The sequence below is a fragment of the Micromonospora sp. NPDC093277 genome (assembly GCF_044765245.1).
GTDB lineage: Bacteria > Actinomycetota > Actinomycetes > Mycobacteriales > Micromonosporaceae > Micromonospora.
In genome coordinates this window covers 418,433-474,407 of record NZ_JBIWJO010000005.1, presented here as the reverse complement: position 1 = coordinate 474,407, position 55,975 = coordinate 418,433, and the positions used below count along the sequence as shown (strand labels likewise).

55 protein-coding genes and 1 riboswitch (1 of these 56 only partly in view) are annotated in these 55,975 nt (G+C 71.3%); of the genes, 26 read left to right on the top strand and 29 right to left on the bottom strand.

Annotation, left to right across the window (positions count from 1 at the left end):
- Positions 1-501 carry the 5' portion of a CDP-alcohol phosphatidyltransferase family protein gene (locus ACIRG9_RS14405; RefSeq protein WP_402854945.1) on the bottom strand. 405 nt of this gene lie to the left of the window's left edge, so only the first 501 of its 906 coding nucleotides appear in the window; the start codon lies at positions 499-501; its stop codon lies beyond the left edge, outside the window.
- A gap of 91 nt (positions 502-592) precedes the next feature.
- Here ACIRG9_RS14405 and ACIRG9_RS14400 point away from each other — a divergent pair, with 91 nt between their 5' ends.
- The 7 genes from ACIRG9_RS14400 to ACIRG9_RS14370 all read left to right on the top strand — a co-directional run bounded on the left by ACIRG9_RS14400 (position 593) and on the right by ACIRG9_RS14370 (position 6,303).
- A complete protein-coding gene (locus ACIRG9_RS14400; RefSeq protein ID WP_402854944.1) occupies positions 593-1,570 on the top strand; it encodes a dehydrogenase in 978 nt (325 codons plus the stop codon).
- 5 nt (positions 1,571-1,575) lie between these two features.
- Complete coding sequence (locus ACIRG9_RS14395) at positions 1,576-1,974, top strand: 6-pyruvoyl trahydropterin synthase family protein (protein WP_402854942.1); 399 nt, start codon at positions 1,576-1,578, stop codon at positions 1,972-1,974.
- Positions 1,975-1,978: 4 nt separating this feature from the next.
- Positions 1,979-3,016: a glycosyltransferase family 4 protein gene (locus ACIRG9_RS14390; RefSeq protein WP_402854940.1), complete on the top strand. Its 1,038-nt coding sequence runs from the start codon at positions 1,979-1,981 to the stop codon at positions 3,014-3,016.
- Positions 3,013-3,813 (top strand): methyltransferase domain-containing protein, encoded by an 801-nt coding sequence (locus ACIRG9_RS14385; protein WP_402854938.1) that lies wholly within the window; start codon positions 3,013-3,015, stop codon positions 3,811-3,813. The genes ACIRG9_RS14390 and ACIRG9_RS14385 overlap by 4 nt, the downstream gene beginning before the upstream one ends.
- A gap of 146 nt (positions 3,814-3,959) precedes the next feature.
- Positions 3,960-4,892: a lysylphosphatidylglycerol synthase domain-containing protein gene (locus ACIRG9_RS14380; protein ID WP_402854970.1), complete on the top strand. Its 933-nt coding sequence runs from the start codon at positions 3,960-3,962 to the stop codon at positions 4,890-4,892.
- Between the two features lie 68 nt (positions 4,893-4,960).
- Positions 4,961-5,614, top strand: a complete 654-nt coding sequence (ribA, locus tag ACIRG9_RS14375; protein ID WP_402854936.1) for a GTP cyclohydrolase II — start codon at positions 4,961-4,963, stop codon at positions 5,612-5,614.
- A complete protein-coding gene (locus ACIRG9_RS14370; protein ID WP_402854935.1) occupies positions 5,611-6,303 on the top strand; it encodes a RibD family protein in 693 nt (230 codons plus the stop codon). The genes ribA and ACIRG9_RS14370 overlap by 4 nt, the downstream gene beginning before the upstream one ends.
- An 84-nt stretch (positions 6,304-6,387) precedes the next feature.
- Here the strand turns inward: ACIRG9_RS14370 and ACIRG9_RS14365 are convergent, their stop codons facing one another.
- From ACIRG9_RS14365 to ACIRG9_RS14350, 4 genes are all read right to left on the bottom strand, one after another.
- Positions 6,388-7,131, bottom strand: a complete 744-nt coding sequence (locus ACIRG9_RS14365; RefSeq protein ID WP_402854933.1) for an amino acid ABC transporter ATP-binding protein — start codon at positions 7,129-7,131, stop codon at positions 6,388-6,390.
- On the bottom strand, positions 7,128-7,916 hold the full coding sequence (locus tag ACIRG9_RS14360; protein ID WP_402854931.1) for an amino acid ABC transporter permease: 789 nt from the start codon (positions 7,914-7,916) through the stop codon (positions 7,128-7,130). Before ACIRG9_RS14360 ends, ACIRG9_RS14365 begins: the two co-directional genes overlap by 4 nt.
- Positions 7,917-7,955: 39 nt before the next feature.
- Positions 7,956-8,813 (bottom strand): ABC transporter substrate-binding protein, encoded by an 858-nt coding sequence (locus ACIRG9_RS14355; RefSeq protein ID WP_402854929.1) that lies wholly within the window; start codon positions 8,811-8,813, stop codon positions 7,956-7,958.
- 103 nt (positions 8,814-8,916) lie between these two features.
- Positions 8,917-9,048 (bottom strand): hypothetical protein, encoded by a 132-nt coding sequence (locus ACIRG9_RS14350; RefSeq protein ID WP_402854927.1) that lies wholly within the window; start codon positions 9,046-9,048, stop codon positions 8,917-8,919.
- A 32-nt stretch (positions 9,049-9,080) separates the two neighbouring features.
- Positions 9,081-9,192, bottom strand: a riboswitch (SAM riboswitch).
- Positions 9,193-9,296: 104 nt separating this feature from the next.
- Here ACIRG9_RS14350 and ACIRG9_RS14345 point away from each other — a divergent pair.
- From ACIRG9_RS14345 to ACIRG9_RS14330, 4 genes are all read left to right on the top strand, one after another.
- Entirely contained in the window at positions 9,297-9,839 is a 543-nt protein-coding gene (locus ACIRG9_RS14345) for a GNAT family N-acetyltransferase (protein ID WP_402854926.1), read from the top strand.
- A 60-nt stretch (positions 9,840-9,899) separates the two neighbouring features.
- The gene (locus ACIRG9_RS14340) at positions 9,900-10,310 is read left to right on the top strand and encodes a hypothetical protein (protein WP_091118342.1); all 411 of its coding nucleotides are present in this window, start codon (positions 9,900-9,902) and stop codon (positions 10,308-10,310) included.
- Between the two features lie 80 nt (positions 10,311-10,390).
- Positions 10,391-11,497: a transporter substrate-binding domain-containing protein gene (locus ACIRG9_RS14335; protein WP_402854924.1), complete on the top strand. Its 1,107-nt coding sequence runs from the start codon at positions 10,391-10,393 to the stop codon at positions 11,495-11,497.
- A complete protein-coding gene (locus ACIRG9_RS14330) occupies positions 11,404-12,474 on the top strand; it encodes a hypothetical protein (RefSeq protein ID WP_402854922.1) in 1,071 nt (356 codons plus the stop codon). Before ACIRG9_RS14335 ends, ACIRG9_RS14330 begins: the two co-directional genes overlap by 94 nt.
- A gap of 89 nt (positions 12,475-12,563) precedes the next feature.
- On the opposite strand, the gene ACIRG9_RS14325 is transcribed toward ACIRG9_RS14330, so the two are convergent.
- Positions 12,564-13,400 (bottom strand): MBL fold metallo-hydrolase, encoded by an 837-nt coding sequence (locus ACIRG9_RS14325; RefSeq protein ID WP_402854920.1) that lies wholly within the window; start codon positions 13,398-13,400, stop codon positions 12,564-12,566.
- Entirely contained in the window at positions 13,394-13,969 is a 576-nt protein-coding gene (locus ACIRG9_RS14320; RefSeq protein WP_402854918.1) for a dihydrofolate reductase family protein, read from the bottom strand. Before ACIRG9_RS14320 ends, ACIRG9_RS14325 begins: the two co-directional genes overlap by 7 nt.
- 98 nt (positions 13,970-14,067) lie before the next feature.
- On the opposite strand from ACIRG9_RS14320, the gene ACIRG9_RS14315 reads away from it, so the two are divergent.
- The 3 genes from ACIRG9_RS14315 to ACIRG9_RS14305 all read left to right on the top strand — a co-directional run bounded on the left by ACIRG9_RS14315 (position 14,068) and on the right by ACIRG9_RS14305 (position 16,233).
- Positions 14,068-14,589: a winged helix-turn-helix transcriptional regulator gene (locus ACIRG9_RS14315; RefSeq protein WP_402854917.1), complete on the top strand. Its 522-nt coding sequence runs from the start codon at positions 14,068-14,070 to the stop codon at positions 14,587-14,589.
- 418 nt (positions 14,590-15,007) lie between these two features.
- The gene (locus ACIRG9_RS14310; protein WP_402854915.1) at positions 15,008-15,433 is read left to right on the top strand and encodes a hypothetical protein; all 426 of its coding nucleotides are present in this window, start codon (positions 15,008-15,010) and stop codon (positions 15,431-15,433) included.
- A 350-nt stretch (positions 15,434-15,783) separates the two neighbouring features.
- A complete protein-coding gene (locus ACIRG9_RS14305; RefSeq protein WP_402854913.1) occupies positions 15,784-16,233 on the top strand; it encodes a hypothetical protein in 450 nt (149 codons plus the stop codon).
- A gap of 151 nt (positions 16,234-16,384) precedes the next feature.
- On the opposite strand, the gene pgi is transcribed toward ACIRG9_RS14305, so the two are convergent.
- Positions 16,385-18,019, bottom strand: coding sequence for a glucose-6-phosphate isomerase (pgi, locus tag ACIRG9_RS14300; protein WP_402854912.1), 1,635 nt, complete (start codon positions 18,017-18,019; stop codon positions 16,385-16,387).
- 322 nt (positions 18,020-18,341) lie between these two features.
- Between pgi and ACIRG9_RS14295 the strand changes: the two genes are divergently transcribed.
- Both ACIRG9_RS14295 and ACIRG9_RS14290 read left to right on the top strand, forming a co-directional pair.
- Positions 18,342-19,391 (top strand): aldo/keto reductase, encoded by a 1,050-nt coding sequence (locus ACIRG9_RS14295; protein ID WP_402854910.1) that lies wholly within the window; start codon positions 18,342-18,344, stop codon positions 19,389-19,391.
- Positions 19,392-19,486: 95 nt separating this feature from the next.
- On the top strand, positions 19,487-20,029 hold the full coding sequence (locus ACIRG9_RS14290) for an RNA 2'-phosphotransferase (RefSeq protein ID WP_402854908.1): 543 nt from the start codon (positions 19,487-19,489) through the stop codon (positions 20,027-20,029).
- 73 nt (positions 20,030-20,102) lie between these two features.
- Here the strand turns inward: ACIRG9_RS14290 and ACIRG9_RS14285 are convergent, their stop codons facing one another.
- The 5 genes from ACIRG9_RS14285 to ACIRG9_RS14265 form a co-directional block, all read right to left on the bottom strand.
- Positions 20,103-21,392 carry a D-alanyl-D-alanine carboxypeptidase family protein gene (locus tag ACIRG9_RS14285; protein WP_402854906.1) on the bottom strand — a complete coding sequence of 430 codons (1,290 nt, stop codon included), beginning with the start codon at positions 21,390-21,392 and terminating at the stop codon, positions 20,103-20,105.
- A gap of 243 nt (positions 21,393-21,635) precedes the next feature.
- The gene (locus ACIRG9_RS14280) at positions 21,636-22,508 is read right to left on the bottom strand and encodes an LLM class F420-dependent oxidoreductase (protein ID WP_402854905.1); all 873 of its coding nucleotides are present in this window, start codon (positions 22,506-22,508) and stop codon (positions 21,636-21,638) included.
- Between the two features lie 76 nt (positions 22,509-22,584).
- Complete coding sequence (locus ACIRG9_RS14275; protein ID WP_402854904.1) at positions 22,585-23,193, bottom strand: DedA family protein; 609 nt, start codon at positions 23,191-23,193, stop codon at positions 22,585-22,587.
- Between the two features lie 254 nt (positions 23,194-23,447).
- Positions 23,448-24,170: a TIGR03943 family putative permease subunit gene (locus ACIRG9_RS14270; RefSeq protein WP_402854903.1), complete on the bottom strand. Its 723-nt coding sequence runs from the start codon at positions 24,168-24,170 to the stop codon at positions 23,448-23,450.
- Complete coding sequence (locus ACIRG9_RS14265; protein ID WP_402854902.1) at positions 24,167-25,213, bottom strand: permease; 1,047 nt, start codon at positions 25,211-25,213, stop codon at positions 24,167-24,169. Before ACIRG9_RS14265 ends, ACIRG9_RS14270 begins: the two co-directional genes overlap by 4 nt.
- A 210-nt stretch (positions 25,214-25,423) precedes the next feature.
- On the opposite strand from ACIRG9_RS14265, the gene ACIRG9_RS14260 reads away from it, so the two are divergent.
- Complete coding sequence (locus ACIRG9_RS14260) at positions 25,424-25,828, top strand: Fur family transcriptional regulator (RefSeq protein ID WP_402854901.1); 405 nt, start codon at positions 25,424-25,426, stop codon at positions 25,826-25,828.
- A gap of 167 nt (positions 25,829-25,995) precedes the next feature.
- Here the strand turns inward: ACIRG9_RS14260 and ACIRG9_RS14255 are convergent, their stop codons facing one another.
- Entirely contained in the window at positions 25,996-26,388 is a 393-nt protein-coding gene (locus ACIRG9_RS14255; RefSeq protein WP_402854900.1) for an SCO5389 family protein, read from the bottom strand.
- Between the two features lie 123 nt (positions 26,389-26,511).
- Positions 26,512-27,009: a cation:proton antiporter regulatory subunit gene (locus ACIRG9_RS14250; RefSeq protein ID WP_402854899.1), complete on the bottom strand. Its 498-nt coding sequence runs from the start codon at positions 27,007-27,009 to the stop codon at positions 26,512-26,514.
- Between the two features lie 245 nt (positions 27,010-27,254).
- On the opposite strand from ACIRG9_RS14250, the gene ACIRG9_RS14245 reads away from it, so the two are divergent.
- From ACIRG9_RS14245 to ACIRG9_RS14235, 3 genes are all read left to right on the top strand, one after another.
- Positions 27,255-28,214, top strand: coding sequence for a sensor histidine kinase (locus tag ACIRG9_RS14245; protein ID WP_402854898.1), 960 nt, complete (start codon positions 27,255-27,257; stop codon positions 28,212-28,214).
- On the top strand, positions 28,207-28,866 hold the full coding sequence (locus ACIRG9_RS14240) for a response regulator (protein ID WP_402854897.1): 660 nt from the start codon (positions 28,207-28,209) through the stop codon (positions 28,864-28,866). The genes ACIRG9_RS14245 and ACIRG9_RS14240 overlap by 8 nt, the downstream gene beginning before the upstream one ends.
- A 224-nt stretch (positions 28,867-29,090) precedes the next feature.
- A complete protein-coding gene (locus tag ACIRG9_RS14235) occupies positions 29,091-30,032 on the top strand; it encodes an ion transporter (RefSeq protein WP_402854896.1) in 942 nt (313 codons plus the stop codon).
- Between the two features lie 17 nt (positions 30,033-30,049).
- Here the strand turns inward: ACIRG9_RS14235 and ACIRG9_RS14230 are convergent, their stop codons facing one another.
- The 5 genes from ACIRG9_RS14230 to ACIRG9_RS14210 all read right to left on the bottom strand — a co-directional run bounded on the left by ACIRG9_RS14230 (position 30,050) and on the right by ACIRG9_RS14210 (position 34,395).
- The gene (locus ACIRG9_RS14230; protein WP_402854895.1) at positions 30,050-30,676 is read right to left on the bottom strand and encodes a response regulator; all 627 of its coding nucleotides are present in this window, start codon (positions 30,674-30,676) and stop codon (positions 30,050-30,052) included.
- Positions 30,673-31,950 carry a sensor histidine kinase gene (locus tag ACIRG9_RS14225; RefSeq protein ID WP_402854894.1) on the bottom strand — a complete coding sequence of 426 codons (1,278 nt, stop codon included), beginning with the start codon at positions 31,948-31,950 and terminating at the stop codon, positions 30,673-30,675. The genes ACIRG9_RS14230 and ACIRG9_RS14225 overlap by 4 nt, the downstream gene beginning before the upstream one ends.
- Positions 31,951-31,954: 4 nt before the next feature.
- On the bottom strand, positions 31,955-32,410 hold the full coding sequence (locus ACIRG9_RS14220) for an ABA4-like family protein (protein ID WP_402854892.1): 456 nt from the start codon (positions 32,408-32,410) through the stop codon (positions 31,955-31,957).
- Positions 32,407-33,339, bottom strand: a complete 933-nt coding sequence (locus ACIRG9_RS14215) for a hypothetical protein (protein ID WP_402854891.1) — start codon at positions 33,337-33,339, stop codon at positions 32,407-32,409. The genes ACIRG9_RS14220 and ACIRG9_RS14215 overlap by 4 nt, the downstream gene beginning before the upstream one ends.
- A 105-nt stretch (positions 33,340-33,444) precedes the next feature.
- Positions 33,445-34,395 (bottom strand): EamA family transporter, encoded by a 951-nt coding sequence (locus tag ACIRG9_RS14210; protein WP_402854890.1) that lies wholly within the window; start codon positions 34,393-34,395, stop codon positions 33,445-33,447.
- Positions 34,396-34,701: 306 nt separating this feature from the next.
- On the opposite strand from ACIRG9_RS14210, the gene ACIRG9_RS14205 reads away from it, so the two are divergent.
- Positions 34,702-35,487 carry an SGNH/GDSL hydrolase family protein gene (locus tag ACIRG9_RS14205; RefSeq protein ID WP_402854889.1) on the top strand — a complete coding sequence of 262 codons (786 nt, stop codon included), beginning with the start codon at positions 34,702-34,704 and terminating at the stop codon, positions 35,485-35,487.
- 62 nt (positions 35,488-35,549) lie between these two features.
- Here the strand turns inward: ACIRG9_RS14205 and ACIRG9_RS14200 are convergent, their stop codons facing one another.
- The 4 genes from ACIRG9_RS14200 to ACIRG9_RS14185 form a co-directional block, all read right to left on the bottom strand.
- Positions 35,550-36,008 (bottom strand): hypothetical protein, encoded by a 459-nt coding sequence (locus ACIRG9_RS14200; RefSeq protein ID WP_402854888.1) that lies wholly within the window; start codon positions 36,006-36,008, stop codon positions 35,550-35,552.
- Positions 36,009-36,142: 134 nt separating this feature from the next.
- Complete coding sequence (locus ACIRG9_RS14195; protein WP_402854886.1) at positions 36,143-37,576, bottom strand: endo-1,4-beta-xylanase; 1,434 nt, start codon at positions 37,574-37,576, stop codon at positions 36,143-36,145.
- A gap of 484 nt (positions 37,577-38,060) precedes the next feature.
- Positions 38,061-39,254 (bottom strand): endo-1,4-beta-xylanase, encoded by a 1,194-nt coding sequence (locus ACIRG9_RS14190; protein WP_402854884.1) that lies wholly within the window; start codon positions 39,252-39,254, stop codon positions 38,061-38,063.
- A 144-nt stretch (positions 39,255-39,398) separates the two neighbouring features.
- Positions 39,399-41,024: a glycoside hydrolase family 43 protein gene (locus tag ACIRG9_RS14185; RefSeq protein ID WP_402854883.1), complete on the bottom strand. Its 1,626-nt coding sequence runs from the start codon at positions 41,022-41,024 to the stop codon at positions 39,399-39,401.
- A 357-nt stretch (positions 41,025-41,381) separates the two neighbouring features.
- On the opposite strand from ACIRG9_RS14185, the gene ACIRG9_RS14180 reads away from it, so the two are divergent.
- Positions 41,382-42,401 (top strand): LacI family DNA-binding transcriptional regulator, encoded by a 1,020-nt coding sequence (locus tag ACIRG9_RS14180; RefSeq protein ID WP_402854882.1) that lies wholly within the window; start codon positions 41,382-41,384, stop codon positions 42,399-42,401.
- Between the two features lie 30 nt (positions 42,402-42,431).
- Here the strand turns inward: ACIRG9_RS14180 and ACIRG9_RS14175 are convergent, their stop codons facing one another.
- Positions 42,432-43,436, bottom strand: coding sequence for a LacI family DNA-binding transcriptional regulator (locus tag ACIRG9_RS14175; RefSeq protein WP_402854881.1), 1,005 nt, complete (start codon positions 43,434-43,436; stop codon positions 42,432-42,434).
- Positions 43,437-43,575: 139 nt separating this feature from the next.
- Between ACIRG9_RS14175 and ACIRG9_RS14170 the strand changes: the two genes are divergently transcribed.
- The 4 genes from ACIRG9_RS14170 to ACIRG9_RS14155 are packed head-to-tail and all read left to right on the top strand — an operon-like array spanning position 43,576 to position 49,102.
- Positions 43,576-44,886, top strand: coding sequence for an ABC transporter substrate-binding protein (locus tag ACIRG9_RS14170; protein WP_402854880.1), 1,311 nt, complete (start codon positions 43,576-43,578; stop codon positions 44,884-44,886).
- Positions 44,883-45,881: a carbohydrate ABC transporter permease gene (locus ACIRG9_RS14165; protein WP_402854879.1), complete on the top strand. Its 999-nt coding sequence runs from the start codon at positions 44,883-44,885 to the stop codon at positions 45,879-45,881. Before ACIRG9_RS14170 ends, ACIRG9_RS14165 begins: the two co-directional genes overlap by 4 nt.
- The gene (locus tag ACIRG9_RS14160) at positions 45,878-46,744 is read left to right on the top strand and encodes a carbohydrate ABC transporter permease (protein WP_402854968.1); all 867 of its coding nucleotides are present in this window, start codon (positions 45,878-45,880) and stop codon (positions 46,742-46,744) included. The genes ACIRG9_RS14165 and ACIRG9_RS14160 overlap by 4 nt, the downstream gene beginning before the upstream one ends.
- Before the next feature lie 39 nt (positions 46,745-46,783).
- Positions 46,784-49,102 (top strand): glycoside hydrolase family 3 N-terminal domain-containing protein, encoded by a 2,319-nt coding sequence (locus tag ACIRG9_RS14155; protein WP_402854878.1) that lies wholly within the window; start codon positions 46,784-46,786, stop codon positions 49,100-49,102.
- 78 nt (positions 49,103-49,180) lie between these two features.
- Here ACIRG9_RS14155 and ACIRG9_RS14150 read toward each other — a convergent pair whose 3' ends face one another.
- The 4 genes from ACIRG9_RS14150 to ACIRG9_RS14135 all read right to left on the bottom strand — a co-directional run bounded on the left by ACIRG9_RS14150 (position 49,181) and on the right by ACIRG9_RS14135 (position 55,794).
- Positions 49,181-51,319, bottom strand: a complete 2,139-nt coding sequence (locus tag ACIRG9_RS14150) for an alpha-glucuronidase (RefSeq protein WP_402854876.1) — start codon at positions 51,317-51,319, stop codon at positions 49,181-49,183.
- A gap of 36 nt (positions 51,320-51,355) precedes the next feature.
- Complete coding sequence (locus ACIRG9_RS14145; protein ID WP_402854874.1) at positions 51,356-53,389, bottom strand: beta-galactosidase; 2,034 nt, start codon at positions 53,387-53,389, stop codon at positions 51,356-51,358.
- Positions 53,390-53,545: 156 nt separating this feature from the next.
- Positions 53,546-54,235: a hypothetical protein gene (locus ACIRG9_RS14140; protein WP_402854872.1), complete on the bottom strand. Its 690-nt coding sequence runs from the start codon at positions 54,233-54,235 to the stop codon at positions 53,546-53,548.
- Positions 54,232-55,794 carry a xylan 1,4-beta-xylosidase gene (locus tag ACIRG9_RS14135; RefSeq protein ID WP_402854870.1) on the bottom strand — a complete coding sequence of 521 codons (1,563 nt, stop codon included), beginning with the start codon at positions 55,792-55,794 and terminating at the stop codon, positions 54,232-54,234. The genes ACIRG9_RS14140 and ACIRG9_RS14135 overlap by 4 nt, the downstream gene beginning before the upstream one ends.
- Positions 55,795-55,975 lie beyond the last annotated feature (181 nt).

Sequence of the window (55,975 nt, the reverse complement as noted above, 5' to 3'; positions counted from 1 at the left end):
CCAGGGCAGCGGCCGGCTCGCCGCGACGAAGGCGTACCGCATGCCGCCGATGGCCAGCACCCAGCCGCCGACGGACGGCGCGAGGTGGACGCTGAGCAGCAGGATCAGGAACGCGTCGACCTCCATGTCGAAGCGCGCGCCCACGGCGCTCGTCGTGCCGGTGCGCCGGGCCACCCAGCCGTCGACCGCGTCCAACGCCAGCGCCACGGCGGTCAGCGGGACCAGGACCGGCAGCGGCGCCGGCCCGCCCCAGCCGGACACGACCAGGGCCAGTACCCCGCCGACCAGCGAGGCCCGGACCAGGGTCACCCGGTCGGCCGGGCCGAGCCGGTCCGCACCGCCGGCCCGGAGGCCGTGCCGGAGCAGCCGGCCGAGCGCCACGCCGTAGGCCAGACCGGCGAGCCACCCCGCCGCGCCGATCTCCGCCACGCCGGCGAGCCCGGCAAGCAGGACGAACTGGATGACAAGCCCGACCAGTGGGCCATTTCGCACCGTGGACACCCGGCCTCCGTGTCTATGATCGACAACCCTGTTAATCAACACGGGATACCCGGCCGGCCGGTTCGGTCAACAGACGGAAATGAGGAAATCAGTGACCGGCGATGCCCAGGCATTCTGGCTCCGGACGCCCGGCGAGGGCGAGATCCGCCGGGTCGAGCTGCCGCCGCCCGGCCCCGGCGAGGTGCTGGTCCGGACCCGCTACTCCGGTGTCAGCCGGGGCACCGAGACGCTGGTCTTCACCGGTCGGGTCCCCGCCGACCAGTACGCCAGCATGCGCGCCCCGTTCCAGGAGGGCGACTTCCCGGCCCCGGTCAAGTACGGCTACCTCAGCGTCGGCATCGTCGAGCAGGGACCGGACCGGCTGCGCGGACGTACCGTCTTCTGCCTGCACCCGCACCAGACCGCGTACGTGGTGCCGGCCGACGCCGTGGTGGTCGTACCCGAGCAGGTGCCGGCCGCCCGGGCGGTGCTGGCCGGCACGGTGGAGACGGCGGTGAACGCGCTCTGGGACGCGGCGCCGCTGGTCGGCGACCGGGTGACCGTGGTCGGCGCGGGCATGGTCGGCTGCTGCGTCGCCGCCCTGCTCACCCGCTTCCCCGGCGTACGCGTCGAACTCGTCGACGCGGACCCGGCGCGGACCGCGGTGGCCGCCGCGCTCGGGGTCGAGTTCGCCCTGCCCGCCGACGCGGCCGGCGACCGGGACCTCGTGGTGCACGCCAGTGCCACCGCCGAGGGGCTGCAACGCGCCCTCGACCTGCTCCGTCCCGAGCGCACCGTGCTGGAGCTGAGCTGGTACGGCGACCGCCCGGTGACACTGGCCCTGGGTGGGGCGTTCCACTCGAAGCGGCTCGGAATCCGCAGCAGCCAGGTCGGCACCGTGTCACCCCGGCGGGCCGACCGCGGCTACGCCGACCGGCTGGCGCTCGCCCTGGAGCTGCTGGCCGACCCGGTGTTCGACGCGCTGCTCACCGGCCCGTCCCGCTTCGCCGAGCTGCCCGACGTGCTCGACCGGCTCGCCACCGGCCGGCTGCCCGCGCTCTGCCACCTCATCAGCTACTCCGAGGAGTGAGAATCGTGTTCAGCGTGACCGTCCGGGACCACATGATGGTCGCCCACAGCTTCCGGGGTGAGGTGTTCGGGCCCGCGCAGCGGCTGCACGGCGCCACCTTCGTGGTCGACGCCACCTTCCGCCGGGCGGAGCTGGACGCCGACGGGATCGTGGTCGACATCGGCCTGGCCACCGAGCAGCTGAAGGCCGTGCTCGGCGCGCTGACGTACCGCAACCTCGACGACGAGCCGGCCTTCGCCGGGGTGAACACCACCACCGAGGTGCTGGCCCGCACGGTCGCCGACCGGCTCGCCGAGGCCGTGCACGCCGGACGCCTCGGCGAAGGTGCCCGGGGCCTCGCCGGGATCACCGTCACCCTGCACGAGTCGCACGTGGCCTGGGCGAGCTACGAGCGGTCCCTGTAGCCGGATGGCACTCGTCCACGTGGTGCTGCCCGGCGACATCGACGACCCGGCCACTCCCAGCGGCGGCAACGCGTACGACCGGAGGGTCTGCCAGGGGCTCACCGCCGTCGGCTGGACCGTCCGGGAGCACCCCGTGCCCGGCGGCTGGCCGCACCCCGAGCCGGCCGCGCGGGCCGCCCTCGCCGGGCTGCTCGCCGCGCTGCCCGACGCCGCGCTCGTCCTGCTCGACGGCCTGGTCGCGTCCGTGGTGCCGGACGTGTTGGCCCCGCACGCCCGGCGGCTGCGCCTGGTGGTGCTCGTCCACCTGCCCGCCGAGGACGAGGACGAGGCCCGGTCGCTGGCCGTGGCGGCCGGCGTGGTCGCCACCAGCGAGTGGACCCGCCGCCGGCTGCTCGACCGCTACCCGCTCCGCGCCGACCGGGTGTGGGCCGCCCCGCCCGGCGTGGACCGGGCACCGGTCGCCTCCGGCTCACCGACCGGCAGCCGGTTGCTCTGCGTCGCGGCGATCACCCCGCTCAAAGGGCACGACGTGCTCGCCGCCGCCCTGGCCACGCTCACCGACCTCGACTGGACCTGCCACTGTGCCGGCGCGCTCACCCGGGATCCGGGCTTCGTCGGCCGACTCCGCAGGCAGCTCACCGACGCCGACCTGGCCGGCCGGGTCCGGCTGCCCGGCCCGTGCGCCGGGAAGGCCCGGGACGCCGCGTACGCCGCCGCCGATCTACTGGTTCTGCCGTCCCGGCGGGAGACCTACGGGATGGTGGTCACCGAGGCCCTCGCGCGCGGCGTACCGGTGCTCGGCAGTGACACCGGCGGGCTGCCCGAGGCGCTCGGACACACCCCGGACGGCCACCGGCCCGGCCTGCTGGTGCCACCCGAAGACGCGGCGGCGCTGGCCGGCGCGCTGCGCCGCTGGCTCACCGGCCCGGACCTGCGGGAGCAGCTGCGCCGCGCGGCCCGGCAGCGGCGGGACACCCTCACCGGCTGGACGGTCACCGTGGACCGTCTCGCGGCGGCCCTGAAGGAGGCGGTGCCGGCTTGATCACCCAGCTTCCATCCGACTTCGCCGACTGGTTGCGGCTGCGGGAGCCCGCCGACGCCGCGGCCCGGTCGGCCGACCTGGTGGACGCGGTCCGCCGCCGGCTGCCCGCCGACCGGCCCGTGGTCGTGCACGACCTGGGCAGCGGCACCGGCTCGATGGCCCGCTGGCTCGCGCCCCGGCTGCCCGGCCCGCAGCACTGGGTCCTGCACGAGCGGGATCCCGACCTGCTGGCCCTCGCCGCCGCCGAATGGGACACCGCCGGCCTGGTCACCGTGGCGACCCGGGGCTCCGACATCACCCGGTTGCGGGCCGCCGACCTCGCCGACGCCCACCTGATCACCGCGTCGGCGCTGCTGGACATGCTCACCGCCGACGAGGTCGAGCGGACGGTGGCGGCCTGCGCCGGCCGCCTCACCCTCTTCGCGCTCACCGTGGTCGGCCGGGTGGAGTTCACCCCGGCCGACCCGCTCGACGAAGACCTCACCGCCGCGTTCAACGCCCACCAGCGCCGCACCGTCGACGGCCGGATCCTGCTCGGGCCGGACGCCGTGGCCGTCACCGTGGCCGCCTTCCGCCGCCGGGGCATCGACGTCCAGGTCCGGCCCAGCCCCTGGCGGCTCGGCCCCGAGCAGCCGGCACTGACCGTCGAGTGGCTGACCGGCTGGCTCGACGCGGCGGTCGAGGAACGGCCGGACCTGGCCGGCGCGGCCAGGGCGTACCGGGACCGGCGGCTGGCGGAGGCGGCGTCCGGTCGGCTGCGCGTGGTGCTGCACCACGCCGATCTGCTGGCCGGGTGAACCGCACGGCGCCGGGGCCCGTGATATCAGGGGGACCGAGGGAGGACCGCTTGGCACCCACGACCGCAACCACCGTCCGCCCCACGCCCGCCGGCCCGGCCGTGCCGCCGTCGCGCCTCGCCGGGCCCGAGGCGCGCCCCGCGACGATCGGGCCGGCCCGGTCGCCCTGGTCGTGGGTACGGGCGCTCGGCGGGCTCGCGGTGCTCGGCGTCCTGGTCTGGTCGGTGGGCACCGGCCCGTTCCTGGCCGGCCTGCGGATGATCGACGCGCCGGCGCTCGCCGCCGCCCTCGCCGTCGGCGCGGTCACCACCGTCTGCTGCGCCTGGCGCTGGACGCTGGTCGCCGGCGGGCTCGGCGTACGGCTGCCACTGGCCGCCGCCGTCGCCCACTGCTACCGGGCGGTATTCCTCAACGCCACCCTCCCCGGAGGGGTGCTCGGCGACGTGCACCGGGCGATCCGGCACGGCCGGGACGCCGGAGACGTCGCCCGGGGCGTCCGGGCCGTGGTCTGGGAGCGCGCCGCCGGTCAGTTGGTCCAGCTCGTCATCGCGGTGGGCGTGCTGGCCGTGCTGCCGTCGCCGGTCCGGCCGTACCTGCCGGTGCTGGCGGCCGTGCTGGCCGTCGCGGGGCTGCTGCTGGTGCTCCTGGCCCGGGCCGCGCCCCGCTCCGGAGCATCCCGCTGGTCGCGGGCGGCACGTGCGGTGGTGACGGACGTCCGGTCCGGGCTGCTGGCCCGGCGCACCTGGCTCGGCGTGGTCGCGGCGTCCGTGGTGGTGGTCGCCGGCCACCTGGCCACCTTCGTGGTCGCGGCGCGCACCGCGGGCGCAGACGCGCCACTGTCCCGGCTGGTGCCGCTGGCCCTGCTCGCGCTGCTGGCCATGGGGGTGCCGGCGAACGTGGCCGGGTTCGGGCCGCGCGAAGGGGTGGCCGCCTGGGCGTTCGCCGCCGCCGGGCTGACCGCCGCCCAGGGCGTCGCCACCGCGACGGTGTACGGCGCGCTGGTCCTGGTCGCCAGCCTGCCCGGTGCGGCGGTGCTGCTGCGCCGGATCCGTGCCCAGGAGGCCGGCAACTGTCGGTGATCCCGCCTACGGTGAGGGTGCGAGGTGGCGTTGCCGGCGTGTCCGGCAGCCCCGGACGAAGGAGGACGATGGACGAAACGCTGCCCACGGCCACGGTTCGGACCCAGGTCACGGTCCCGCTGCGGTTCCCCGACGGGTACGTCACGACCGCCCGGGTGCACTCCTTCCACGGCTTGGTCGACGGCCGGGAGCATCTCGCCTTCGCGCTCGGCGACCGGGCCGCCGCCGGGGACCGGCCGGTGCCGGACGCCGCACCGCCGCTGGTCCGCCCGCACAGCGAGTGCCTCACCGGTGACGTGTTCGGCAGCCAGCGCTGTGACTGCGGGCCGCAGCTGCGGGAGGCGGTCGAGCGGATCGCCGAGGCCGGCGGATACCTGCTCTACCTGCGCCAGGAGGGCCGGGGCATCGGCCTGTACGCCAAACTCGACGCGTACGCCCTCCAGGACGGGGGTCTGGACACGTACGAGGCGAACGTGGCGCTGGGCCGGGGCGCCGACGAGCGCGACTACACGGTGGCCGCGCAGATGCTCGCTGCGCTGGGCGTGAGCCGGGTGGCCCTGCTCAGCAACAACCCGGACAAGGCGGCCCAGCTCGACCGGCTGGGCGTGACGGTGGTCGACCGGGTGCCGACCGGCGTACACCTGTCCCCGGCGAACGCCAACTACCTGGCGGCGAAGGCCACCCACGCCGACCATGCCCTCGACCTGCCGTTCGTGCCGTGACCACCCGCCCGTACGTGCTGCTGAGCTGCGCGATGTCGATCGACGGCTACATCGACGACGCCACCACCGAGCGGCTGCTGCTCTCCAACGACTCCGACCTCGACCGGATCGACGCGGTCCGGGCCGCCTGCGACGCGATCCTGGTCGGCGCGGCCACCGTGCGCCGCGACGACCCGCGGTTGCTGGTGCGCTCCGACCGGCGGCGGGCCCACCGGGTGGCGCGCGGCCTGCCCCCGTCGCCGGTGAAGGTCACCGTCACCGGCAGCGGTGACCTCGACCCGAAGGCCCGGTTCTTCGCGCTCGGCGACGGGGCGAAGCTGGTCTACTGCCCGACCGGCGCGGCGGAGAAGACCCGGGAGCAGGTGGGCGAGGTGGCGACCGTGGTCGACGTGGGTGAATCGGTCACCCCGGCAGCGGTGCTCACCGATCTCGCCGCCCGGGGCGTGTGCCGGCTGATGGTGGAGGGCGGCGGCAGCGTGCACGCCCAGTTCCTCACCGCCGGCCTCGCCGACGAGCTGCACCTGGTGGTCGCGCCGTTCTTCGTCGGCGATCGCCGGGCGCCCCGGTTCGTCGGGGACGGGCGCTTCCCGTGGCACCCGGGCCGCCGCGCCCGGGTCGTCGAGGTACGCCAGATCGGCGACGTCGTGCTCACCCGGTACGCCCTCTCCGACCGCTGCGACGGCGGCTGATCCGTCCCGGCGCCTGACCGATCTTGATCGGCCCCGCCACCGGGATGGCTGCCAGCGGTCCGCGGGGCCGGGTGGCGCCGACGGTCAGAGCACCTGCGACAGGAACCGGCGCAGCCTCGGGTGTTCCGGTGCCTCGAAGACGGCGGCCGGCTCGCCGGCCTCGAGGACCACGCCCCGGTCGATGAAGGCCACCGTGTCGGCGACCTCGCGGGCGAAGCCCATCTCGTGGGTGACCACCACCATGGTCATGCCGGCGGCGGAGAGGTCGGCCATCACCCCGAGCACGCCCTTGACCAGCTCCGGGTCGAGCGCCGAGGTGGCCTCGTCGAAGAGCATCACCTGCGGGCGCAGGGCCAGCGCGCGGGCGATCGCCACCCGCTGCTGCTGCCCCCCGGAGAGGTGCGCCGGCCGGGCGTCGGCCTTGCCGGCCAGCCCGACGAGGTCCAGCTGTTCCCGGGCGACCTGCGCCGCCTCGTCCTCGCCGAGCCGCTTGAGCCTGCGCAGCGCGAGGGTGATGTTGCGCAGCACGGTCATGTGCGGGAAGAGGTTGAACTGCTGGAAGACCATGCCGACCCGCTGGCGCAGGGCATCCGGGTCGTCGCCGAGCACACTGCGCCCGTCCAGCAGCACGTCGCCGCGGTCGGGCTCGATGAGCCGGTTGAGGGTGCGCAGCAGGGTCGACTTGCCGGACCCGGACGGGCCGATCACACAGGCGGTGCCGCCGCGGGCCACGTCCAGGTCGGCGCCGCGCAGCACCTGGTTGGCGCCGAAGGCCAGGTGCACGTCCCGGACGGCGAGGCTGACCGAGGTGGCGGTAGAGGAGGTCAACGCGGATCCTTTCCGGTCGGGGCCGCCGTGCCGGCGGGAGCGAGGTCGAGATCGTGGTCCGGATCGGGAAGGGCGGCGACCGTCCGGCCCTGGCGCAGCCGCCGGTCGATCCAGTTGACGGCGTGGGTCAACGGCACAGTCAGCACCAGGTAGAACAGGCCGGCCAGCAGCAACGCCGACTCGTTGCCGGTGGTGGCCGCGTAGTCCTGACCGATCCGGAACAGCTCGCGCTCGCTGGCCACCAGGCCCAGGAAGTAGACCAGGCTGGAGTCCTTGATCAGCGCGATGAGCTGGTTCACCCAGGCGGGCAGCACCCGGCGTACGCCCTGCGGGACGATCACCAGGCGCATCGCCTCGCCCCACGAGAAGCCGAGCGCCCGGGCCCCCTCCAACTGGGCGGCCTCGACGCTCTGGATGCCGGACCGGAAGATCTCCCCGATGTAGGCGGCGGCGATCAGCGACAGCGCCAGGATGCCCAGCGGGTAGGGGTTCGGCCCCCACACCTGCATGCCGAGCGGCGCCAGGCCGACGCCGATGAGCAGGATGGTCGCCGCCGCCGGCAGGCCGCGGAACACGTCGGTGTAGACCCGGGCCGGCCACCGCAACCATCGGGTACGCGAGATGCCGGCGATCGCCAGCAGCATGCCCAGCACCGAGCCGAGCAGGGCGGCGGAGACCGCCAGGATCAGCGTGTTCGGCAGCCCGACGGTCAGCATCTCGGGCAGCGCCTCACGCATGGCGTCCCAGTCGAAGAAGGTCTCCCACAGGGTGCGCAACGGATCCATCGTCTTCTCCTACCGCCCCGCTCGCTCGTCCGGACTACTTCAGGAGGCGGCCGACGGCGACGGCGCCGCGACCGTGCCGCTGCCCGGCTTGAAGTCGGCCGGGATCGGCCGGCCCGGGTAGTACTGCGCCTGGAGGCGGGACCAGGTGCCGTCGGCGATCACCTCGTCGAGGCCCTCGTTCAGCGCCTCGCGCAGCTTGTCGTTGCCCTTGGCGACGGCGTACGCGGTCGGGGCCGGGCTGAGCTGCTTGGCCGCCACCGTGATCTTGCCGTTGCTGTCCTCGGCGGACTTGTCGCCGATCTCGGCCGGGGCGATCCAGGCGTCGGCGGTGCCGGCCTTGAGCTGGTTGATCGCCCCGTTGTAGTCGGGCACCCGCACCGGGTTGAGGTTTTCTCCGGTGGCGTAGTCGTCCTGCACCGTGCCCTGCACGACCACGACTCGCTTGCCGGCGAGCTGGTCGAAGCCGGTGATCGGCGAGCCGGCCGGCACGTCGAGTCCGAAGTAGCCGAAGTCGTAGCCGTTGCCGAAGTCGACGGTCTTCTTGCGAGCCTCGGTGATCGTGATGGACGAGCTGCCCACGTCGAACTTGCGGTTGTTGACCTGGGAGAGCAGGGCCGAGAAGTCGGTGCCGACGAACTCGACCTTCAGACCCACCTTCGTGGCTACCGCGCTGAGCAGGTCGTTGTCGAAGCCGGTGAACTTGCCGTCCTTCAGGTAGACGTTCGGTGGGGCGTCGGTGAGCGTGCCGGCCCGCAGCACGCCCGGCTGGAGCAGGCCGTACGGGTTGGCGGCCGGGCTGGTGGAGCTGCCGTCGCCGCACGCGGTGAGGCCGGTGGCGGCGAGTACGGCGGCGGCGCCGAGCGCGGCGACGCGGGTCAGGGCGGGAAGGAATCGCACAGGTGTCTCCAGGGTCCGATGGCGACGTGGGCGCACGCCGCCGACGGCGCGCCCGGGTTCGGGCGAGCCGCGAGGGTGGATCAGGAAAGGAGGAGGTGGCGCGTCAGCGCGCGCCGGCGCGGCGACACGAGTCGCTGCAAACCCGCATCAGATCGACGTGCCGGCGCTTGACCAGCGCGAAGTCGGCCGGGTAGGCGACGCCGTCGGAGAGCGGGGTGCGAAGCTGAGCAGACATGGTTCCCTCTGGTCGGTGATGACCTGGGTTCCAGGCCACGCTTGCACCGGCGTGCTGCCGGTGCCTGGTCCTCACCCGGGGCACCCCACCGCGGAGGAGGGTTGCCGGCCAGCGAGCCGGGGCTTGACGCTGGCGCTCATGACCTGCCGATCACGTTAGCAGCAGCGTCACCCCGGACGTCCAGCCGTTATGACCACCCTCACGTACCGCGCCTTACGCCGCCCCCGCCGGGCTGCTAGTTTTCTCCGGTGTTCGCCCTACCCCTGACCGACGACGCCGAGCTGCGGCCGCTCGAACCGTGGCGCTCCGGCGAGTTCCTCGCCAACCTCGACCGCTGCCGGGAGCACATCGCCCCCTGGGTGGGCGCGTCCTTCGTCGCCACTGACGCGGACTCCGCCCGGCAGGTGCTGCAGAACTACGCCGACCGGTGGGCGCGCGACGGGGGCGGCATCTGGGGCATCTGGCAGCGCGGCACCCTGGTCGGCGGGGTGCTGTTCGTGTCGTTCGACGTCGCCCAGGGCGTCTGCGAGGCCGGCTGCTGGCTGGAGGCCGGCGCCGAGGGGCAGGGCCTGGTCACCCGGGCCGCCCGCGTGATCATCGACTGGGCGATCCGCGAGCGGGGCATCCACCGGGTGGAGTGGGAGACCAAAGCCGGCAACGAGCGCAGCATCGCCGTCGCGCGGCGGTTGGGCATGCGTCGCGACGGCGTCCGCCGCGAGGCAGCCCCGGGGCAGTCCGGCCGGGCCGACCTGGAGCTCTGGTCGGTGCTGGCCCCGGAATGGAAGCCCTGACAGCCTGCCACCCCGGACACGCGCGGGAGTTTTGTCGTACCCGTACGTCAACATCTGTCCATGGCTGCCCCCGCACTGGCCGACCGGTCCCCTCAGCCGCGCGCCCTGCCGCTGCGCGAGGTCCGCACCCGGCTCACCCAGCTCGTTGCCCTCGCCGAGCTGACCGACACGATCACCGTGGTCACCCGCGACGGCGACCCGCGTCCGGTCGCCGCCATCGTGCCCGCCTCGGCGGCCCGCACGGCGGCACAGGCCCGGGCCGACGCCGAACGGCTGGCCGCGATCAGCGCCGGCTGGTCCCGTCGCCTCGAGGAGCTGCACCGGCAGAGCAGCCGGCGGCACGCAGCCGAGCGGCGTGCGCTGACCGACGCCCTCGCCGAGGTCTGGGCCGAACTGGACCGCCGCGCCCCGGCCGGTGACCCCGCACTCGCCCGGCTCCGCGCCGCGCACGCCGAGCTGTTGCGGGACTGACCCGCGCAGGTCCGACGAACCTGGGCCCGATCCGCCACAATGGAGCCTCGTTGCGGACGGCGGAGGCGGGAGGGTCGGACATGAGCCAGCTCAGCGAACCGGGCACCAGCGCGCCGGAGCCGCTCGGCGCCCTGACCGGCGCCTCCCGGTTCCGGCAGCTGCGGTTGTCGGCCCTGCTGGTGGTGCTCGTCGTGCTGGTGGCCGCGGTGCTCGGCGTGGCCACCGCCACCGGCCCACCCACCCTGGCCGAGCTGCGCAGCCAGGCCGGCCTGGACGGCAAACAGGAACTCCTGATCGGGGTCAAGGACGACCAGCCCGGGGTGTCCCAGCTCATGGAGGACGGGAGCTACCGCGGCTTCGACATCGACATCGCCTACATGATCGCGGCGGACCTGGGGTTCAAGCGCCGGCAGGTGGGATTCCTGTCGATCGAGAGCGAGGACCGGGCACGCCGGCAGGCGTACGACGGGACGAACTTCGTCACCGTGGACCTGGTGATCGCCTCGTACAGCGTCACCCAGCAGCGCAGGGAGCAGGGCGTCGTCTTCTCCGAGCCGTACCTGGCGACGGAACAGTCGGTGCTGACGCTGCGCAGTTACCCGGGCCGGGTCGACGGGCTGGGCGACCTGCGCGGTCGTAAGGTCTGCACCCTGGCCACCTCCACCTCGGAGCTGCGGCTGCGGTCGTACGGGGCCGAGGCCAGCGGCAAGAACCGGATCAGCGAGTGCGTGCAGGAGCTCTACGACGGCACGATCGACGCGGTGACCACGGACGCGGCGATCCTGGCCGGCTTCGTGGCGCCATCCGCTCCGGACGCCACGCCGAAGCACCCGTTGCGCGGGGTCAAGCCGCTGCGACACTGGGACATCGGTGAGGACCTGGAGGAGAGATGGGGCGTGAACACCGGCCCGAAGCCGGCGATGAGGGAGCTGGTCGACTGGTCCCTCTACCAGGCCGCCACCCGGCCCGGTAAGGACGCCTGGGACGCCGCGTTCGAAGCGAATCTGGCCCGGGAGCAGCCCGCCAACCGACCGCAGCAGGTGGCGGTGGGGCAACAGCCGGAGTGTCGGAAGGTGAGAGTACGCCAGTGGCCGTGGGAGTCGATGGTCCTCGTCCCCTCGGGCCCCGCCCGTCGGGTGGCCCGGCGCGCCGACCGGGCGCGCAGCAGGGGCAGCAGTGGCTGCTGACGCTGCTGCCGGCGTTCCCGGTGCTGCTGCTGGTGCTGCGGCTGTGGCAGCTCAGCCGGCAGGACATGCCGACCATGCTGCTGCTGGTGCAGTACGTCAGCCCGCTCGGTCTGCTCAGCGCGCTGCTCATCGCCCTGGTCTGGGCGTTTCCGCTGTTGGTGCTCGGCACCGGCGTGCTCGGTTCGGTGCTGCGGGTCAGCGCCCCGGAGCGGTTCGACCCGGACCGGTCGCTACTGGCGTACGTGACCGCCCGTACCCCGGGCTGGGTGCTGGCCGGGGCGTCGGTGCTGGCGGCGCTCACCTGGCAGATGCGCTTCCTGCCGGCGCTGCTGATGATCGTGCTGTGGCTCGTCGGGCTGCGGATCCGCCGCCGTTATCCGGACCGCGCCGACCTGCTGCTCGCGCTGGGGCTGGTGCTGCCGCTGCTCGCCGGCCTGGTCGCGTACGTCTGGCTGGGCCCGGCGATCGTCTCCGCGTTGCGCCACGGTGAGCTGGCGACGGCGGCGCTGCTCGGGGTGCCCCCGGCGGCGGCCGTGGTGCTCACCGGGCCGATCCCGCGCCGCTCCGCGCCGCTGCTGACCCAGCTGGCGTCCTACGTGCTGGCCGCGGTGGTGCCGCTGGTCAGCGGCACGGTGTTCCTGCGGGTGCCGCTGCTGCCGTCGGTGGCGGTCGAGGTCGGACCGCCGCCGCCCGAGCCCGCGGTCGAGGTGGTGCCCGGGCAGGCGATCACCGTGACCGACCGGATGACGATCGTGCTGGACGGGAACGGCCGGGTCCGGTTCCTGCCCAACGAGGAGGTCCGGGCCCAGATCCTCTGCCCCGGCCCGGAACGGCTCCCGGTCAGCGAGGTGAGCGTGCACGGCTGGCCGGTCGAGCGGACCGCGCTGGACTGGATGATGCCGCGGCAACGGCCCGAGCCGGTGGACAGCCGCTGCTCCGGCCGGCTGGAGGTGCCGCCGCGACCGGCGGGCGGCTGACGCCGGCAGAGCGGCCGGAAACCTCCCGGCCATGAAGCCACGCCGACGGCGACATACGCGACTGGTGCGACGGCCCCACGCACCGATCGTCAGCCACGAGTGCCGCCGCGTTCGTTTCTTGCGGCGAGGCGCTGGGCCTGCCCGTTGTGCACATCGCTCACCCACTCCCAGCCGGGCTTAGCCGAGGGGCCGATCCGCGGGTCACTGGGAACGTGGCCCTCACGCAAGGCGAGCACGTACGCCCGATCCCGCTCGATCCGTGCGTGCACCTCATCAGCTCCGCCGACTGACCCGTGGCCGGGGACGAGGACATCGACGTCGCCCGCCACGCCCTCCAGCAGCCGCAGCGCTGCGAGGTAGTCCTCGATAGGGTCAGCGGTGCCGTCCAGGTCGAGCATCGGAATCAGGACATCAGAGAGCATGTCGCCAGCGACGAGAACCCCGCGCTCTTCGATAAACAGCGCCGCATGGCCCGGCGCATGCGCCTGGTGCTCGATGATCCGGGCTTGAGGACCACCCCATGGAATCCGCGCTGTCTCGGCGGGCAGAGCGGTGATCAGGCCGAACAGCTCCAGCGGGACCTGCTCGGCGATGCCCGTCGGTTCCAGGTGGGCGGTTATCTCGGCCTTCGCACCCGGGTCGGACAGCTGATCCCGGACAGTGGCCGCGCAGCGGGCCGTGCCGTAACGCGGGGCCGCGCCGAGCTGGGGGTGCCAGAGTAGGTGATCCCAATCCGGATGGGTCGAGAAGCCTGCCACAACGGTCTGGCCCAAATTGGACAGGTCGCTCGCGAGGCAGGCCATTTCGTGGTCCTGCACCCCGGGGTCAATGAGCAGCACGCCCGCCCGGCCCTGCACCACGATGGCGTTGCTCTGGACGAACTCGCTCTCGTGGACCAGCACACCGTCTGCGACCTGCCTCAGCATGAGCCCGCCCCCCTTGCATCCCGGATGGTGTAACGGTGCATCGTGACTCCCTGCTTGAACGATCGCTGCTCAAGCAGGTCGAGCTCGATCGGGATGTCGTAGTCGTCGAACAGCGGCCTGCCGAAGCCGAGGATCGCGGGGTGGGTGAAGAGCAGCAGCTCGTCGAGCAGCCCCGCCCGGAGCAACTGCGTGGCGAGCGCCGCGCCGCCCACACCGATGGTGCCGTCGGTCCCGGCCCGCAGGGCGGCGAGTTGCTCGATCGCGTCGTCTCCGCCGATGATCCGGGTGTTGTGATCGGCGTCGTGGCGGGTGCGGGAGACGAGCACCTTGGGCGCGGCGGTCCAGATCTCGCCGTACTCACGCATGACATCCGGCAGCGACGCGTCCTCGCGCGCCCGTGGCCAGTACTCCTCCATCGTCTCGTAGATGACCCGGCCCTGGACCATGAGCGCGAGCCCCCGCGCCCGCGCGTTGAACTCGCGGTGCAGTTCCTCGTCGATGCGCAGCCACTCGCCGGCACCGTTGTCCCCGGGAACTTGCTCGATCCGCAGGTCGAGGGACACGTTCATCCAATATACGAAGCGGCCCATCCCCTCCCCATCCCTTAGTGGTTGCGTTCTGCAACCACTATATTGAGGACGAAGTACCTGTCAAGGAGTGAGAAATCGTGGAACCACGGTCCGGGTGTCCGATCAACACCGCCGTCGAGGTGCTCGGAGATCGCTGGTCGTTGCTCGTGCTTCGCGACGTCATCTTCGGCGACCGCCGCTACTTTCGGGCGCTGCTCACCGGGTCGATCGAGGGCATCGCTTCGAACATCCTCGCCGACCGCCTCGTGCGGCTCGTCGACGCGGGGATCCTCACCCGCGGCACCGCAGCACGGGGGCAGCGCGCTCGCTACAGCCTCACCGAAGCCGGCATCCAGACTCTTCCGATCATCTACGCCCTCGGCAACTGGGGCCTCGACTGGCGCCCGGGCAGCGGCGAGCTCCGGAGCCGCCAGCAACTCATGCGCAAGGAAGGTCCGGAGTTCATCGAGGAGCTCATGGACGAGCTTCGGGTGCGCCACCTGGACGCCCCGCCGAAGCCGCACCACGGCCCGGGACCCCTCGAACGTCTGAACGCCGCCTATGCCGCTGAGCAGGAACGCCTCGGACGAGACCGCGTGGCGGGTCATTCAGACGATTGATGAGTCGGCCTCGACGAAACCAGGCGGCGGCCAGAGGTCTCCCACAGCGGAGCTCGGATCAGTCGAAGACGTCATGAAGAATCCCCAACTGCTGCAAGGAATGACCCCGGCTCAGGTGGAGGCGATCATCGGGAAGACCCCGGGGTGGCAGGTCGAAAAGCTTGGGAAGGGATCCCGTAAGGGTCAAGGTTGGATATTCCGTGAGTACGGCACCATGCCCTCCGGGAAGAAGTTCCAGACCGGGAGAATGATTCAGTGGCACCCGGGCGGCGGTCATCACGGCGAGGCACCGTATTGGAAGGTCTCTCCCGGAGGTGTGGGCAAGACGGAACGGTTGCCAATGTGGAAGCTGGATCAGCTAAGGTAGGCGTGGCTGTTATAAAATTGGGCTGGATCCCACGTCGTGCGAGGTCTCGAGGTGAGCTCAGGAGTGCAGCAGAATCCGATGCCGGGCGTGTCTCGGGAAGAGCACCGTACCGCCGCTCGGTTGTTTTTGGGGCTGGTGCGGGCCACGGCCCGTCTGGCGCTTCCCGCCGAAGTGCAGCTGGATTATCTGAGGAAGATTGGGGCGAAGATCGGGGGGGTGGGGAATGTCGATGAGCTGGCCCTTGAGTTCGATCATGTGTTTGGCCTTCTAGCTGAATTCGAAGAGATGGGCTGGTTGACCGACGTGGAAGCCGCCGTTCTTAGAGAGATCGATAGTAGGTTGACTCGTATGAGTGATTCCAGGTCCGACCGGGTTTGGAGTTGTGAGGCACTTCATGACGACCCATCTTGGTCGGAGGTTCGATTCCTGGCGGCTCAGTTCCTTACCAAGGCGGATTTTGCCGGAGGGGTGGAATGATGGCAGTTTTTGACGACCTGAAGGGCCAGCGCCCACCTCAGTAGCCGTCAGTCCCGATTTAGTCGGCTTTGCTTGATCGAAAGGGCTGCGGTGGCGGCGACCCGATCGGGTCGCCGCCACCAGTATGTGATCGGCCCAGCCACGCTGGGTCGTCTGATGGCGGCGAATCAGCGCCGTAGTCGCAGCAGATGGACGACTCCTACGCAAGAGTTCGCTGCAGGTGTCCGGGTGGCTGCGACCGGGTGTACGTCCGTTCTCGAGCTGGAAGCTGAGTGACGAGGAAACCCAATCGGTACTCCGCGGTGACTCGAAGTGCTGCAAGCGGAGGTGACGTGCGCGCCCTTCGACGCGTGAGCGGAGCCGACCGTAAGATCCCGATCGATGGTGATGGTGGCAGCGTGCATGCTGTGTACCGGGAGCAGTTGCTCAAGTCATACGGCAGCCTCACGGATCCGGTCTTCCACTTCGTGTGGAACGTGGCAGACCGGAAGCCCTATGGTGAGGTGTTTCGTCGGCTCTCGTCGATCTGCCCGGTGGAGGACGACACCGACATCAACTGCGATGTCTGTTTCACCTTCATCGTGCGCTGCGAGCGCGTGCTGATCGTCAAGCTGTCAATGATCGGTCCGTACGCGGTTGTGCTGGCGTTTGGTCCGGATGGCCTGTCTTCCACGGCGGAGCTCGTCTCGTGCTCAGCGGAGGACGTCCGGGGCACCACCGAAGATGAGGTCCTGAGGGTGCTCAGGGATCAGGGCTTCATCTTCGTACCCAGGGATCACCTCGAGACCATGGTCCGATAGCGCTTCGCGGGCGAACCGAGGTCCCGCTGTACGCGGCGCTGTTCGAGCCCGAGGCCGACGTCCCAGGGTGACATCGCGCTGAAGCCCCTCTTCTGTTGCCAGACGGGTGGCGGTCCGGCCGCAAGACCGGGCCGCCACCCGCGTAGGAGGCTCAGTCCCGGTCGCGCTGCTGCCGGTAGCGGCGGATCAGGGCGGCGGTGGAGGAGTCCACGTCGCCGAGGTCCGGGGCGCCCCCGGTGAGCTTCGGTGCGAGCTGGTTGGCCATCACCTTGCCCAGTTCCACGCCCCACTGGTCGAACGGGTTGATGTCCCAGACGGCCGCCTCGGTGAAGACGATGTGCTCGTAGAGGGCGATCAACTGGCCCAGCGTCGACGGGGTCAGCTTTGCCGCGATGATCGACGTGGTCGGGCGGTTGCCGGCCATCACCCGGTGCGGCACCACGTCGGCCGGGGTGCCCTCCGCCTCGACCTGTTCCTTGGTGCGCCCGAAGGCGAGCGCGGCGGTCTGCGCGAAGAAGTTCGACATGAACAGGTCGTGCATGTCCCCGAGGTCGTGGTTGGGCTGGCTGAACGCGATGAAGTCGGCCGGGATCAGCCGCGTCCCCTGGTGGATCAGCTGATAGAAGGCGTGCTGGCCGTTGGTGCCGGGCTCACCCCAGAAGACCTCTCCGGTCGGGTACGCCACCGGGGTGCCGTCGACGGTCACCGACTTGCCGTTGCTCTCCATGGTGAGCTGCTGCAGGTACGCCGGGAACCGGTGCAGGTACTGCGCGTACGGCAGCACCGCGTGGGTCTGCGCGCCGAGGAAGTCGGTGTACCAGACGTTGAGCAGACCCAGCAGCGCCGGCAGGTTCCGCTCGACCGGCGTGGTGCGGAAGTGCTCGTCGACGGCGTGGTAGCCGGCCAGCATCTCCCGGAACCGCCGCGGCCCGATCGCCAGCATCACCGACAGCCCGACCGCCGACGGCAGCGAGTAGCGGCCACCCACCCAGTCCCAGAAGCCGAACATGTTCTCCGGGTCGATGCCGAAGTCGCGGACCCGCTGCTCGTTGGTGCTGACCGCGACGAAGTGCCGGGCGATCGCGGAGTCGTCCGCGTCCAGCCCGGCGAGCAGCCAGCGCCGGGCCTGGTTGGCGTTGGCCAGGGTCTCCTGGGTGGAGAACGTCTTGGAGACCACGACGAACAGCGTGCTGGCCGGGTCCAGGTCGGTGGTCTTGTCGTGGATGTCGGTCGGGTCGATGTTGGACACGAACCGGCAGGAGATGCCCGCGTCCCGGTATGCCTTCAGCGCCTCGTACGCCATCACCGGCCCGAGGTCGGAGCCGCCGATGCCGATGTTGACCACGGTGGTGATCCGCTCGCCGGTGTGCCCACGCCAACTGCCCGACCGCACCCGGTCGGCGAAGGCGGACATCCGGTCCAGCACGGCGTGCACGTCGGCGACCACGTCCTGCCCGTCAACCACCAGCGAGGCGTCGCGCGGCAGGCGCAGCGCGGTGTGCAGCACGGCCCGGTCCTCGGTGGAGTTGATGTGCTCGCCGGCGAACATGGCGGAGATCCGGTCGGTCAGCCGGACCCGCTCGGCGAGCGCGGTGAGCAGGCGCAGTGTCTCGTCGGTGACCAGGTTCTTGCTGTAGTCCACGTGCAGGTCGGCGACGTCGCCGGTGAGCCGGTCACCCCGCTGCCCGTCGGTGGCGAACAGCTCCCGCAGGTGGGTGCCGCGCAGCGCCTCGGCGTGCTTGCGTAGGGCCTGCCATTCGTCCGTGGTGGTGACGTCCACAGCCATCGAGTCGATCTCTCCTTCACGACGGGGTCTGCCAGCGGGCCGTCGTCGCCCCGCTGCCGGCGACCCCATCAGCCTGCCATCCGGAGGACGCCGACGCGACGCGACCCGACATCGCCCACCTCTTGGACGTCGGCCGTCCGCCGCGAATCCCCTGGTTGGGACGCCTGTTCGGCACCGTCCGTGGCCTGGCCGATGTCGGGTTCGGCCGGTCAGCCGCCGCGTTCGGTCGGGTTGACCTCGAGTGCACTCGAAATCCTACGGTGGCCGGACCGCCCGCCGTCCGAGTTCGGCGCGGGCGAATCTCCGTGGGAAGGAACAACCCGTGCGCTACCGCGTACTCGGCGGCACCGGCATCCAGGTGAGCGTCCACTGTCTCGGCACGATGATGTTCGGCGCGGTCGGCAACCCCGACCACGACGACTGCGTACGCATCGTCCACGCCGCCCTCGACCAGGGCGTCAACTTCGTGGACACCGCCGACATGTACTCCGCGGGCGAGTCCGAGGTCATCGTCGGCAAGGCGCTGCGCGGCCGCCGGGACGACGTGGTCCTCGCGACCAAGGTGCACTTCCCGATGGGGGAGGGACCCAACCGGGGCGGCAACTCGCGGCGCTGGATCGTCCGGGAGGTCGAGGAGAGCCTGCGCCGCCTGGGCACCGACTGGATCGACCTCTACCAGGTGCACCGGCCCGACCACACGACCGACGTCGAGGAGACCCTGGGCGCGCTCACCGACCTGGTACGGGCCGGCAAGATCCGTGCCTTCGGCTGCTCCACCTTCCCGGCCGAGGAGATCGTGGAGGCGCACCACGTCGCCGAGCGGCGCGCGCTCGGCCGGTTCCGTACCGAGCAGCCGCCGTACTCGATCCTGGCCCGGGGGATCGAGGCCGCGGTGCTCCCGGTCTGCCAGCGCTACGGCATGGGAGTCCTGGTGTGGAGCCCGCTGGCCTCCGGTTTCCTGTCCGGCCGCTACCGGCAGGGCCGGCCGGTGGACCTGACCGCCGGTCGGCCGGCGCTCACCCCGGCGCGGTTCGATCCGGCGCTGCCCGGCAACGCCGCCAAGTACGCCGCCGTCGAGAGCCTGGCCGCGCTCGCCGAGGAGGTCGGTTGCGGCCTGCCGGAGCTGGCCGTCGCGTTCACGGTCGCGCACCCGGCGGTCACCTCGGCGATCATCGGGCCGCGCACGATGGAGCAGCTGGAAGGGCTGCTCAAGGGCGCCACGCTCACCCTCGACGATGCCGTGCTCGACCGGATCGACGAGATCGTCCCGCCCGGCACCAACCTCTACCAGCCGGACGGGGTCTGGTCGCCGCCGGTGCTCACCGACCCGGCGCTCCGGCGCCGACCGCTGCCGGATCGGGCCGCCGCCTGACCGTGCGCCGCTCGGCCGGATCGCGGCCCCGCCCGCCGGTCGGGCGGGGCCGATATCGGGTGGAGCGGGCCGGGGCCGGGCGGCACACTGTCGGCGTGGATCATCGTGACCTGGTCCGGGTGAGCAAGAGGATGTCCCTGGCGTTGCGGCACCGTCCGGACCGGTTCGGCCTGACTCTCGACCTGGCCGGCTGGACTCCGGTCGCCGACCTGCTCGCCGCGCTGCGGATCACCCGCATCCAGCTCGACGCCGTGGTCGCCGGCAACGACAAGCAGCGCTTCGCCGTCGAGCGTGGGCCCGACGGCGTGGACCGGGTCCGGGCCAACCAGGGTCACTCCGTCCCGGTCGACCTCGGGCTGGCCCCGGCCACGCCGCCCGGCCGGCTGTTCCACGGTACGAGCGACAGCGCGGTGCCGGCGATCCGGGTCGAGGGGCTGCGCCGGGGTCGCCGGCACCACGTGCACCTGTCGCCGGACGTGGAGACCGCCCGGCGGGTGGGCGCCCGGCGGGGCGGTGCGGTGGTGGTGCTCACCGTCGACGCCGCCGCGATGGCCGAGAACAGATACGTCTTCTACCGCAGCGCCAACGGGGTCTGGCTCACCGACTCGGTGCCGCCCGCGTACCTGAGCGTCCCGTAGGTACGCGGGCGTCGGCTCCGGGCCGGCCCTGCGAGCCCGGCGAGTCCGGCGAGAATCGCCGATCAGGCGGGGCTCACCGGTGCCGGCGAATGCGGTCCCAGATGCTGGGCGCCTCCAGCCCCGTGCCGGCGTGCAGCGGAGTGGCGACCGGGGTGCTCCCGCCAACGACCGCCTTGATCCGGCCGTGTTCGGCCTCGGCCGGCAACCGGTCCGGCACCTCCGGGACGTCGATGTCCAGCTTTACCCGCATGCCGGGCCAACCCACCACGGTCAGGTCCTCGGTGGCGTTGAGCGTCGTGACCGCGCCGAGTGGCCCCCGGACGAGGGCGACCTGATCGCCGGCCCGTACCACGGGGTGCACCCCGACCGCGGCGGCGGCGGTGCGCACCAGCGGCCGGGTCACCCGGAACACCCGGGCCAACTGCACCGGGGTGTCGGCCCCGGGCTGCCCCAGGACGGCACCCACGACGGTGATCTTCCGGCCGCCCACCTTGACGACGGCGGCGAAGACGAGACAGCCCCCGGCCTCGTCGGTGGACCCGGTCTTGATTCCCACGACGCCGTCCTGGCCGACCAGCGAGTTGTAGTTCCGCACGGTGCCGGCAATCGGCAGGGTGGCCTTCTTCTGCGCCACGATCTCCGCGAAGGCCGGTAGTTTCATCGCCTTGCGGGCCAGGATCACCTGGTCGACGGCCGTGCTCACGGTGCCCGGGTCGTACCCGGCCGGATCGGTGTAGTGGGTGTCCTTCATCCCGAGCGCGGCCGCGGTGTCGTTCATCTTCGCGACGAAGGCCCCGATGCTGCCGGCATCCCATTCGGCGAGGATCCGCGCCATGTTGTTCGCCGAGGGGAGCATCACCGCCTGGAGCGCCTGGCGCTCGGTGAAGACCGCGCCCGCGACCACCGGCACGAGTGACTCGTTGCGGGACTGCTCCGCCGGGTACGCGGCGGCCCGCGCCTTGCTGACGGTGAGCTTCGGTCCGTGCTCGCCGCGGTCGAGTGGATGCTCGGTCAGGATGACGTAGGCCGTCATCACCTTGGTCACGCTGGCGATCGGCACCGGCTTGCTTCCGCCCGACCTGCCGAGCGAGCCGACCTCCTCCACCGTGAGGGCCGCCTGCCCGGTATCCGGCCACGGCACCGCCGGGGCCTTGCCCGGGATGGTCATCGACGCGGCCACGGTCCGGGTGACCGTCGGCGTGGGCAGCGGGTGGCGCAGCGGCGCGACCGCGAACATCGCGGTGCCGATCAGGAGCAGAGCCAGCAGTCCGCTGACCAGCACCCAGGGGCCGCGGGCGCGACGGTGGCCCGGTGGTCGTGTCGGGACCGGCCCGATCACCTGGGTCGTCGCAGAGTCGAGCATCGTAATTCTCCCCCTGGTCGCACGCCGGCCTGCCCACGCCGCCGGCGCGCCGATGTCGGTGTCACTGCCGTGGGCGTACGGCAAAGATCGTTTCGGTCAGACGTCCGGTGCGGACGAACCGTTCCCCTTGCTCGTTTCCCATCGTCGGTAACACGCGCGATCTTCCGCCAGCGGTTGCATCACGGACACCGCCGGCCCGGTCGGCGGTGACGCGGGACCGGCACGGGTGGATCCGGGTCCGGGTCAGGCGAGGTCGGCCAGCCGCGCCGCGATCTGCTGCTCGGCCAGTTGCCGGGCGAACTCGACCGGGTGGCGGTCGGGCATCGTCTGCACCTCGGTCACACCGAGCGCGGCGTAGTCGGCGACCTCGGCCACGAACGCGTCGACGTCGGCCAGGGGTGGCCGGGTGACCAGGACGGTCTTCTCGATGCTGGCATAGTCCCGGCCTTCGGTGTCGCAGTGTTCCCGCAGCACGTCGAGCTTCCGCGCGACCTCCGACGGGCTGTCGCCGAACAGGTTGCACAGGTCGGCGTAGCGGGCGACGAGCCGCAGGGTCTTCTTCTCACCGCCGCCGCCGATCATGATCGGCGGGTGCGGGCGGCTGATCGGTGCCGGCACGTTCAGCGTCTCGGCCAGCTGGTAGTGCCTGCCGTCGAACCGGCCGTCGTCCTCGCTCCACATCTGCCGGCAGATCTGCAGGGCTTCCTCGAGCCGTTCGAAGCGCTCGCCGACCGGTACCACCGGCACGCCGAGGCCATGCTGCTCGCGGTCGTACCACGACGCGCCGATGCCGAGCCGGGCGCGCCCGCCGGAAAGTACGTCGAGAGTGGTGACGATCTTGGCGAGGAGGCCCGGGTAGCGGTACATCACTCCGGTGACGAGTACGCCGAGGGTCATCCGTTCGGTCTTCGCCGCCACGTAGCCCAGCGTCGTGTAGGCCTCGAGCATCGGCTCCTCGGCCGATGTCCTGAACTCCATCTGGAAGTAGTGGTCCATCACCGTGAACGCCGAAACACCGGCCTGCTCCGCGATCCGGGCGGTCTCCGCAAGCGTCGGCGCGACCTCCGCCGGGTCGGCGGGCGTGGAGAAGTTCCAGTAGTGCAGGCCTAACCGCATCGCCCGCCCCTTCCCGTTCGTGGTCGGACAACTGGCATTATGCCGGGCACGCGGGTCGGCCGCCGCCCGGTGACGATCAGCCCCGGCGAGCCAGCCGGCGGGACCACCGCCATCCGAGGTAGGCGAGCGCGAGGACGAGTGCGGCGGCGACGACGTACCACTGGAAGCGGTGCAGGTTCGCCACGATCGCGCGGATGTGGTCCCCGGCGAAGTAGCCGGCGGTCACCCACACGGCCACCCAGAGGGCGGCGCCGAGGGCGTTGTAGAGGACGAAACGACGCCACGGCATGCCGGTGGCGCCGGCGATGATCCCGTTGAACTGGCGCAGGCCCTCCACGAAGCGGGCGACCGCGACGAGTTTCGGTCCGTGCCGGTGCATCACCGCCTCCAGCCGCCCGAACCGTTCCGGGGTCAGGTGCACGTATCGGCCGTACCGGAGGATGATCCGCCGCCCGCCGCTGCGACCGATCAGATAGCCGATGCTGTCCCCGATCACCGCCGCCAGGAACGCCGTCACCGCGACCCCGAGGACGGCCAGTTCACCGTGCGCCGCGTAGCCGGCGCCGAGGATGATCGCCGTCTGGCCCGGTGCGGGAACGCCGAAGCTCTCCACTCCGACGAGCAGGGCGATGCCCGGGTAGCCGTACTGGGCCACCAGGTTGGTGAAGGTGCCGCCGGAAATCACCGGGCTGCCACGGTTGTCTCATCGGCGGCCCGTACCAGGATGCCGGGCAGCGCCGGGCCGGGACGCGGCAAGGGTACGGCGGACACGATCGGTTGGTTCCCCGCCGGAGCGAGCAGCATGCCGACGGGCGGAGGCCGTGCGGCAGCGGCGGAGCGAAGCCGGACACGCGGGCACATCCGGCACACCGGACCCCGAACCGCTGCCGGCCCGCCGCACCGGACGCGAACAGGGCAACAGCTGCCCGTGTCGGGTGCTCACTCGTACGGTTCGGCGGGTTGATCGATCTTCTGCCAGGTCTCCACCTGGAAGTAGGGGATGTCGGAGTCGTTGACGGGATCCTTGGCGGTGTGGGGGAGCCACCGCCCGATGGCCCGCACCCACGTGTCGGCGGGCAGGTGGGGTACGTCGCCGCCCAGTCCGATCTTGATGGGGATGCCGTCGGCCGCGCAGCAGGACAGGATGATGCGGGCAAGCATGGGCTGGCCGTCGGGGCCGGGTGCGATGAACCCGGTGAGCTGGATCCGCCTGTCGCCCAGGGTGCGACCGTTGTCGTAGACGGCGCGGTACCCGTAGTCGAGGAGGGTGAGTTTGGCCGGGTCGCCGGGCGGCAGCGGCGGGTACGCGAGGTCCTGGTTGCCGGTGAGAGCGGAGCCGGCGCGGGCGGCCGTGTCGGCGCCGAGGGCCGGCGGCACGACGAAGAGCAGGGCGAGGGCCGGCAGCAGCAGCAACCAACCGACGGCCGGCCCGGAGCGTCCGTGCCCGTGCCCGTCGTCGTCATGCCCCTCGGCCTCCCGGCGGGTGTCGCGGATCTCGTGGATCAGCGCCATCAAGGCGGTGACGACCAGCAGGATGCCGGCGGCGATGAGGAACGGGCGCAGGCCCTGTTTGACGTAGCGCAGATACACGTCGGTGAGGCTGGCGCGCAGGATCGCGCTGCCGAGGAAGACCATCACCACGGCCTGGGCTGCCCGGCTCACCAGATCACCGTCCCGACCGCGGCCGCGACGAGCACGGCGAGGGCGAAGGTGGCCGGCGCGAACCGGGCGGCGAACCGCCGCCCGAAGATGCCGGCCTGCATGGACACGAGTTTCAGGTCGACCATCGGGCCGACCACGAGGAAGGCCAGGCGGGCGGTGAGCGAGAACTGGGACAGCGACGCGGCGACGAACGCGTCCGCCTCCGAGCAGATGGACAGCAGCACCGCGAGGGCCGCCAGCGCGAGTACCGACAGTGCCGGCCGCGCGGCCAGGTCGTGCAGGACCTGCTGGGGTACGGCCACGTTGATGGTCGCCGCGGCCATCGCGCCCACTACCAGGAACCCACCGGCGTGCACGACGTCGTGCCGGCAGGCCACCCAGAACGCCGCCATCCGCGGCAGCCCGTCGAGGTGCGCCCGTTGCGGCAGGCGGATCCACTCGGCGCGGCCCAGCCGCAGCCACAGCCAGCCCACCAGCAGCGCGACGAGCAGGCTGGCCCCGCCACGGGCGGCCACCATCTCCGGGTTACGTGGGAACGCCACCGCGGTCGCGGTCAGCACGATTGGGTTGATCGCCGGCGCGGCCAGCAGGAACGCCAACGCCGCGGCGGGCGTGACCCCGCGGCGGATCAACGACCCGGCGATCGGCACCGAGCCGCACTCGCAGCCTGGCAGCACCACCCCGGCGACCCCGGCGACCGGCACCGCGAGCGCCGGGTGGCGGGGCAACGCCCGGGCCCAGAACGAGCGCGGTACGAACACCGCGATGACGGCCGACAACACCACCCCGAACACGAGGAACGGCACCGCCTGCACCATCACCGACACGAACACGGTCAACCAGGTCTGCAACCGTGGATCGGTGACCAGCCCGCCGACCTGCCGGTGCAGGACACCGACGAGGATCAGCAGCACGCACAGCACCTCGACCGAGCCGATCGCCCGCTCACGTCGCGGCGGCGTGGGCGGGGCGTCAGCGGTCCTGGGTGGGGGCGGGTACGGCGTGACGGGAGGGGCGGGGTCGGTCGTGCTCAGGGCGATCACCTTCTCCGATGTCCAACCCGAACATCCTAGAGTGACGATTTCATGACGCACGGTCAGAATCGGTGGAAGCCCATGGTCCCGCTCGCCGGATCACGGCGTGCACGTATGCGCCACGCATAATGGGTCGGGTGCCCGCGCGGCCGGCAGCTGCGCCGGGGCACCGGAACGGCGTCGCGATCGGCGCGTGGCACGAGCGGAGGCGGCGGTACGGTGGCCCAGGTGATCCCGAAGGCGACCCGGAACACTCGGCAGCGCGCCGAGGTGCTGGCGCTGCTCCGCGAGGTGGAAGGTTTCCACACCGCACAGCAGCTGCACCAGATGCTCATCGCCCGCAAGGCGCGGGTGGGATTGACCACCGTCTACCGGACCCTGCAAATGCTGGTCGACGCCGGTGAGATCGACTCGACCCGGCTGCCCGGCGGCGAGCAACTCTTCCGCCGGTGCAGCCAGAGCCGGCACCACCACCACCTGGTCTGCCGGCAGTGTGGGCGCACGGTCGAGGTGGCCGGCCCGGCGGTGGAACGCTGGGCCGATCAGGTCGCGAGCCAGCACGGGTTCACCGATGTCGGCCACACCCTGGAGATCTTCGGCACCTGCGCGCAGTGCCGCGAGTGACCGTCGCGGTCAACGGGTTCCCGCGGTCACCGCTGCCGGGGCGCTGAGGCTTCCGGCGCTCCGGCAGCGCCTGTCGGTCAGGACCGATTCGGTGATCCACTGCATGTCCCGCAAGCGGTGGTCTCCGGCACCCACCGAAGCCGCCGGATGCCGTATGTGAAGCCGAGTCAGCAGTTGCGTAGCTCGGGCGACTGGTTGAGCAGTTGGCCGCGGGTCGAGACGAACCTGCGGTAGGTGTCGGACTCCACTGCGGACAGCCGGAAGGCCGCCACCCGATGGCAGTTCTGGAACGCCAACCTCACCCCGAAATGCCGCTCCAGACCGGCCCGGATGGCGTCACTCGCCAGAGCTCGCAACAGCTGCCCCCGCTCCGCCTCGGTGGGCGGCGGTACCACGTTGTCGGCGAACTCCGCATCACCGGAGCGCAGGTCGGCGACCACGCGGCTGACGGTCCGCCAGGCGTACGGCAGCGAGTCGCGTACGCAGGCGACGAAGTCCTCGTCGTCGACGGGGCCGGACTCGGCGGCGTGGAGCAGGCTGGGCGGCACGGTGAGCGACATGGGTTTCCTCCTCGCGTTAACGATTACGATTTTCGTTAGCGTTACGCGTCGAGCACACCACGTCGCACGCCGTACCGTCAATAGGGGACACACGTCGGTGCGGAGCGTTGCGGGCGGGACTGGCTACGGGCTCCCCGACGGGCGGTGGTCCGCGGTCAGGAGGTCGGCGAGCGCCGTGATGGCATCCTGATCGCCGACGGCGACGACCGTGTCGCCGTGGTGAAGCACGAGGTCGGAATCGGGCGCCGTGGTGATCCGCTGGTCGTGGATGACGGCGACGATCGACGCTCCCGTCTGGGCGCGGGTGTCGCGGATGGGGCGGCCCGCGTAGGTGGATCCCGCCGGTATCCGGATGCGGGCCGCGGTGATGCCGGTGATCTGCTGTTCGAGGTGGGTGAGGTGGTCGATGGTGACCGTGGCGTCGAGCAGGTCGGCGATCCGGTGCGCCTCATCGGGTTGGAGGACGACGGTGGCGGCGACCGCCTGCGGATCCTCCGGGTCGTAGAAGACGAGGTCGCGGCGGCCGGTGAGGTGGCAGATGACGCCAAGACGCTGGCCGTCGGCGGTGGTGGTGACGTGGTTGACGCCGACCCCGGGCAGCGCGGTGCGTTCGATTTTCAAGGTTTCACCATCCCCTCGGTATCGGGTTCCAGCCTGCTCCAGGCGACCAGGCGGCCACCATCCGTGCCGACACCCAAATCGCGGGGGTAGTTCGCTCCATCTGAGGCCCCACCCCCACGGACGAATGGGTGTCAGCCCCGATCGACATCCGTCCGAGGGCGGATCAGGCTGGTGCGGCTACCGTCGGAAGTGGCCCGGCCGGCGGGCGGGCCGATCGGACAACACCCACGAGGAGGCCACCCCGAGTGTCGCTGTTCTGGCGGATCTTCCTGCTCAACGCGGCCGTGCTCGCGGCGGCCCTGGCGCTGCTCATGCTCGGCCCGGTCACCGTGTCCACCCCGGTACTGCTGACCGAGGCGTTCATCCTGACCGGCGGGCTCTCCGCCATGTTGGTCGCCAACGCGGTGCTGCTGCGCATCGGGTTGGCGCCGCTGGAACGACTCAGCCGCACCATGGGGACGATCGACCTGCTGCGCCCGGGGCATCGCCTGGCCGTCACCGGCCACGCCGGCATCGCCGCACTGATCCGCGCCTTCAACACCATGCTCGATCGACTGGAGGCCGAGCGCGCCACCAGTTCCGCGCGCGCCCTGTCCGCCCAGGAAGCCGAGCGGCACCGCATCGCTCAGGAACTACACGACGAGATCGGGCAGACCCTCACCGCCGTCCTGCTCGAACTCAAACGGGTGGCCGACCAGGCGCCGCCCGCGGTGCGGGACCAGTTGCACCAGGTGCAGGAGACGACCCGCAACAGCCTGGACGAGATCCGCCGGATCGCTCGCCGGCTGCGCCCCGGCGTGCTGGAGGAACTCGGCCTGGCCAGCGCGCTGAAGGCCCTGGCCGGCGAGTTCGCCACGGCCGGGCTGACCGTGCGACCCAGCGTCGACAACGACCTCCCCGAACTGGGCAAGGAGGCCGAACTGGTGCTCTACCGGGTCGCCCAGGAGGCGCTGACCAACGCCGCCCGCCACGCCGAGGCACGCCACGTCGTCCTCACCCTGCGCCGCCGGCCCGGCGACGTGGAGCTGTGCATCCGCGACGACGGCCGTGGGTTGGGCGACACGGCGGAGGGCGCCGGTATCCGGGGGATGCGGGAGCGGGCGCTACTCATCGGCGCGGAGCTGACCGTGGGACCGGCACGGGGCGGCGGCAGCCAGGTGCGGCTCGAGGTCCCCAACACTCAGGAGTGGATTGCCGATGGGTGAGGTCCGACCCGTACGCATCCTGCTCGCCGACGATCACGCCCTGGTCCGGCGCGGGGTGCGACTGATCCTCGACAACGAACCGGATCTGACCGTGGTCGCCGAGACGGCCGACGGCGCCGAAGCGATCGCCCGGGCCCGTGACGAGCGGCCCGACCTGGCGATCCTGGACATCGCCATGCCACGCCTCACCGGCCTGCAGGCCGCCCGGGAACTGTCCCGGCTGCTGCCCGACATGCGCATCCTGATCCTGACGATGTATGACAACGAGCAGTATTTCTTCGAGGCACTGAGGGCCGGGGCGTCCGGATACGTGCTGAAGTCCGTCGCCGACCGCGACCTGGTGGAGGCGTGCCGCGCCGCCGTGCGCGGTGAACCGTTCCTGTATCCCGGTGCGGTCAACGCGCTGATCCGCAACTACCTCGAACGCGTCGCCAAGGGCGAGGACCAGCCCGGCCGGGCCATCACCGACCGGGAGGAAGAGGTCCTGAAGCTGGTCGCGGAGGGCCACTCGTCCAAGCAGATCGCGGACCTGCTGTTCATCAGCCTCAAGACGGTGGAACGGCACCGTGCCAATCTGCTGCAGAAGCTCGGGCTGCGGGACCGCCTGGAGCTGACCCGCTACGCCATCCGCGCCGGCCTGATCGAGCCGTAGCGACGTCGCGTCGTGTGGGCCGGGCACCCGTAGGCTGACCCGGTGATCTTCCCGCCGTTGCCGCCGTCCTGCGCCGATGTTGTGGCGCGCTCCTCGCCCGCAGCACAGGATCGACTGCCCGGGTCGGACCGGAACGCGGCAGGGCGTCGATTGCCCGTCCCCGGCCGTGCCGCTGTCGCGGGTGGCGTGACCGCCACCGCGGCGGCCGCAGCGAGGACACAGCGGTGAGCGAGCAGCCGTTACCGCGCCAGCGACCCGCTTCGGACGCCTCCCCGTCCCGGCTGTCCTACCTGGCCGGGCGCTGTGCCGGCATGGTGGAATCGCGGTGGTTCGACCTGGTGATCGTCGTCGTCATCGGCGTCAACGCGCTGCTGCTCGGCGTCGAGACCTATCCACACGCGGGCTCGCTCGGGACGCTGCTGCGGGCGCTGGAGTGGGTCTTCCGCACGGTGTTCGTCATCGAGATCGCCATCCGGGTGCTGGCGCACGGCCCCCGGCCGCAGGACTTCTTCCGGCACGGGTGGAACGTCTTCGACTTCGTGGTGATCGCCGCGGCGTTCATCCCCGGCCTGCACGGCGAGTCGGCCGCCCTGCGGGTCATCCGCATCGCCCGGGTGCTGCGACTGGTGCGCTTCTCGCCCGGGTTGCGCACCATCGTGGTCGCCCTGCTGCGCAGCCTTCCCGGCGTCGGCGGATTCCTCGCCCTCGCCCTGGTGTCCCTGTACGTGTACGGCATGGCCGGCTGGCTCATCTTCAAGGACGCCTACCCGGAGCAGTACGGCACCATCGGGCAGGCTGTGCTGACCCTGTTCGTGCTGCTGTCCCTGGAGAACCTGCCCGACCTGATCCAACAGGGCGTGGAACTGTCGCCGTGGACCCTCGTCTACTACGTCAGCTACGTGATACTCACCGTCAACCTGCTGCTGAACATCCTGATCGCGGTCATCGTGAACTCGATGGAGGAGGCCCGCCGGCTGGAGATGACCGAACGGATGGCGGTCGACGAGGACCGCGACGGCGTACCGGACCACATCGACCGGATCATGATCAGCCAGCGGCTGGACGACCTGCGCACGCTGGTGGCCGAGTTGGAGCGGGAACTACAGATCGACCGCAGGGACGGGCAACCGAGGCCGAGCCCCCGGGACCACCCGCCGCCGGCGTGAGCGGGCGCGCGCAGCGCTCAGAGGCCGCGGGCGAACAGGGCAAGGCGTACCCGGTTGGGGCTGCCGGTCTTGGTCATCAGGCTGGTGATGTGGGTCTTGACGGTGGTGACGCCGATGTGCAGCCGATCGGCGATCTCCGTGTTGGACAGGCCCTCCGCGACCAGGTTCAGCACGTCCTGCTCGCGTACGGTCAGCCCCTGAAGCGGTGGAGGTGCCTCGACGCGGGCGTGCACCGCGCGTTGGACGAGCCGCCGCAACACCTCCTGGCTGAACGGGCTGTCGCCCACGGCGGCCCGGCGGACGCCGTCCAGCAGGTCGGCCGGTGGTGCGTCCTTGAGCAGGAAGCCGCACGCGCCCGCGGTCAGCGCCGGATAGAGGTGGTCGTCGTCGCCGAACGTGGTCAGCACGAGGACCCGGGTGGCGGGGCGTTCGGCGAGGATGCGGCTGGTCGCGGTGATCCCGTCGACACCGGGCATGCGCAGGTCCATGACGACCACGTCGGGCAGGAGCCGCGCGGCGAGGGAGACGGCCTCGCGGCCGTTGTCGGCCTCGCCGACGACCTCGATGTCGGGCTGGGCGTCGCAGAGCATGCGCAGGCCGGCGCGGATGAGATGCTGGTCGTCCACCAGCAGGACGCGGATCATGCCAGTCCCGGCGCGGCCGGCCCGGCCGGGGCGTCGTGCCCGCGCTGCGGGGGTGGCGGGCCGGCGGGCGCGACGGGAGCCGGTGTCGGCGCGGAGGCGGGCGGTGGGAGCGTCGACGGGAGGACCGTGCTCACCCGCCAACCCGCGCCGGTCGGACCCGCGTCGAGTCGACCGCCGAGGACTTCGACGCGCTCGCGCATTCCGGTGAGGCCGTGGCCGCCACCGGACGGCATCGCCGTGGGCACCCAGCCATTCCCGTTGTCCGAGACCTCCCAGTGGACGGCCCCGTCGACCACGGCGACCGACAGGCGGGCGAGTGCGGACGTGCCGGCGTGCTTGGCCACGTTTGTGAGTGCCTCCTGGGTCAGTCGCAACACCGCCATGCCCCGCACGGCGTCGAGTGAGCCGACCGCGGGATCGATGTCGGTCTCCACCGTGATCCCGGCCTGCCGGGCCCGGTCGACCGCCGCGCCGAGTGCGGCCGGAAGCGCCGACGGGTCGATCGCGGTGAGTGCCGCGTCGCCCCGGATGCCGTCCGGGTTGCGCAGCACCGCGACCAGCCGGCGCAGGTCGGCCAGGGCCGCGGTGCCGGTGCCGTGCACGTCGTCGAACACCTCGCTCACCCGTGGGTCCAGGTCGGTGAGTACGTGCCGGGCCACGCCGACCCGGAGCACCATCGATGCCACGTGATGGGCGACCACGTCGTGCAGCTCGCGGGCGATCGCGCTGCGTTCGTCGGCCCGCGCGGCGCGGCTCTCCGAGGCGCGCCTCCGTTGCTCCTCCGCCAGCCGCTCCTCGGCCTGCCGGCCGAGTTCGCGGCTGGTCCGGATGACAAGGCCGAGCAGCAGTGGCACGCCGACCTCGACGGTCAGCCCGAAGACGCCGGAGAGGACCTGGTCGAGCGGATCGCCGACCGAGTCGGTCAGGTCGACCACGGTCAGCAGCCCGGCGGCCAGCCAGATGGTCCGCGGCCGGCGGGCCGACATGGTCACCTCGAGCAGTGCCCAGCTGGCGCCCACCTGGTTGATCGTGACGTCGTCGATCGAGCAGATCGCGACGAGCAGCAGCGCGGACTGCCCGATCAGGTTCACCACCGGCCGGCGGTGCAGCAACAGTGCGACGGTGAAGGCGGCCACCGCGAGGACCCACTGGGTGGCCGTCGGCGAGCGCCCGCCGTGGGTGTTGAAGACCAGATAACCGACGCCGCTGAGGTCGAGCAGCACCGTCCGGAAGAGCTTGTCGCGCTCGTCGAACAGCCGTTGCAGCCACCCCATCCGATCAGCCTAGGCGCTGCGGCGCGGAGTCACGAGCCGCCGCCGGCCGCACCCGGTGGGCCCGGACCGCGAGGTAGGCGGCCAGGCCGAGCGGTCCGAGCAGGATCGTCAGCAGCAGCACCGGCGCCATGACCAGCGCCGGCACCCGCCGTTCCCGGCTGTCGAGCCACGCCCACCGGCCGACGAACAGATCGAACGCGATCATGTGCGCCCAGGCCGCTGCCGCGCCGTCCGCCGTGCCGAGCAGCTCGCGCACACCGTTTAGGGTCGGTGCCGTCACCGCCGGCAGCACCTCGCCGAACGCCGGGATCACCAGGATCGCGTAGACCACCAGGACCGGTGCCACGATCAGCGGTGACGCGATGATCCGGGCGGTCCATTCCCAGTGCGGCAGCAGGATCATCAGCGCCCAGAACGGCGCGGCCACCGCGAATGTCAGCGTGAACAGCGTTCCGGTCATGCCACTCGTGCCAGTTCCGGCCGGCCCACCCGGGCCGCCAGGACCATGCCGGTGGCGGCCGCGGTCGCGACCACCAGCGCGGCCAGCGCGGCCAGGGTGAGCGTGTCCGGGCGCAGCAGCGGCTGCCCGCGCAGCGCCTGCCAGGTGAGCAGCATCGTGAGTACGCCATAGGCGCTGCCCCCGACGACCAGCAGCCGTACGCGGGTGCGTTCGTCCAGCCGTGCCGCGAGGAAGCGGTTCAGCAGGATCGCCAGGATCGGCAACGCCTGCAGGGCGTGCAGCCCCACGAAGTGCCCGATGCGCAGGTCGCCGCCGGTGGTGCTCCAGCCGACCAGTGGCAGCCCGGGTCCGCCGTCCGGTACGCCGACGGTGTGCGCCCCGGAGATGCCGTCGATGCCCGGGTCCTGGCTGGGCAGCACCATCGGGAAGGCCACCAGCATGCCGAGCAACGTCAGTCCGAGCCCCAGCCCGACCGCGTACCGGGCGGCCCGGTCGGCGATCGGCTGGCGCAACACCACGATCGCGATGACGAGGTGCGCGGTGAACAGCACCATGATCGCCGCACCCATCAGTTGGAACAGGGCGGCGTTCAGCGGGGTGGTCCCGTTGAAGTGGCTGGTCGTGCCGCGCAGCACCTGTCCGACGATCACCACCATCTCCACCACCGACATCGCCACGACGACCGTTGCCGCCCACTCCGCGATCCGGCTGCGTCGCGGTAACAGGGACAGCATCCAGGCCAGGGTGGTGCCGTACAGCACGAAGGACACGGAGAACTTGAGCGGCTTGAGCCAGATCGGCACGCCGGTCAGGACGCGTGAGTCGGCGAAGACGCCGACCGCGGAGATGACGGCGAGCACCGCCATCGCCGAGACGAAGAGCATCATCGGGCGGTGCCACTGTGCCGCCCGGCGCAACGTGGTAGTCATGCCTGTAGATGCTGCTGAACCCGTCCCCGGTTGGCCCCAGACCTGGAGCCCCGGTTGCGGCCGGGGGTCGGAGCGCTTCCTCCTCCCTGGGTAGGAGGCGCCGGGTCAGGCGCGCCGCCGGGTGGGCGTGAGGACGGCCAGGCCCACGCCGAGCACCACCAGCCCGCACCAGGAAAGGGCCGGCAGGCGTTCGCCGAGGACCGCCACGCCGAGCGCCGCCGCGACGGCCGGCTCTGCCAGGGTCAGCGTGGTGGCCACCTGCGCGGGGGTGTGCCGCAGGCCGTACCCGAACAGCCGGTAGGCGAGGACGGTGGTGACCACCGCGAGGTGTCCGGCCACCGTCGCGCCGCGAAGGGTGAGCAACCACTGCCGGTCGCCGTACCAGAGCACCGGAAGGACCAGCAGCACCGCCGCACCGAACATCACCCCCATCACCGCGCCCGAGGGATGCCCGCGTGCGATGAGTTTGCCCGCGATGAGCGAGTAGCCGGAGTAGGACAGTCCGGCGAGCGCGGCGAGTGCCACGCCGGTGAGGTCGATGGCCGCCGTGCCGTCGGCGAGGGCGGGGGCCAGGACCAGGACGGTGCAGCCGATGACCGCCGTCAGGGTGGCGTAGGCCCAGCGTGAGGTCGGCCGGCCCTGCCGGGTGACCCAGGCCAGCACGCCGGCGAACACCGGTGCGCTGCCCAGCGCGATCACGGTGGCCACGGCCACTCCCGAGCGCGTCACGGCCGGGTAGAAGGTGACCGGGTAGCCGGCCACGGTCACCGCGCCCAGCAGGAGCAGCCACCGCTCGCCGTGGGCGCACCTCCTGGGAAGCGAGTGGGCGCCTCGGGTGGAGACGAACAGCAGCAGGCCGCCGAGGGCCAGACCGGCGGAACCGACGGCCGCGGCCGGGGCTCCGGCCGGAGCGAGGGAGCTGGCGGTCCCGGTGGTGCCCCATAACGCGGCGGCGACCAGGATGGGAAGCGGCCCGGTGAGGGGGCCGGCGCCATGGGCTCGTGGCTGGGTGCGGGCCGGGCGGGGGCGGGCCGAGGAAGGGGCGTGGGTCGGCACAGTCGTGAACTCCGTCGTCGAATACCTGCGGGGATCTGGCTTCGAAACGGACGCACGACACTGCTCCTGGCCGGCCTGTTGGTCGGCGAGGGTCGCGGATCAAGCCGTCAGCGGGTGCGCCCGGTCAGGCGCACAGGGGCGGCAGCACGACGTGCCAGTAGGTGTTCACGCGGCGATGGTACCTGCCGTCAGTCGACCTCCCGTCGCTGAGCGGGGATCGACGGCGACGCGCGGATCGATCTTTATGTTCTTCGATGTTTCTGTCACGATGTGCGCACCACTCACCCCTCCCGTGATGGAGCCCGCATGCGTGTTTCGCTCCGCGCCGCCATACCCCTGCTGGCGGTGCTCTCGTTCGTGCTGGTCGCGCCACCCGCGCACGCCGCCGCACCTACCTACACCGCCCTCGGTGACTCGTACGCCTCCGGCACCGGCACCCGCGAGTACTACGACAACAGCGGTTGCCAGCGTTCGCCGCACGCCTACCCCGTGCTCGACGCGGCCCGGCTCGGCGCCACACTCACCTTCGCCTCCTGCGCCGGGGCGAAGGTCCCCGACGTCCTCAACGGTCAGTTGGGCAGCCTCAACGCCAGCACCCGCTACGTCACCCTCAGTGTGGGCGGCAACGACATCGGCTGGTCGTCGGTGATCACGCAGTGCGCCAAGCCCTGGCCGTACACCTGCTGGGGTGACATCGACAAGGCCGAGGCGTACATCCGCAACACGCTTCCCGGCCAGCTCGACCAGCTCTACACCCGGATCCGCACGCTCGCCCCGAACGCACGGGTGGTCGTGGTCGGCTACCCGCGGCTGTTCAACGGCGTGGAGTGCAACATCATCGCCCGCATCTCGCCCGGCGAGCAGGCCGAGCTGAACGCGACCGCCGACCTGCTGGCCTCCACCATCAAGGCCAGAGCCGACGCGCGGGGATTCGGTTTCGTGGACGCGCGCGGCCCGTTCACCGGGCACGCCGTCTGCGACGCCGTCGAATGGATCAACGGTACGTCCCTACCGATCGGGGAGTCGTACCACCCGAACCGGAACGGGCACATCGGGTACGCGAACCTCGTCGAGCCGGCGCTGCGCGCCTGAGCCGCCGTACGCCGCGGCCTGCGTCCGTCACCCCGGCGCAGGCCGCGACGCGGCTGGTCACGTCACGGGCGGCTGAACGTCGCCGCCCAGTTGACCTCCCAGCTCTGCCCGCCGTCGGCGGAGAACGCCTGTTCCCACCGGGGGTTCGCGGTGTCGACCTCGGACCACCGGTAACGCACCCGGATCGGGGTGCCCTGCCAGGTGTCGTCGCACTCGAAGGTGCCGACGCCGTTGTCGAACCGGCCGACGACCGGCACGTCCAGTTGGCCGCCGCTGGTCCTGGCCGCCCACCAGATCCGCCACAGCTGTTCCTGCGGGCTGTACAACCGCAGGGTGAGGCCCTCCAGGTCGCGCTCCGGCGCGCGGAGCACATCGAAGACACCGGTGCCGTCGAGCAGCACCTGGCAGTCCAGGGTCGCGTCGAATTCGTACCACTCGTCGCATCCCGCCAGTACCTCGACCAGTCGGCGCTGGCGGCTGTTCCACCGGCCGGCGAGGAAGTCGAAATCGGTGTTCGTCATGGCGGGCACGGTAGGGGCGTACCCCTGACACGGGCTGTCAGTGGATGCCGGTGGAATCGTCGTTCTCCGCCCCGGCCGACGAAACGGGGACGGGCCCGGCGCGGTGATTCCGCGCCGGGCCCGTCCGGGTAGGTTCAGCTCGCGCTGCAGGTGGGGTTGCCGGTGGGCGCGTTGCCGGTGCCCTGGAAGCCGAACTCGGTCGACTGCCCAGCGGCCACGGTGCGGTTGTAGTCGACGTTGCGGAACGTCACGTTGCCGCTGGCGGCGCTGTTCGTGGCGCTCCAGACGTTGGTGATGCTCGCGCCGCTGGGCAGGGTCAGCGTGACGGACCAGCCGTTGAGCGGGTTCGAGCCGGCCCGGACGGTGACGTTGGTGACGAAGCCGCCCTGCCACTGGTTGGTCGACAGGGTCGCGGTGCAGCCGCTACCACCCGGGGGCGGAGAGGTCGGCGGGGCCGTCGTCGGCGGAGCGGTGGTCGGCGGAGCGGTGGTCGGCGGAGCGGTGGTGGGCGGCGGCGTGGTGCCGCCACCGTTCAGGGCGTTGAGGGTCGAGGTGTACGCGGCCTTCTTGTTGCCGCTGCCGTCGAAGAGCAGCGGGGTGCCGCTGGCCCGCCACGAGTCGGAGTCACGGATGCCCCACACGGTGATGCCGGTGCAGCGAGACACCGCCATGCAGGCCTTGACGACCCGGTTGTAGTTGTCGGCCTGGGCGGTGCCGGAGCCCTCGATGTCCAGCTCGGTGATCTGCACGTCGAGACCGAGGTTGGCGAACCGCTGCAGGTTGGCCTGGTAGTCGCTGGGCACCGGCGAGTTGGGGTTGAAGTGGGACTGGAAACCGACGCAGTCGATCGGCACGCCCCGGGACTTGAAGTCCTGCACCATCGCGTAGACGGCGTTGGACTTCGCGTTCTGCCCGTCGGTGTTGTAGTCGTTGTAGCAGAGCTTGGCGCCGGGGTCGGCGGCCCGGGCGGCGCGGAAGGCGACCTCGATCCAGTCGTCGCCGGTGCGCTGCAGGTTCGAGTCGCGGCGGGCGCCGTTCCCACCGTCGGCAAACGCCTCGTTCACCACGTCCCAGGCGTAGATCTTGCCCTTGTAGTGGGTGGCGACCTGGGTGACGTGGTTGGTCATCGCCTGACGCAGCGCGGTGCCGCTGAGGTTCTGCGCCCAGCCGGGCTGCTGCGAGTGCCAGGCCAGGGCGTGGCCGCGCACCCGCATGTTGTTGGTCTGGGCGTGGGTGACGATGCGGTCGGCGTTGCTGTAGTTGAACTGGCCCTGGGACGGCTCGGTGGCGTCCCACTTCATCTCGTTCTCAGGGGTGACCATGTTGAACTCGCGGTTCAAGATGCCGACGTACGTGCTGTCGGACAGCTTGTTCGCCGCCACCGCCGTGCCGAAGTAGCGGCCCGATTCCGCCGCCGAGGCACCCAGGGTCGTGCCGGCGCTGGCGCTGGACGCGACCGCCACCGTCCCGGCGACCACCGCCGCACCGGCCACCGCGATCGCGAGGGCGGTACGCGCGCGTGGCCGGGCCACCGAGCTCCCGCTGCCGCGGGCTAGCACCTTGTCCATCAGGAAGCCTTTCCGTAGTTGTGTGGATCACGAAGGTGCTTCGACCGCTGCCCGCCACGGTGGTCGGCTCGCTGCGCGGCTGCCCGGGGCCGCGCGTGCCGGGATCGTCTCCCGTCCACCGTGAGCTGATCGAAAGTCATCTCTCCCGAAAAAGTACCGGGACGGTACTGAATTCTCAACTCGCCATCGCGTCGCATCAGGCATCCGCTGATGCCTGTGAGCGGGCGTCGTGCGGCGGGCGAGGCGACCGGCGCGTCGAACTGCCCGGCGCGGTGGGATCCGATGTGGCCTGGTGCGGAGCCCGGGCGAGGTGATGTCGCCCGGAGCCCCACCAGTGGGCCCGACCCACCGCCGGCGGCGGTACTGCGGCAGTGGACGGACTTCCGGAACTTCCGGTAAGGCCCTTCCGGTGGGTGCGCGGCCTGCCGCCCGGGGCGGTTGACGACGGGGCGGTCAGCAGGACCACCCCGTCGTCGGTCGGCGACTACTTCCGCGGCGACTGGACCGCGCGGGGCAGCACGTAGGGCGGACCCGCGAAGATCAGGTCGGCCTTCATCTCCTGGTACGCCCGCTTCGGCTGGTAGTTCTCGTCGTACACGGTGGCCAGGCCCTCCGGCGGGTCGGAGAACCAGCCCGGCACCCACGAGTGCCGGTCGGTGAAGCCCCAGAGGGTGAACGACAGGCAGTGCCGTTCGGCCAGGCAGGCCCGCAGCAGAATGCTGAAGTTCAACGCGGACGCCTGCAGTCGGGGGTTGATCTCGGCCTCGTCGCCCGCCTGGACCCCCGCGGTGAGCTGGCTGCGCACGTCGACCTCGGTGAACGCGGTGGCCAGACCCAGGCCCGCGAACTTCTTCAGCGCGTCGACGACCTGAAGGGTGTCGTAGTTGCCGTACTGGGTGCCCAGGTGGCCCTGGCTGCCGATGCCGTCGATCGGCACTCGCTTGGCCAGCAGGTCGCGGGCCATCTCGTACACGAACTGGGTCTTGTCGTCAGCAGCGTTGCCCGAGCCGAAGGCCTCGATGTTGTAGTCGTTGTAGAACAGCAGCGCCTTCGGGTCGGCGGCGCGGGCCCAACGGAAGGCGTCGGCGATGTAGTCGGGCCCCAGGTGCTCGGCCCAGAAGCCCTTGTAGTGCAGGGTCGACGGGGTGTCCCAGGGGTCGCTGACCGCCTCGTTGACGACGTCCCACTGCCAGATGCTGCCCTTGAAGTGGGTCACCACCTTGGTGATGTGGTCACGCAGGATCCCGCGCAGCTCCGCCTTGCTGATCGAGCCGTCCGCGACGCCGCTGGTCAGCCAGCCCGGCAGCTGGTTCTGCCAGACCAGCACGTGCCCGCGTACCCGCTGGTCGTGCTTGCGGGCGAAGGCGACGAGTTCGTCGGCCGGTCCCCAGTTGTAGTGGCCGCGGGTCGGCTCCAGGCTTTCCCACTTCATCGCGTTCTCGGCGGTGACAGTGGAGAACTCCGACCCGGTGAGCTCGCGGTAACGCGGGTCCGTGGCGTCGTGGAGGACGTCCATGTCGACCGCGGTGCCCAGGTACAGGCCGTGGTTCTTGGCCAGGTCGCGCAGGCTCTGCGCGGCGGGATCGTAGGGGCGGCCCGCCGTGGCGGGGGCGACGTTGAGGGTGGCGGCGGTCGCGACGGCGACCGCGCCGGCGGCGAGCCAGCGTCTCAGCTTCATGGTGTCCTTCCGGGAACGGGGTCGACAGGGTCGACGGCAGGGGAACGTGGGGTGGTGCGGGTGCCACCGGCGCGGACCGACGCCGGCGGCACCGGCCGGCTCGCCGATGTCGGGTCAGGACGGTCCACGTCGGTTTGCCGCGGATCAGTGTTCGACGTAGGTGGCGTGGTCGAAGTCGGCGTAGACGCCGTCGTTGCCGAGATCCTGCACCCACAGGCCGAGGAAGGCGCCGGTGAAACCCCAGGCCGCCGGCTCACCGGCGATGATCATCGCGGCGTGCTCGTCGGACAGGATCGTCGCGTCGAGTTCCACCGGCAGTTCCCGCCAGCCGGCACCGAGGTCGTAGCCGAAGCGCACCACCGGCCCGTCGAACTCGGCCCGCAGGCCGACGCGGGCGGCGTCGGCGACATCGACGGTGAGGTCCGGGTGGGCGGACCGCCGGCCCTGGTCGCTGCTGAGCAACTCCAGCACCGCCCGGCCGTCGTCGGCCCGGGTCAGGTAGAGGTAGTACCAGTTCATGGTGTTGTAGTAGGCCGTGAGGCCGGCCAGATGCCGGTGGTTGAGGGGATCGAACTCGACCACGGTCTCCAGCGTGCAGCGGGGCGCGCCGACCCGCCGGCCGACCAGGCTCGGTGTCTGCTTGCCGACCGGCGACTGTCCGCCGTACACACGCAGGTGTGACGGGCGCGTCCGCAGGTCGAGCCAGGTGGGGTCCGCCGGGCGGCGCAGCGTCGACCAGCACGCGGCCAGTTGGGGGGCGTCGAAGTGGTCGGTCGCGGGCTCGTCCGGCCAGGGGTGCGCGGGCAGGTCCGGTGCGGGAATGGCCTCGGCGGGCACCCCGCCGGGGACCTGGGGCCACTCGCCGATCGGCCAGTCGACCTTCTGGATCGCGGTTTCCCGGCCGAGCACGCAGTTGCCCAACGGCGAGTAGGGGCGCCCGACCAGGTGGGCCAGGTACCAGTCACCGTGCTGGGTCTCCACCAGGCTGCCGTGGCCGGCCTTCTGCAGCGGCAGCTCGGGACGGCCGACGGAGGTGAGCAGCGGACCGTTCGGGTCGGCCAGGTACGGGCCGTGCAGATGCCGTGACCGGGCGACGGTGACCTGGTGTTCCCAGCTGGTGCCACCCTCGGCGGTGACGAGCCAGTACCAGCCGTCCCGTTGGTAGAGGTGCGGTCCCTCGGTCAGGCCGGCCGAGGTGCCGCGGAAGATGATCCGGGGCTCGCCGACCAGCCGGTGCCGCTCGCGGTCGTAGCGTTGGATCTCGATGCCACCGAAGCGGTCACGCCCCGGCCGCCAGTCCGCGCTCATGCTCAGCAGCCAGGTACTGCCGTCGGAGTCGTGGAACAGCGAGGCGTCGAAGCCGTGCGCGTGCAGCTTCACCGGGTCCGACCATGGCCCGCTGATATCCGGGGCGGTGACCAGGTAGTTCTGCGGATCCCAGTAGCCGCTGGCGAAGCTGGCGACGTCGCTGTAGACGAGGTGGAAGAGGCCGTCGTGGTACGTCAGATCGGGTGCCCACACGCCGTTGGAGTCCCCGCAGCCGCGCAGGTCCAGCAGGCGACGGTTGGTGATGATGCCGCCCAGTGCGCGCCAGTGGACCAGGTCGCGGGAGCGGTGGATGCGGACGCCCGGGTACCACTCGAAGGTGGAGGTGGCCAGGTAGTAGTCGTCGTCCACCCGCAGAATCGACGGGTCCGGATGGAAGCCGGTGAGGACCGGGTTTCGGATCGACCGGGCGGTGGTGGCCACGTCTGCGGTCTCGGTCGACATGTACGGCTCCTTTGGTCGAGTCCTCCGACAGGCTTCCGGAAAGGATGGCCGGAAGTTTCAGAAATCCCGCCCACCGTATCGGTTCAGGTCGAGATTCGACAGAGCCTTGACCCGGAACGTGCCGCGTCATAACGTGCCCGCAACCAGACAGAAATACCGGCACCCGACCGAAAGTTCCGGGGTCGCGTTCCGCAGTCGAGCGCCTCGACGGCACGCGCGGGGAGGGAACATGGCCGCACCGGCCAGAGCAGGTGGACGCCGTCCGTGGGGCGGGCAGCCACCCGACACCCCACCCCTGCCGCGGCCGGGCCGGGGACATGCCCGTCGTGGGCTCGATCGATGACGAAAGGGCGACCCGTGGCCTCGGACGATTCCCGGAAAGTCACCATCGCGGCGATCGCGCGCCTGGCGGGCGTCTCGGTGCCCACGGTCTCGCGGGTGATCAACGGCCGTTCCGACGTCTCGCCGCAGACCCGGGAACGGGTGGAGGAGCTGCTCACTCGGCACGGCTACCGCCGGCGCCCGCCGAGCATGCGGGCCAGCTCCGGCCTGATCGACCTGGTCTTCAACGACCTGGACAGCCCGTGGGCGGTCGAGATCATCCGTGGGGTCGAGGACGTCGCGCACGCGGCGGGCATCGGCACCGTGGTGTCCGCGATCCACCGGCGCAGCTCGTCGGCCAAGCAGTGGCTGGACAACATGCGCACCCGCTCCACCGAGGGGGTCATCTTCGTGACCTCCACCCTCGAGCCGCCGTTGCAGGCCGAACTTCGCCGCCTCAACATCCCCGTCGTCATCGTCGACCCCACCGGGGTGCCCCCGCAGGAGGCGCCCACGATCGGCGCGACCAACTGGGTGGGCAGTCTGCGCGCCACCGAGTACCTGGTCGGTCTCGGTCACCGGCGGATCGGCTTCATCGCCGGGCCGCCGCAGCTGATGTGCAGCCGCGCGCGCCTCGACGGCTACCGGGCGGCGCTGGAGACCGCCGGCCTCAGCGTCGACGACAAGCTGATCTATCAGGGCAACTTCTATCACGAGGGCGGTTTCACCGGCGGCAACCATCTGCTGCGTCTGCCCGAACCGCCCACCGCCATCTTCGCCTCCAGCGACCAGATGGCCCTCGGTGTCTACGAGGCGGTACGGCAACGCGGCCTGCGGGTGCCCGACGACATCAGTGTCGTGGGCTTCGACGACCTGCCGGAGGTCCGGTGGTGCTCCCCGCCGCTGACCACCGTCCGGCAGCCCCTTGCCGAGATGGGCCTGCTCGCCGCTCGAACGGTCCTGCGGCTGGCGCAGGGCGAGCGGATCGAGAGCCCGCGGGTGGAGCTGGCGACCGAGCTCATCGTCCGCGACAGCGCCGCCTCGTTGGTCGCCTGATTCCCGATGGAGCGGCGAGGATCGTCCTGGTCACGGGTGGGGGCGGCAGGATGCGCGGATGACCAGCTCGGTGGGCAGCTGGATGTGGGTGTCGCGCTCGACGCCGCCGATCAGGTCGATGAGCAGGCGCAGCGCCTCGGCGCCCATCCGTTGCAGCGGTTGCATGATCGTCGTGAGCGGCGGGTTGACCAGCGCCGACTCCGGGACGTTGTCGAAGCCGATCACGGAGAGGTCGTCGGGCACCGTGAGGCCCATGCTTTGGGCGGTGGCCATCGTGGAGATCGCCGAGAGATCGTTTCCCGCGAAGATCGCGGTCGGCCGGTCGGGGAGCGTGAGCAGCTCCGCGGCGGTGCCGGCGGCGCTCTCGATCCGGAATCCGCCGATGCGTACGAGCCGCTCGTCCACCGGCACGCCGGCGTCGGCCATGGCCTTGCGGAAGCCGGCCTCGCGCAGGCGTGCCGACTCGAGGTCGGGGCGGCCGCTGATGTGCCCGATCCGGCGGTGGCCGAGACCGAGCAGGTAGTTGGTCGCGAGCACGGCGCCGGCGAAGTTGTCGGAGTCGACGGTGGGCAGGCCGGACGGGCCCGTGTGGGGGTCGACGGCCACCACGTGGAAGCCGTGCTTGGTCTCGACCACGGTCGGCGTGACGATCACGGCCCCGTCGATGAGTGTTCCCGACAGGCGGGCCAGCGACCGCCGTTCCCAGCCTATGGCCGCGCCTTCGCCGTCGCCGCTGGAGTAGGCCAGCAGTTGGTAGCCGCTGCCGGCGACCTCCCGGGAGGCCCCCTTGAGCAGTTCGGTCGAGAACGGCTCGAACTCGGCGACCAGGATGCCCAGCACGTTCGTGCGGTGGCTGCGCAGGCTCTGCGCGCCCAGGCTGGCCTCGTACCCGAGCTCGCGAATGACCTGCTGGACGCGCGCTGCGGTCGCCTGCGCGACGCCGTATCGCCCGTTGACAACCTTGGACACGGTTGCCACGGAGACGCCGGCGGTACGCGCCACGTCCGACATCTTCACGCGCTGGGGAAACACCACGCCGACGATGATAGAGGCCCTCGAGCCGCAGGCCACCGGCCGAGTCGAAAACGTTATCGATACCGATTGACATCGAGTTACACGGCTGTAAAACTCCCCGTCAGGCCGAGTACCGCGACTGCTAGTCGAGGAGAAATCAATGGCGATGAAGCGCCGCACCGGCGCCGTCCTAGCGCTGATCGCGACCAGCGCGCTCCTTGCCGCCGGCTGTAACAGCGGCGACAAGGAAGAAGCGTCCAACGCGAGCGAGCTCTACAAGAACCCGGTGACCCTGACCTGGTGGCACAACGCCTCGCAGGACGGGCCTGGCAAGACTTACTGGGAGAAGGTCGCCAAGGACTTCTCCGCCCTCCACCCGACCGTCAAGATCGAGATCGAGGCGATCGAGACGAACCAGCTCCAGCGCACCCGGCTCCCTGCCGCGCTGCTGACCAGCGACCCGCCGGACATCTTCCAGGCGTGGGGCGGTGGCGAGATCCGCGAGCAGGTGGAGGCCGACTACCTCAAGGACATCACCGACCAGGTCAAGGGCGAGGTTGCCAACATCGGCAGCGCGGCCGAGATCTGGCAGGTCGACGGCAAGCAGTACGGTCTGCCGTTCCGGATGGGCATTGAGGGCATCTGGTACAACAAGGACATGTTCGAGAAGGCGGGCATCGCGGCTCCGCCGACCACGTTCGATGAGCTCAACGACGCGGTCGCGAAGCTCAAGGCCATCAACGTCATCCCGATCGCCGTTGGCGCCGGTGACAAGTGGCCGGCCGCGCACTGGTGGTACAACTTCGCGCTGCGCGACTGCTCGACCGACACCTTGAAGAAGGCGTCCAAGGACCGCGTCTTCGACGACCCGTGCTTCGTGAAGGCCGGCGAGGACCTGAAGAAGTTCATCGACACCAAGCCGTTCCAGCCCAACTTCATCGCCACGCCGGGCCAGAACGACCCGACCAGCGCGAACGGTCTGCTCGCCAACGGCAAGGCCGCGATGGAGCTCATGGGTGACTGGAACAAGGGCACCCTGGAGACCGTCGCCGCGGACAAGGCGGCCCTGGCCAAGTTCCTCGGCTGGTTCCCCGTGCCGGCGATCGCCGGTTCCGCCGGTGACCCGAAGGCGGCCCTGGGCGGCGGTGACGGGTTCTCCTGCGCCAAGAACGCCCCGGCCGAGTGCGTGGAGTTCCTCAAGTACATCGTCAGCCCCGAGGTGCAGAAGGGCTACGCCGAGACCGGCACCGGCCTGCCCGTCGCCAAGGGCGCGGAAGGCGGCGTCTCGGACCCGGCCCTGAAGTCCATCCTGGAGGCCACGTCCAGCGCGACCTACGTGCAGCTCTGGCTGGACACGGCCTACGGCAGCACCGTCGGCAACGCGATGAACGACGGGATCGTCGCCATCTTCGCGGGCACCGGCAAGCCTGACCAGGTCGTCTCGGCAATGAAGTCGGCCGCGAGCAAGTGACCTCCACCCACCCAACCCTGAACCCCGCCGGCGGCGCGGACGCGCCGCCGGCGGGCTTCCGGCGCGCCGGACGTTCGTCCTCCCGCGCGGCCGGAACCCGACGCAAGTGGTACGAGATCATCGGGCTCACCACCCCGGCGATCGCCGTGTACGTGATGTTCGTGCTGGTACCGATGGGCTTCGCGGTCTACTACAGCCTGTTCCGTTGGCGCGGGGTCGGCCCGCCTACCGAGTACGTCGGTTTCAACAACTACAAGCTCGCCTTCCAGGACCCGATCTTCCTCGACGCGTTGCGCAACAACGCCCTCATTGTCTTCGGGTCGCTGCTGATCCAGGGTCCCATCGCCCTGGGCATCGCGCTGCTGCTCAACCGCCGCTTCCGCGGGCGCGGCCTGTTCCGCCTGCTGGTGTTCGTGCCCTACGTGCTCGCCGAGGTCACCGTCGGCATCATGTGGAAGCTGATCCTCACCGACGGCGGCTCGTTCGACGCGTTGCTGCAGTCGCTGGGAATGGGCAGCATGGTGCAGGCGTGGCTGGCCGACCTCGACGTCGTCATCTGGACGATGCTGTTCGTCCTCACCTGGAAGTACGTCGGCTTCGCCATCATCCTTCTGCTCGCCGGCCTGTCGAACGTGCCGCACGAGCTGACCGAGGCCGCCGCGATCGACGGCGCCAGCTGGTGGCAGATCCAGCGCCACATCACGCTCCCGCTGCTGGGCCCTACGATCCGGATCTGGATGTTCCTGTCGATGATCGGTTCGCTGCAGGTCTTCGACGTGATCTGGGTGACCTCGGTGCCCGCGGTACGGTCGCTCGGCGCGTCCGCCACCATGGCCACGTACATGGTGGACAACGGCTTCTTCGCCCGGCTGTGGGGCTACGGCAACGCGATCGCCGTGATCCTCTTCGTCATCTCGTTCGTCGCGGCGCTGCTGTTCCAGCGCTTCCTGCTGCGTCGTGACCTCCAGGGCGCCACCACCGGAAGGGTGAACTGACCGTGGCCGCGAACACCGTTCTCTCCCGGCCCGCCGATCGCCGCCCGGTGCCGTGGAGCACACCGCTGACCTACGCGCTGGCGCTCGCGGTCGCGGCCGTGTCGATCGCTCCGGTGCTCTACGTGATCATCGGTGGCTTCCGGACCACCCCGCAGATCGTCGCGGACCCGGCCGGGATGCCCGATCCCTGGGTCTGGGAAAACTACGCCAGGGTGCTGACCCAGAGCAACTTCTGGCAGCAGGCGTTCAACAGCGCGGTGATCGCCCTGGGCACGACGCTCAGCGTCGTCGTGCTCGGGGTCTGCGCCGCGTTCGTGCTCGCCCGGTACACCTTCCGCGGGCGGGAGGGGCTCTACACCTTCTTCACCCTCGGGCTGCTCTTCCCGGCCGGGGCGGCGATCCTGCCGCTCTACCTCATGCTGCGCGACCTGAACCTGACCAACTCCTACTACGCCGTGATCCTCCCGCAGGTCGCCTTCTCGTTGCCGTTGACGATCGTGATCCTGCGTCCCTTCCTGTCGGCCATCCCCCGCGAGTTGGAGGACGCCGCCGCGATCGACGGCACCGGCCGGCTCGGCTTCCTCTGGCGCATCGTGCTGCCGCTGTCGCGGCCCGCGCTCGTCACCGTCGGGGTCCTCGCGTTCGTGGCAAGCTGGAACGCGTTCCTCCTGCCTCTGCTCGTCCTCGGCGACGTCAACCTGCACACCCTGCCGCTGGGCGTGCAGAACTTCTCAAGCCAGTACACCACCGACACGGCGGGCGTCCTCGCCTTCACGTCGCTGGCGATGCTGCCGGCACTGCTTTTCTTCACGTTCGCCGAGAAGCAGATCGTCGGTGGCCTGCAGGGCGCGGTCAAGGGCTGACCGACAGCGGTACCAGCACAACCAAAGGAAAGGCACAGCATGACTGAGGTCCACGGGGCGGTGGACCGGCCGGCGCAGGCCGGTCCGGTCCACGACCGGCCGGACGGGCAGGACGGCGAGGCTCGCGTACGTGAGCTGCTCGGGCGGATGACGATCGAGGAGAAGGTCGCACAGCTCGTCGGGTTCTGGGAGAAGGAGGACGGTGAGGCCGTCGCACCCTTGCAGGGCGAGTTCGGCGACGTCGTCAAGCTCGAGGATTTCTCCCGGCACGGTCTCGGGCATCTCACCCGGGCCTACGGCACCCGCCCGGTCGAGGCCGCGGCGCGCGCGTCGTGGTTGTGGAAGTTCCAGTCGGACCTGGTGACGGGCACCAGGCTCGGCATACCGGCGATCGTCCACGAGGAGTGCCTCACCGGGCTCTCGGCGTGGAAGGCGGCCACCTTCCCCACACCACTGGCCTGGGGGGCCGCGTTCGATCCCGAACTCGTCACCGAGATGGCCGCGGCCATCGGGGCCTCGATGCGGGACCTGGGCATCCACCAGGGGCTCGCCCCGGTGCTCGACGTGATCCGTGACCCGCGCTGGGGCCGGGTCGACGAGTGCATCGCCGAAGACCCCTACCTGGTCGGGACCGTCGGCACGTCGTACGTGCGTGGCCTGCAGTCCCAGGGGGTGCACGCCACCCTGAAGCACTTCGCCGGCTACTCCGCCTCACGTGCCGGGCGCAACTTCGCCCCGGTCCACGCCGGCCCGCGGGAACTCGCCGACGTGCTGTTCATCCCGTTCGAGATGGCCATCCTCGACGGCAACGCGCGCTCCGTCATGCACTCCTACGCCGAGATCGACGGCGTGCCCGTCGCCGCCGATCCGACGATGCTGACCGGCGTGCTGCGGGACAGGTGGGCCTTTGACGGCACGGTGGTGGCCGACTACTACGGGGTGGCGTTCCTGAACCTGCTGCACCACGTGGCGGGTGACCACGCGGAGGCGGCCGGGCAGGCGCTGACCGCCGGTGTCGACATCGAACTGCCGACCGGCGACGCCTACCTGACCCTGCGGGAGACGGTGCGGGCCGGCAAGCTCGACGAGGCGCTCATCGACCGGGCCGTGCTGCGGGTCCTGCGCCAGAAGCTGGACCTCGGGCTGCTCGACGCCACCTTCACGGACGAGCCGCCCCAGGCGGTCGACCTCGACTCGCCCGAGCACCGGTCGATCGCCCGCCGCCTCGCGGAGAAGTCGATCGTCCTGGTCGCCAACCGGGACATGCTGCCGCTGGCCCCGGGCCGGCGCGTGGCGGTCATCGGCCCGAACGCCGACCGCCAGGGCGCGCTCTTCGGGTGCTACTCCTTCCTCAACCACGTGCTCGTCCAGCACCCCGACGTGGACACCGGCATCGAGGTGCCGACGGTTCTCGACGCGATGCGGGACGAGTTCGGCGCCGATCACATCATCCTGGCGCGAGGCTGCGACGTGGACAGCGACGACCGGTCCGGATTCGACGAGGCCGTCGCCACGGCATCCGCCGCCGACGTCGCCGTACTGGTCGTCGGCGACCACGCCGGCCTCTTCGGGCGCGGCACGGTCGGCGAAGGCTGTGACCGCGACGACCTGGAACTGCCCGGGGTCCAGCGCGAGCTCATCGAGACGGTACTGGCGACGGGCACGCCGGTCGTCCTCGTGCTGCTCACCGGCCGGCCGTACGCGGTCGACTGGGCGCTGGCGCGGTGCGCGGCCGTGGTGCAGGCGTTCTTCCCGGGGGAGGAGGGCGCCGGCGCGATCGCGGGCGTGCTCTCCGGGCGGGTAAACCCGTCGGGCAAGCTGCCGGTCAGCCTGCCCACCTCCGCGGGGGCACAGCCGTACTCGTACCTGCATCCCACGCTCGGCGAGGGAAACGAGGTGACCAACCTGTCGTCGACGCCCGCGGCGCCGTTCGGCCACGGCCTGTCCTACAGCACGTTCGAGCACGCCGGACTGACCGTGCCCGCCACGGTGCCGACCGACGGGGCGCTGCCGGTGACCGTACGCGTGACGAACACCGGCGCGGTCGCCGGCGACGACGTGGTCCAGCTCTACGGCCGCGACCTGGTGGCCTCGGTGACCCGACCGGTGGCGCAGCTGCTCGGATACCGGCGGGTCCACCTGGAGCCGGGCCAGTCCGTCACGGTCGAGCTGACGGTGCCCACCACCCGCCTGGCCTTCGCCGACCGCACGCTCACCCGGGTCGTGGAGCCCGGCGACGTCGAACTCTGGGTCGGTACGAGCGCCCAGCGGGACACGCAGGCGTCGACCACGTTGGTCGGTGACACCGTGCCGGTCACCAACGCCTCCGCGCGCTGGACGACGTCCGAGCTCAGCTGAGCGAGGAGGTCGAGAAGGTCCGCCGGCCGTCCTCTGGGGACGGCCGGCGGACCCTTTCCGTCTGGTCCCGAGGCCGGCTCAGTGGATCTGGCGGCCGTGGGCGTCCGGCACCCCCGACTTGCGGAAGAAGTACGTGTTGATCTGGTCCCGCCACTCCGTCGCGCACCGCACCTGCTCGTCGAGGCGCTCCCGCACCCGCTCGTGCACGCCCGGATCGACCACTCCGGCGAGCCGCTCCCAGCGCTGACGCATCGCCACCACCTCCTCCACCCCGGCGAAGTGGGTGTCGTAGATGTGCTGGATGACGGACGACCCGCTGTGCAGCACATGCCCGTAGGGGACGTGGTGGAGGAAGAGCAGCAGCTCGTCCGGGCACGACTCGACCGACTCGTACACGTCGCGCCAGGGCAGCGGGAACTGGCCGGTGAATCCGGTGCCCGAGGCCCGGGTCCGGTCGACGCCGACGCCGTCCCGGTCGGCGAAGTGATAGGTGCCCCACCTGCTGTACTCGTACCCGTCAACGTCGGGTCCGTAGTGATCGCCGGGATGGACCATGAATCCGACGCCCAGCGGCGCCGTGTACCGCTCGTAGGTCCGCCAGGAGTCGTTCATGATCGTGTGCAGGGTCCGGCGTACCAGCCCGAAGCCGCCCGGCGCCGACGCCGCGAAGGTGAGCTCGATCCACTCGTCGAGCACCGCCACCGGGTCCAGCCGGGGGTCCCAGGCCAGCCGGCCGAAGGCGTACAGGTTCGCCTGGGCCAGCGGGTGCCCGGTCCAGAACCGGTCGTCGCCCACGTTCGAGACCGCGACCAGGCCACCGCCGTCGACGGAAGCGCTGCCGTCCGTCGCGTCGCCCGCCGAACCGCCGGCCGCCACAGCGGCCACGGTCGGCCCGTCCTCGCCCCACGGCGCGAACCCGAGCACCTCGCTCCACCAGGGGGCCAGGTAGCAGACGTGGCGCTGCTGGCCCGTGTACTCCTGGGTCACCTGCAGCTCCACCGCCAGGCGCGTGCCGGGCATGGCCGCGATCACCGGGGAGACCGGCTCCCGGGTCTGGAAATCCATCGGACCGTGCTTGACCTGCAGGATCACGTTGTCCCGGAACTGGCCGTCCAGCGGTACGAAGTGGTCATGGGCGGCGCGGGCCCGGTCGGTCGACCGGTCGCGCCAGTCCTGCCGATGGTTGTAGACGAAGGCGCGCCAGTGCACCAGACCCCCGAACGGGGCCAACGCGTCGGCGAGGACGTTCGCGCCGTCGGCATGGCTGCGCCCGTACCCGAACGGGCCCGGCTGCCCTTCGGAGTCCGCCTTCACCACGTAGCCGCCGAAGTCGGGGACGCTCTCGTACACCCGCTTGGTGGCATCGGCCCACCATCCCCGCACGCCGTCGTCCAGCGGATCCGCGGTCGGCAGGCCGCCGAGGGTGACGGGCGCGGCGAAGCTCACCGACAGGTGCACCCGGATCCCGTACGGCCGTAGGACGTCCGCGATCGCGGCGACGTCGTTGAGCCGGTCGGTCAGCAGTCGCGCCTCGGTGCCGTGCACGTTCACGTTGTTCACCGAGACCGCGTTGACGCCGCAGGCGGCCAGCAGCCGTGCGTAGGCCCCGACCCGGGTCAGGTCCTCCCGCCGCGCGCCGTCCTGCCAGAAGATCGATCCGCCTGAGTAGCCGCGCTCGACCTGCCCCATCACCGGGTGCACGTCGAGGTTGTCCCAGTGGTCGAGCATGCGCAGCCGCATCGTCGGACGGTGCAGCTCCATCGGGCGGGTGAGCCCGAACGCCGACTCGCCGAGCCGGACCAGGTGGAACAGGCCGTAGAGCAGCCCGGCGGGCGCCTCGGCCAGCACCACCGTGACCTCGGTGTGCCGGGCCAGCAGGAAACCCTCCTCGCCGAGCGCGCCCGCCCCGTGCCGCCGCCGGTACACGACGTCGACCGCCGCCGCGGCGATCGGCAGGAGACCGGCCGGGACCAGCGCGAGCACCAGATCGAACGAGGTGCCGGCGGCCGACCGGTCGTCGGACGGCCGCGCGTCCGGCCGGGGGTGCGGCTGGTCCATGCTGCCGCCGTACCGGGCGCAGGCGTGGGCTATCTCGTCGCGTACCGTGTCGACGATCGTGCCCTCGCCGCAGACCAGACTGCGGCGCGAACCGAGGGCACGGAACGCCTCCGGCGGCAGCCAGGCGGCGTGGACGTCGTTCGGCAGTACGGTGTTCACAGGACCTCCCGATCGAGTGGGTCGATCACGCGGACCTCAGCCGTCCTCACGCACGACCATGACTCCCCGCGGGTCGAGCCGGACCAGCTGGCCCCCCTCGACCCGGTCGCCGGTCAGCAGGTCGACCCCGCTGGCGCACGCGGTCACCTCGACGGTGTCCGCGCGGTGGTTGAGCAGGAAACGCAGTCGCACCCCGTCGGGGGTGACCCGGACGGCGGTCTCCAGGTCCGGCACCTCCGCGTACGGGCCGGCCAACTGGTGCCGGTCGAGGACCTGGTGGAGCACCCAGGAGATGCCCTCCTGATCCAGCCCCGCCGCGACGTACCAGCCCTCGCCGTCGCCGACGATGTTCCTGGTGACGGCGGGGGTGCCGGCGTAGAAGTCGGCCTGGTACGTGCCGACCACCTCCGCGCCCTGGGGGATCACCAGCTCGAACAGCAGCCGGGAGGTCACCTCGACCTGGTCGGTGCCCGCCCTCAGCAGCACCGGGTTGGCGAACTCCGGTCCGCGGGCGTCCCATTCGTCGACGCGTACGCCCGTCAGTTCACCGAGCGGGCCGGGCACGTCCATCAGGAAGGCGTTGTCGTTCTCGTCCACCCGTCCGGAGAGGAAGGTGGTGACCACCGACCCGCCCCGGGCGGCCACCTCCGCCAGCCGGCCCGGCAGGTCGCCCTTGAGCATGTGCAGCGCCGGCGCGACGACCACGTCGTAGCGGGACAGGTCCGCGGTCACCGCGACCACGTCGACGTCGACCCCCGCGTCCCAGAGTGCCCGGTGGTACGCCAGGACGACCTGCTGGTAGCGCACCAGGCGGGATGGGCCGTCGGAGATCTCCAGCGCCCACCAGCTGTCCCAGTCGAACAGCAGCGCCACCCGCGCCGGGGTCCGCGCGCCCAATGTCGCCCCGCCGAGGCGGTCGAACTCCGCGCCGAGCTGCGCGACCTCCCGGAATACCCGGGTGTCGGCCCGGCCGGCGTGACCGATGACCGCGCCGTGGTATTTCTCGCTGGCCCCGCGGGAGGCCCGGAGCTGGAAGAACAGCACCGCGTCGGCGCCGTGTGCCACCGCCTGCCAGCTCCACAACCGCATTACCCCGGGCCGTTTCAGCGGGTTGACGTCGCGGCAGGCGGTGTGGCTCGGGGTCTGCTCCATCAACCAGAACGGCTGGCCGTCCTTGAGGCCCCGCATCAGGTCGTGGCTCAGCGCCATCCACGCCGGGGAGTCGTCGTTCGGGGGGTAGTTGTCCCACGAGGCGAAGTCGAGATGCGGTGCCCAGCGGTGATAGTCGATCGGGCGGTACATGCCCATGAAGTTGGTCGTGACCGGCACGTCCGGGCTGGACTCGCGGATCGCCACCTTCTCGTCGAGGAAGTTGGCCAGCATCGCGTCGGAGGAGAAGCGGAGGTAGTCGAGGGTGATGCCCTGGAAGGCGGTGTGATCGGGGCCGCGCCAGTGCTCGGTGAGGGCCGACGGCGGTTCGATCTGGTCCCAGTCGGTGAAGGTGTGTGACCAGAAGGTGGTGTACCAGGCCGTGTTCAGCGCCTCCAGGCTGCCGTAGCGGCGGCGCAGCCAGTCCCGGAAGCCCGCGGCGCACAACTCGCAGTAGCAGGCGCCGCCGTACTCGTTGCCGACGTGCCAGGCCACGATCGACGGGTTGGCCGCGTACCGGGCGGCGACGCGGCGGGCCAGCTCGGCGGAGAGCCGGCGGAACACCGGGGAGCTGGGGCAGGAGTTGTGCCGCTGCCCGTACCCGTGCCGGCGCCCCTCGAAGTCGACGCGGGTGACCTCTGGATGGAGGCGGGCCAGCCACGGCGGGTGGGCCGCCGTCCCGGTCGCCAGGCAGATCTTGCGGCCCTCGGCGGTGGCCCGCTCGACGATCCGGTCCAGCAGCGAGAAGTCGTAGACGTCCGGGGCCGGCTGGGTCAGCGCCCAGTCGAAGACGCCGAGCGTGACGGTGTCGATCCGGGCGAGCTCGAAGAGTTCGTAGTCCTGTTTCCACACCGGCTCGGGCCACTGCTCGGGGTTGTAGTCGCCCCCGAAGGGCACCTTGGCGACCACTGGCAGGCTCATGCCGGCACTCCGCTTCGCTGCGTGCCGTCATGAGGCACCACAGCGCTGTGTTGATGATTCGCTCGCTGTCGCTTGCTCATGCCGGCACTCCGCTTCGCTGCGTGCCGTCATGAGGCACCACAGCGCTGTGTTGATGATTCGCTCGCTGTCGCTTGCTCATGCCACGAAATCCTTGCGGATGGTGGTGATCATCGGGCGGCTGCCGGTCAGCAGGGCCAGCGCCAGGACCGCGCCCAGCGCCGCGACCACCGCCTCTGAGGTGAGCACGGTCAGGGCGGCGACCGCGACCAGCAGGCCGGCGTTGCCGAGGGTGACCGAGGGGGTGTGGACGAGGAAGTACCGGGCCAGCCGCAGCACGTCGCGGAACCGGAAGGAGAACAGTGACGTGATCACCAGCGCGTTGACCCCGACCAGGGTCACGCCGGCCCCGACCAGCACGAGCGGCACCGCCCACCAACCGGGGACGCCCGCGGCCGGCAGGTGGGCGAGGTTCACCGCGATGACGGCCAGCCACAGCAGCAGCGGGACCCAGATCCGCAGGACGTCGACGACGTTGGCTCGGTAGCCGCGCCAGAAGGCGCGCGCCGGGTGCAGCTCCGTCAGGTCAGGACGCTGATGGTGCAGCGCGTACAGGGCGGCGGACCCGGCCGGGCCGAGCGGCAGCGCGCAGGCCGCGACCAGCGGGAGGTTGCTGGCGTCCCGTTCCAGCAGCATCAGCGCGACCAGGCCGGGCGCGGTGGTGACCAGGAACAGCACCTCGACCACCAGCACGGTGTAGATCTGCGACGCGGCGCGGGACAGCGGCCCGTCGCCGAACTGGCGTCGCGCTCCGAGGACGTTGCTCACGCCGCCTCCTTGTCGGTCCCGCCGCCGCGCGGTGGCGCGTCGCCGGGGGTACGGCCGAGCAGCCGGTCGTCGTCCCACCATGGTGGGGTCTCGTCGACCACCGCGGTCAGCTCGGCCAGGGTCACCTCGTGCCGGGACAGGTGCAGGTCCAGTTCGACCCGGCCGCCCTCGATCGGCAGTCGGGCGTGTCGCCGGACCGGCTCGGCGGCCTCCCGCAGGTTGTCCAGCTGGCGGTCGGTGGGGGAGGCTGGGCGGCCCATCTCGCACCACGCCGTCCAGGCGTTGCCCTCCTCCTCGTTCACCGACGAGCGCAGCAGGAACGCGGCGCCCGCCGGGGCCGTACCCACGGGCAGCGACAGGCGCACGGTGTGCCGCTCCGGGCCCGGGCTGTCTCCGGTGGCGTCCACCGGCGCCCAGGCCAGCACGGCGACCCGGCCGGTGGCGTCCCGGGTGATCAGGTGGTCCGCGCCGCGGGCGAGGACCTCGTCGCCGAGGCGGGCCATGAACGCGTACAGATGGTAGGTGGGCTTCTTGATCTGGCGGTGGGTGAGCAGGCCGAACCCGCCGTGGAACAGCGAGGCCGGCACCCCCTCCTCCTCGAACATGTCGCTGAAGGTCCAGTAGGAGAAGGAGTCGACGAGATCGCCGCCTGCGGCCACCACCGGGGCCAGGTACGCGGCGTTGAAGGCGGTGTCGTGGACCCGGTTGTCGGGCCGGTAGGAGGAGTTGAACTCGGTGATGTGCACCGGCAGCTCCGCCAGCGAGCTGCCCTGCAGGTGCCGTCGCGGGCTGGCGAACTGGTCCAGCAGGCTGGACGCGGGCATCAGGGTCTGGTGGGTGCCGAACGGCACGTGCTGGGCGGGTCCGGAGGTGTACGCGTGCCGGCTGACGAAGTCGACCGGCACCGAGCGGGCGGTGACGAACTCGGCGAACGGCATCAGCCACTCGTCCGAGCCGGGGGAGATGGCCGGGCCGCCGACCTGGAGCGCGGCGTCCACCTCCTTGACCGCCTGCGCGGTCACCTCGTAGAGCCGGTGGTAGGCGTCCTGGTCGGCGTTCTGCCAGAACACCGTGAGGTTGGGCTCGTTCCACACCTCGATCGGCCAGGTGCGTACCTCGTCGAGCCCGTAGCGATCGACGAGGTGACGCAGGGTGGCCCGGACCAGGTCGGCCCACTCCGTCCAGGACTTCGGCGGGGTGACGTTGCCGCGCCACCAGAAGATGGTCTGACCTCCGGAGGCGAGAGCGGCGGGCATGAAGCCCAGCTCCAGGAAGGGCCGGATGCCGAGTTCGAGGTAGGCGTCGATCACCTGGTCGACATACGTGAACGCGTACCGCACCCGGCGTGACCCCTGGTGTTCGTAGGGCCGGTAGACGCCGGTGCCGTCGCTGAACAGCCCGTGCCCACGGATGTGCCGGAAGCCGATCTCCCGCTGGACCAGGGCCAATGATTCCTGGTAGTCACGCCGGAGCGCCAGCTCGAACCGGCCCGTGCCGACGCAGGCCCGCCACGCGTCGGTCAGCCGGCCCGTGGCCTGCTCCGGTACGACGATCCGCATTACGTTCCTCTCCTCCGACCGGGCCCTTGCCGGCCGGTCCTGCCACCGCGGTGGGGGGCCGCGCCCCGCCCCCCCCCCCCCCCGGGGGGGCCGGGGGGGGGGGGGGGGCGCGGGGGCGGGGGGTTTGGTGGGGGAGGGAGGTGGGCCCAGGTTTTTCGGGTTGTGGGGGGGCAGTCTGGGG

What these genes read in the sequence shown, in the direction of transcription:
- ACIRG9_RS14390 (WP_402854940.1), top strand. Translation starts at nt 1,979, where the DNA reads ATGGCACTCGTCCACGTGGTGCTGCCCGGCGACATCGACGACCCGGCC.
- ribA (WP_402854936.1), top strand. Translation starts at nt 4,961, where the DNA reads ATGGACGAAACGCTGCCCACGGCCACGGTTCGGACCCAGGTCACGGTC.
- ACIRG9_RS14360 (WP_402854931.1), bottom strand. Translation starts at nt 7,916, where the DNA reads ATGGATCCGTTGCGCACCCTGTGGGAGACCTTCTTCGACTGGGACGCC.
- ACIRG9_RS14350 (WP_402854927.1), bottom strand. Translation starts at nt 9,048, where the DNA reads ATGTCTGCTCAGCTTCGCACCCCGCTCTCCGACGGCGTCGCCTACCCG.
- ACIRG9_RS14340 (WP_091118342.1), top strand. Translation starts at nt 9,900, where the DNA reads ATGGCTGCCCCCGCACTGGCCGACCGGTCCCCTCAGCCGCGCGCCCTG.
- ACIRG9_RS14335 (WP_402854924.1), top strand. Translation starts at nt 10,391, where the DNA reads ATGAGCCAGCTCAGCGAACCGGGCACCAGCGCGCCGGAGCCGCTCGGC.
- ACIRG9_RS14325 (WP_402854920.1), bottom strand. Translation starts at nt 13,400, where the DNA reads ATGCTGAGGCAGGTCGCAGACGGTGTGCTGGTCCACGAGAGCGAGTTC.
- ACIRG9_RS14320 (WP_402854918.1), bottom strand. Translation starts at nt 13,969, where the DNA reads ATGAACGTGTCCCTCGACCTGCGGATCGAGCAAGTTCCCGGGGACAAC.
- pgi (WP_402854912.1), bottom strand. Translation starts at nt 18,019, where the DNA reads ATGGCTGTGGACGTCACCACCACGGACGAATGGCAGGCCCTACGCAAG.
- ACIRG9_RS14285 (WP_402854906.1), bottom strand. Translation starts at nt 21,392, where the DNA reads ATGCTCGACTCTGCGACGACCCAGGTGATCGGGCCGGTCCCGACACGA.
- ACIRG9_RS14280 (WP_402854905.1), bottom strand. Translation starts at nt 22,508, where the DNA reads ATGCGGTTAGGCCTGCACTACTGGAACTTCTCCACGCCCGCCGACCCG.
- ACIRG9_RS14255 (WP_402854900.1), bottom strand. Translation starts at nt 26,388, where the DNA reads ATGTCGCTCACCGTGCCGCCCAGCCTGCTCCACGCCGCCGAGTCCGGC.
- ACIRG9_RS14240 (WP_402854897.1), top strand. Translation starts at nt 28,207, where the DNA reads ATGGGTGAGGTCCGACCCGTACGCATCCTGCTCGCCGACGATCACGCC.
- ACIRG9_RS14230 (WP_402854895.1), bottom strand. Translation starts at nt 30,676, where the DNA reads ATGATCCGCGTCCTGCTGGTGGACGACCAGCATCTCATCCGCGCCGGC.
- ACIRG9_RS14225 (WP_402854894.1), bottom strand. Translation starts at nt 31,950, where the DNA reads ATGGGGTGGCTGCAACGGCTGTTCGACGAGCGCGACAAGCTCTTCCGG.
- ACIRG9_RS14220 (WP_402854892.1), bottom strand. Translation starts at nt 32,410, where the DNA reads ATGACCGGAACGCTGTTCACGCTGACATTCGCGGTGGCCGCGCCGTTC.
- ACIRG9_RS14215 (WP_402854891.1), bottom strand. Translation starts at nt 33,339, where the DNA reads ATGACTACCACGTTGCGCCGGGCGGCACAGTGGCACCGCCCGATGATG.
- ACIRG9_RS14205 (WP_402854889.1), top strand. Translation starts at nt 34,702, where the DNA reads ATGCGTGTTTCGCTCCGCGCCGCCATACCCCTGCTGGCGGTGCTCTCG.
- ACIRG9_RS14200 (WP_402854888.1), bottom strand. Translation starts at nt 36,008, where the DNA reads ATGACGAACACCGATTTCGACTTCCTCGCCGGCCGGTGGAACAGCCGC.
- ACIRG9_RS14195 (WP_402854886.1), bottom strand. Translation starts at nt 37,576, where the DNA reads ATGGACAAGGTGCTAGCCCGCGGCAGCGGGAGCTCGGTGGCCCGGCCA.
- ACIRG9_RS14190 (WP_402854884.1), bottom strand. Translation starts at nt 39,254, where the DNA reads ATGAAGCTGAGACGCTGGCTCGCCGCCGGCGCGGTCGCCGTCGCGACC.
- ACIRG9_RS14185 (WP_402854883.1), bottom strand. Translation starts at nt 41,024, where the DNA reads ATGTCGACCGAGACCGCAGACGTGGCCACCACCGCCCGGTCGATCCGA.
- ACIRG9_RS14170 (WP_402854880.1), top strand. Translation starts at nt 43,576, where the DNA reads ATGGCGATGAAGCGCCGCACCGGCGCCGTCCTAGCGCTGATCGCGACC.
- ACIRG9_RS14155 (WP_402854878.1), top strand. Translation starts at nt 46,784, where the DNA reads ATGACTGAGGTCCACGGGGCGGTGGACCGGCCGGCGCAGGCCGGTCCG.
- ACIRG9_RS14145 (WP_402854874.1), bottom strand. Translation starts at nt 53,389, where the DNA reads ATGAGCCTGCCAGTGGTCGCCAAGGTGCCCTTCGGGGGCGACTACAAC.
- ACIRG9_RS14135 (WP_402854870.1), bottom strand. Translation starts at nt 55,794, where the DNA reads ATGCGGATCGTCGTACCGGAGCAGGCCACGGGCCGGCTGACCGACGCG.